A 57,135-nucleotide genomic window follows, 5' to 3' on the forward strand; every position below is an offset into this window, starting at 1 on the left:
CGCGGGGTGGAGCAGCCCGGTAGCTCGTCAGGCTCATAACCTGAAGGTCACAGGTTCAAATCCTGTCCCCGCACCCATACTTTCCGCAGGCGCATGCAAGGTCGATACGGTCCGTATCGGCCTTTTTTCACGCCCGCATTTACCACTCATAGTGGTATTTTGGCGACAGGCGGGCCTTCGCGCGCGAATTTTTATGGCCAGCAGCCGCTTCCCGTCGATATTCTCCGTGCAAAGGCCATAGCGCGTGCCGCAGTTTTGCGTCATGAGTTGCTGTGGAAGGACGCGGGCCGGCAATTGGCCCGTCGATTGAGGTTTTGAGGATAAGATGGCGAACGGTGTCGTTAAGTGGTTCAACCCGGCCAAGGGCTTTGGCTTCATTCAGCCCGAGGACGGCGGCCAGGACGTGTTCGTCCACATCGCCGCGGTTGAACGTTCGGGCCTGTCGGGTCTGAACGAAGGCGATCAAGTGGCTTATGAGCTGGAAGAGGACCGCCGCTCGGGCAAGACCTCGGCCGGCAACCTGCGTGTGACCGGTCACGGCGCCGCTCCGGCCGGCGGCGCTCCGCGTCGTCCGCAACGCAGCTTCGACGCCCCGCGCGGCGGCGGCTACGGTGGTGGCGGCGGCGGTGGCGGCACCGGCGAAGCCGGCACGGGCGTCGTGAAGTGGTTCAACAGCACCAAGGGCTTCGGCTTCATCCAGCCGGACAACGGCGGCGGCGACATCTTCGTGCACATCTCGGCCGTCGAGCGCGCCGGCCTGCGCGGCCTGAACGAAGGCCAGCAAGTCGGCTACGAACTCGAGCAGGACCGCCGCTCGGGCAAGACCTCGGCCGGCAACCTGCGCATCCTCTAAGCTTCGATCGGCGTCGATCCACGCGGTCGACGCTTGAAGCCTGAATGCAAGAAGGCCCCGCTGGGGCCTCCGTCATCTCGCGATGGCTGGAGGCTCCGGCGGGGCCTTTTCGCGTTCATTACGGTCCGGTCGGGTCAACAGGCGCCGCAGCACTTCTTGTACTTGCGCCCCGAACCGCAGGGGCAGGCCTCGTTTCGCCCGGTCTTGGCCCCAGGGCGTCCAGACCCGGCGCGCCGCCAGAAGGCGTGGATTTCCAGGACGGTCTGCGGCAGGAATTCGCCGGCGTTGGCGACGAGTTCTTCCTGAAGGTCGGCGGGCAGGTCCGCGAGCGGTTGACCGTCCTCGTCGGCCGACAGGGCCAGGAGCGGCGTCAGCAGATGCCCGTCGGTCTCGGAGCTCGTGAGCTTATCCCAGGCCGCGTAGCGCAGGCTGACGGCCAGGAGGAAACCGTCGGCCCAATCCGAGGCCAGCACCTCCCCCGCCTCGGTTTCGAGCAGGATCGGTTCAAGCGCGCGGCTCTCCAGCCGCCGCTCGATGTCGTTGTAACGATGCATGATGGCCCCGAGTACCTTCTGGGCCTCAAGCTCGTCGCGAAAGTTCGGCTCGCGGCCTCCCCAGACATGCGGCAGCCACTCAGCCGGCATGACCAGCTCAGGCCCCGCCGCGAGGCCCGTCAGGAAGCCGTCGAGCTCGCTTAGCAACAGGGCCTGTTCCGGGACCTCCTCCGACGACAGGAAGGCATCCAGGATTTCCAGTTCGGGGGTGAGGTCGGCGGCTTCGGGCGGCACGGCGGGGCTCGTTCTGGAAAAGCGACGCCGGCGAAGGGGCGCTCGCAGCCCGCCGCCGGAAATGTCTTCGAGCTTACATGTTCAGCTCGGAGCGTCGAACGCCGGCTGTGACCTGTTCATCCATCCCGCGGGAAGGGCTGACCAGGTCACAGCCTGTGCTGGTCGATCAGAGGCCTTGCGCCGCGGCGCGCTCGGCGGCGGCCTGGTTCACGGCGAGAGCCGTCATGTTGACGATGCCGCGGGCGGTGACGCTGGGCGTGAGCACGTGCACCGGCCGGCTCATGCCCAGCAGGATCGGACCGACCAGCAGGGCCTCGGTGGCGGCCGTCAGCAGGGTCAGGCTGATATTGGCCGCGTCCAGGGTCGGCATGACCAGGAGGTTGGCCGAGCCTTTCAGGGTGCTGTCGCCGACCAGGCGATCGCGCAGGGCCTGGGAGAGGGCGGCGTCGGCGTGCATCTCGCCGTCGACCTCGAGCTCCGGCGCGGCGGCCCGCACCATCGACAGGGCCTCGCGCATCTTGCGGGCGGTCGGCGAGTTGCTGGCCCCGAACGAGGAGTGCGAGAGCAGCGCGGCTTTCGGCGTCAGGCCGAAGCGACGCACCGACTCGGCCGCCAGCAGGGTCATCTCGGCGATCTGCTCGGCGGTCGGCTCGACATTGACGTGGGTGTCGCAGAAGAACAGCGTGCCGTTGTCGAGGATCAGCGACGACATGGCGTAGACCCGGCCGACGTTCTCGCGCTTGGGGATGATCGGCAGCACGTAGGTCATGTGCTGCCACCAGTCGCCGCTGCCGCCCACCAGGGCCGCGTCGACCTGGCCGGTCTGCAGCAGCATCGAGGCGGCGACGGTGCGGCGGCCCTCGACGCGGCGCTTGGCGGCCAGGGGCGGCACGCCGCGGCGGCCGACGAGGTTCTGGTACTGGCCGACGATCGGCTCGAACACCGCGTGGTCGGCCAGCGGGTCGAGGATCTCGACCGAGCCGCCCAGATCCAGCCGCAGGCCCATCTCGGCGACCTTGGCCTTGATGACGTCGCGGCGGCCGATCAGCACCGGCGCGGCCAGGCCGTCGTCGACCACGGTCTGCACGGCGCGCAGGACGCGTTCATCCTCGGCCTCGGCGTAGGCGACGCGGACCTTGGCGGCCTTGGTGGCCTTGCGAGCGCGCTCGAACACCGGGCGCATCAGCTGGCCCGAGCGGTAGACGAACAGCTCGAGCTCGGCGCGGTAGGCGTCGAAGTCGGCGATCGGGCGCGTGGCCACGCCCGTGTCCATGGCCGCACGGGCCACGGCCGGGGCGATCTGCAGGATCAGGCGCGGATCGAACGGCTTGGGGATGATGTACTGGGCGCCGAACATCGGCGCGGCGCCGCCGTAGGCCGACGCGACGACTTCGCTGGCCTCGGCGCGGGCGAGCTCGGCGATGGCCTCGACGGCCGCCACCTTCATCGCTTCGTTGATCTCCGAGGCGCCGACGTCGAGCGCGCCGCGGAAGATGAACGGGAAGCAGAGGACGTTGTTGACCTGGTTGGGATAGTCGCTGCGGCCGGTGGCCATGATGGCGTCGGGCCGCGCGGCCTGCACCAGTTCGGGCAGGATTTCCGGATCCGGGTTGGCCATGGCCAGGATCAGCGGCTTTTCAGCCAGCAGCGGCAGCCATTCGGGCTTGAAGACGCGCGGGGCCGACAGGCCCAGGAAGATGTCGGCGCCGGGCAGCACGTCGGGCAGGGTGCGCGCGTCGGTCGGACGGGCGTAGCGGGCCATGTTCTCGGGCATGTCCGGATCACGGCCGGCGTGGACCACGCCCTTGATGTCGGTGAGGGTGACGTTCTCGACCGGCAGGCCCATCGAGACCAGCAGGTCGACGCAGGCGAGCGCGGCGGCGCCGGCGCCCGAGGTCACCAGCTTGACGTCCTTCAGCTGCTTGCCCTGGACGAGCAGGGCGTTGCGGACGGCGGCGGCGCAGACGATGGCGGTGCCGTGCTGGTCGTCGTGGAAGACCGGGATGTTCATCCGCTCGCGCAGGGCGCGCTCGATGACGAAGCACTCAGGGGCCTTGATGTCTTCCAGGTTGATGCCGCCGAAGGTGGGTTCGAGCGCGGCCACCACCTCGATGAAGCGGTCGGGATCCTTGGCGTCGACCTCGATGTCGAAGACGTCGATGCCGGCGAACTTCTTGAAGAGGACGGCCTTGCCTTCCATCACCGGCTTGGAGGCCAGCGGACCGATGTCGCCCAGGCCCAGCACGGCGGTGCCGTTGGAGATCACGGCCACCAGGTTGCCGCGGGCGGTGTAGTCGCGGGCCAGGTCCGGATCCTCGGCGATGGCCACGCAGGGGGCGGCGACGCCGGGGGAGTAGGCCAGGGCGAGGTCGCGCTGGGTGGCCATCCGCTTGGTGGCCTCGATCTGCAGTTTTCCGGGCCGCGGCAGCCGGTGGTAGTCCAGGGCGGCTTTACGGAAATCCTCGTCCATCGTCGATCCTTCGCGGGTGTTCTGCGCAGCGCTGTGAAAGCGGGCCGTCTTTTCGCGCTCGTCTCGGGGGAGGGAACGCTCGCGGTCCGTCTGGGCGTGTAGCTACCGGGGTTGGCCGCGCTTTTCCAACCTTACGCAGCGTCCGGGGCCCATTTTTTGCGATTCTGCGGCCTTGGCGCTGCGGTCGGGGGCGCGTGGACGACCTGGGGTCGAGCGCTGGTAAGTAATAAAAGACTTATATACGCTCAATCGGCGGGCGCGGGGCGCCGCGTGGCTGGGCGAACCGGCCGTGCGAAGGCGTCGCGAGGCCGGTGCGGCGTGGCGACGCTGGACAGCCCGCGCGGGCGGTTCCAGCCTTCGGGGGAAGGCGAAAGAGCGTATGATGATCACCACACCGCAGGGCGCGAGGAAGCAAGAGCGATGAGCGGCCTGACGACCCATATCCTCGACACCGCCGCCGGCCGCCCGGCCGCGGGCGTGGCGGTGCGCATCTTCCGCCGGATCGAAGGTCCGCCGGTGCTGCTGAAGGCGACCGCCACCGACGCCGACGGCCGCGCGCGGCTGGTCGAGGGCGAGGCCCTGGAGGTCGGCGGCTATCGCCTGGAATTCGAGGTCGCCGCCTATTTCGCCGCCAGCGGGGCCAAGGTCTCGGACCCGCCGTTCCTCGACGTGGTGACCATCGATTTTTCCGTGGCCGACGCGGGCCAGCACCACCACGTGCCGCTGCTGGTGTCGCCGTTCGGCTATTCCACCTATCGAGGCAGCTGAGATGGGCGGGACCATCCGTTTCCTGCTGGACGGCGAGGTGCGGGAGGCGGCGGGCGTCGATCCGACGACCACGCTGCTGGAGCACCTGCGCGGGCCGCTGCGGCGGACCGGGACCAAGGAAGGCTGCGCCGAGGGCGACTGCGGCTCGTGCACCGTGCTGGTGGGCGAGCTGACCACGGGCGACGACCTGGATCCGGTGAACTGGCGAGCGGTCAACGCCTGCATCCAGCTGCTGCCGATGCTGGACGGCAAGGCGGTGATGACCGTCGAGAGCCTGGCGACCCAGACCGTGGCGGGATGCGGGGGCAAGCCGCATCCGGTGCAGCAAGCGATGATCGACAGGCACGGCTCGCAGTGCGGCTTCTGCACGCCGGGCATCGTCATGTCGCTGTACGGCCGGGCGGTCGGGGCCTGCGGGGCGGGTGCGCCGGTCGAGGACGTGCTGGCGGGCAACCTCTGCCGCTGCACCGGCTATGGCCCGATCCTGGACGCCGCCCGCGAGGTGGTGCGCGAGCCCGCGCCCGACGTGGCCGCGCCGCTGAAGGCGATCCAGCGCCAGGCCATGCTGACCCTGGCCCACGAGGATCCGGTGCGCGGCGTCACCCGCCGCTGGCTGGCCCCGCGCAGCCTGGCCGAGCTGGCCGCCGCCGCCGAGGCCAATCCCGACGCGGCCTTCGTGGCCGGGGCCACGGACGTCGGCCTGTGGGTGACCAAGCTGAGGAAGCCGCCGCAGACCCTGATCGACATCGGCCGCGTGCCGGAACTCAAGACCATCGGCCGGGTGGGCGACGCCCTGCGGATCGGCGCGGGCGTGCGCTATGTCGAGGCCATCGAGACCCTGAGCGCCCGCTATCCGGGCCTTTCCGACATGATGCGCCGCCTCGGCTCGACCCAGGTGCGCAACAGCGGCACGATCGGCGGCAACATCGCCAACGGCTCGCCGATCGGCGACATGCCGCCGGCCCTGATCGCGCTGGGCGCGCGGCTGGTGCTGCGCCGGGGCGAGCAGGTCCGCGAGATCCCGCTGGAGGACTTCTTCATCGCCTACGGCAAGCAGGACCGCCAGCCGGGCGAGTTCGTCGAGGCGGTGATCGTGCCGCGCGGACCGGCGGGCCAGATCTTCAAGGTCTACAAGCTGTCCAAGCGCTTCGACCAGGACATCTCGGCCGTCTGCGCCGCCTTCGCCGTCACCGTGGTCGACGGGGTGGTGATCGAGGCGCGCGTGGCCTTCGGCGGCATGGCCGGCACGCCCAGGCGCGCCGACGCCTGCGAGGCGGCGCTGCTCGGCTCGCCCTGGACGCGCGAGGCGGTCGAGGAGGCTGCCGCGAAGCTGGACGAGGACTACACGCCGCTGTCGGACATGCGGGCCTCGGCCGGCTATCGCGCCACGACAGCGCGCAACCTGCTGATCCGGGCCTTCATCGAGAGCGCCGAGCCGGGCGTGGCGACCAGCGTGCTGGCGGAGGCGGCCCATGGCTGACTCCGGCGCTTCCCCCAAGGTCGAAAAGAAGGTGACGCCGTTCCAGGGCGTGCACGCCTCGGTCGCGCACGACAGCGCCCTGCGCCACGTGACCGGGACGGCGATCTATGTCGACGACCTGCCGGAGCCGGCGGGGATGCTGCACGTGCACCTGGGCATGAGCACGCGGGCCCATGCGCGGATCGTGTCGATGGACCTTTCCGCCGTGCGCGCCTCGCCCGGGGTGGTGCGAGTGCTGACCGCCGAGGACATTCCCGGCGAGAACGACGTCAGTCCGGTGATCCACGACGACAGGCTGTTCGCGCAAGGCGAGGTCTATTGCGTGGGCCAGAGCCTGTTCGCGGTGGCCGCTGCCTCGATCGCCGCCGCCCGCGCCGCCGCCGCCAAGGCCGTGGTCGAGTACGAGGACCTGCCGGCGGCGATCACCATCGAACAGGCCCAGGCGCTGGACCTGAAGATCGAGGCCAGCCAGCGCATGGCGCGCGGCGACGCGGCCGCCGCGCTGGAGGCCGCGCCCCACCGCATCCAGGGCAAGTTCTCGATCGGCGGCCAGGACCACTTCTATCTCGAGGGCCAGGCCTCGCTGGCCACGCCGCGCGAGGAGGGCGACGTCCACGTCTGGTGCTCGACCCAGCACCCGACCGAGGTGCAGCACCTGATCGCCCGGGTGCTGGGCCGGCCCGACCACGCGGTGACCGTGGAGGTGCGCCGCATGGGCGGCGGCTTCGGCGGCAAGGAGACGCAGGCCTCGCTGTTCGCGGCGGCCGCCGCCCTGGTGGCGGTCAAGACCGGCCGCCCGGCCAAGTGCCGGCCTGACCGCGACGAGGACATGGTCATGACCGGCAAGCGGCATGACTTCGAGGTCGGTTACGACGTCGGCTTCGACGCCGAGGGACGGCTGGAAGGGATCCGGCTGGAACTGGCCTCGCGCTGCGGGGCGACGACGGACCTGTCGCCGGCCATCAACGACCGGGCGATGTTCCACGCCGACAACGCCTACTACCTGCCGGCGGTCGAGATCGTCTCGCACCGCTGGCGCACCCACACCGTCTCCAACACCGCCTTCCGGGGCTTCGGCGGCCCGCAGGGCATGGCGGCGATCGAGCGGGTGATGGACGCGGTGGCGCAGGCGGCCGGGCTCGACCCGCTGGAGGTGCGCCGCCGCAACCTCTATGGCGGCAGCCATAACCTGACCCCCTACTACCAGGTGGTGGAAGACAACGTCGCGCCGCAGCTGATCGAGGAACTGGCCAGGTCCTGCGACTACGAGGCCCGGCAGAAGGCGGTGGACGCCTTCAACGCGGCCAATCCCATTCTCAAGAAGGGCCTGGCCCTGACGCCGGTGAAGTTCGGGGTGTCGTTCACGACCACGCACCTGAACCAGGCGGGCGCGCTGATCCACATCTATGCCGACGGTTCGATCATGCTGAACCATGGCGGCGCCGAGATGGGGCAGGGGCTCTACATCAAGGTCGCCCAGGTGGCCGCCGAGGCCTTCCAGGTTCCGCTCGACCGCGTGAAGATCACCTCGACCACGACCGACAAGGTGCCCAACACCTCGGCCACGGCCGCCTCGTCGGGAGCGGACCTCAACGGCATGGCGGTGCTGGACGCGGCGGGCAAGCTGAAGGGGCGCCTGACGGCCTTCGCCGCCGAGAAGTGGGGCGTGGATCCTTCGCAGGTGACCTTCACGCCCGATGGCGTGAGGATCTGCGGCGAGACGGTGAGCTTCCCCGACCTTTGCCGGCAGGCGTATCTCGCGCGGATCTCGCTGTCGGCGACCGGTTTCTATGCCACGCCCAAGATCGCCTACGACCGCAAGACCCATCGCGGGCGGCCGTTCTACTACTTCGCCTATGGCGCGGCCTGCAGCGAGGTGGTGGTCGACACCCTGACCGGCGAGACCAAGGTGCTGCGCGCCGACATCCTTCACGACGTGGGCCGCTCGCTGAACCCGGCCATCGACCTTGGCCAGGTGGAGGGCGGCTTCATCCAGGGCATGGGCTGGCTGACGACTGAAGAGCTGGTCTACGACGCCAAGGGCGTGCTGAAGACCCATGCCCCCTCGACCTACAAGATCCCGACGGCGGGCGACCGGCCGCGCGTGCTGAACGTCAAGCTCTGGGAGCCCGGCCGCAACGCCGAGCCGACCGTCCACCGCTCCAAGGCCGTGGGCGAGCCGCCGCTGATGCTGGCGATCTCGGTGTTCAGCGCCATCACCCGGGCGGTGGCGTCGGTGGGGGATCATCGGGTGATGCCGAACCTCGACGCGCCGGCGACGCCGGAGGCGGTGCTGATGGCGGTCGAGGACGTGCGGAGGCGGGCGGGTGATGCGTGAGGGGGCGATAATCTTCAACCTCTCCCTATGGGAGAGGTTAGATTGTTGGCGTCCCACAAGAACTGGGCCCGCGCGGCCCTGTCGCGGCTCGACGCCGACGACCATGCCGCCCTGGTCACCGTGCTCGCCACCGAGGGCTCGGCCCCGCGCGAGGCCGGGACCAAGATGGTGGTCTGGGAGGGCGGCCAGTCTGGCACGATCGGCGGCGGCAACCTGGAGCACCAGGCGACCAGCCAGGCGCGGCGGATGCTGACCGGCTCGCAGGCGGCCTTCGCCATCCAGGACTATCCGCTGGGGCCGCTTCTGGCCCAGTGCTGCGGCGGCCGGGTGCGGCTGATGATCGAGCGGGTCGAGGCCGCCAGCCGCGACTGGCTGACCGAGGCCGCGCGGCGCATGGACGCCGACCAGCCGTTCGAGCTGCGCACCCGCTTCGATCCGGGCCTGCTGACCAAGACCATCGCCCCGATCGCGGCGCTGGACGCCGATCCCCCGGCCGTCCGCCTGGGCGGGGCGCCGGCCGCCGCGCGCGGCGCGCGCCCGGACCTCGGCGACGAGCTGGTCGAGCGCAGCGAGGCGCCCCGCCGGCCGCTGCTGCTGTTCGGCGCCGGCCATGTGGGCCAGGCGATCGCCCGGGCCTTCGCGCCGCTGCCGTTCAAGCTGTTCTGGTACGACAGCCGGCCCGAGGCGGCCGAAATCCCCGGCGTCACTGTGCGCGAGCCGGCCGAACTGGCGGCCCTGGCCATGGGCGCGACGCCGCAGGCCTATGGCCTGGTCCTGACCCATGACCACGCCCTGGACTACGCCCTGGCCTCGGCCGGGCTGGCGGGCGGCGGCTTTTCCTATCTCGGCCTGATCGGGTCGAAGACCAAGCGGGCGCGGTTCATGCACCGGCTGCGCGACGACGGCTTTTCCGAGCTGGCGCTGAACCGCCTGACCTGCCCGATCGGTCTTACGGGGCTGAAGAGCAAGGCGCCCGAGGTGATCGCCGTTTCGGTGGCGGCCGACCTCTTGATGCGGCAGGAGGCCGCCCAGGCCAGCAACGACGAGGGGCTTCGTGCAAGCGTATAGGGCGTCGATCCTCCACCTGACCGGGGATCCGACGGAGAGCGGGGAGGCCGTGGCCTTCCACGAGGACGGCCTGCTGGTCGTCGACGACGGACGGGTGGTCGCGTGCGGCGACTACGCGGCGCTGGCGGCCGACCATGCCGAGGTTCCGGTCGAGGACCTCACCGGCCATTGGATCACGCCGGGCTTCGTCGACACCCACATCCATTTCCCGCAGGTCGACATCATCGCCGCCCATGGCGCGCAGCTGCTCGACTGGCTGGAGCAGCACACCTTCCCGGCCGAGGCGGCCTTCGCCGACCCCCAGCACGCCCGCGAGACGGCGAGCTTCTTCGTCGACGAACTGCTGCGCAACGGCACCACCACGGCCCTGGTGTTCGGCTCGGTGCACAAGGGCTCGGTGGACGCCCTGTTCGCCGAGGCGCTCTCGCGCGACATGCGGCTGATCGCCGGCAAGGCGCTGATGGACCGCAACGCCCCACCTGGCCTGACCGACACGGTCGAGGGCGCGCGGGCCGACATGCGGGCGCTGATCGCCGACTGGCACGGCAAGGGACGGCTGGGCTACGCGGTCACGCCGCGCTTCGCCATCAGCTGCACCGACGAGGAGCTGGAGATGGCCGGCCAGGTGCTGGCGGAAAATCCCGGCGTCTGGATGCAGACCCACCTGTCGGAGAACCCGCGCGAGATCGTCGAGACCGCCGAGCTGTTCCCCGGCGCGAGCGATTACCTCGACGTCTACGAACGGTTCGGCCTGGTGCAGAAGCGCTCGGTGTTCGCCCACTGCGTCCACCTGCAGGGCGAGGCGTTCCAGCGGCTGGCGGCCAAGGACGCGGCGGTGTCGTTCTGCCCGACCTCGAACCTGTTCCTGGGGTCTGGCCTCTTTCCGCTGCCGACCGCCTGCCAGCACGGGGTGAAGGTGGGAATCGGCACCGACGTCGGGGCTGGCACGACCTTCTCGATCCTCCACACCCTGGGCGAGGCTTACAAGGTGGGCCAGCTGCGGGGCCAGGCGCTGGATCCGTTCCACGCGCTGTACCTGGCCACCCTGGGCGGGGCGCGGGCGCTGGACCTGGACGACCGGATCGGCAACCTGGCTCCCGGCAAGGAGGCCGACTTCCTGGTGCTGGATCTCGCCGCGACGCCGCTGCTGGCGCGGCGGTTGGCGGCGGCCAAGGGGCTGGAGGACCGGCTGTTCGCGCTGACCGTGCTGGGCGACGACCGGGTGGTGGCCCGGACGTACCTGGCGGGCGTGGAGCGTTACAGGAAGTAATCTCCTCCCCCGTGCAACGGGGGAGGGGGACCGCCCCCCCGGGTCGCGCGAAGCGCGCGCCCGAGGACAGGCTCCGCGGTGGAGGGGGCGGCGGTGCGCACAGCGCTTTGTCGCTCGCCCCCTCCGTCACGCTGCGTATCCGCAGCGCGCCACCTCCCCCGCTAAAGCGAGGGAGGAGTCGGGAGCTGTCGGCGAAGCCGACTGAGGGGGTCAGCCCCCCACCACCCCGTTCATCGTGCGTGCGTACAGCGCCAGCAGGCGGTCCGCGTCGACGGCGATCGCGGCGCTGTGGATCGGCTGGTCGTCCCAGGCCGAGGGGCCGAAGAGTTCGCCTTCGACCTTCTGCAGGGTCTGGCCGAGCGCGATGCCCTCGGTGACCACGCGCACGGAGCCGCGGCGGACCTCGAACAGGGTCTCGTCGATGACGTAGGCCACGGCGGCGGCGTCGTGGACGCAGCAGCCGACGATGCCGTCGCGACCGCCGTAGAAGGCCGCGTAGGGCTTGGAGATGGCGTTGAGGAACGCGCCGGCCGGACCGGCCGAGGCTTCCAGCGCCTCCATGAAGTCGGGCGTCATGATCACCTGGGTGGTGACGTCCAGGCCGATGACGGCCACATGCCAGGGAGCGGTGAAGACGCGGTCGGCGGCCTCGGGGTCGTTCCAGATGTTGGCCTCGGCCACCGGCGTGACGTTGCCCGGCTTGCCGGCGACGGCGAAGGCGCCGCCCATGATCACCACGCCCTTGAGCAGGGTAGCCACTTCCGGATCGGCCTCGAGGGCGAGGGCCAGGTTGGTCAGCGGACCGACGGCCACCAGGGTGATCTCGCCGGGATTGGCGCGGGCCAGGTCGATGATCGCCTGGTGGGCCGGCTTGGCCTCGGGCTCGGCGGCGACCAGGCCGGTCAGCTCGACGTCGCCCAGGCCGTTCTCGCCGTGCACGAAGGTGGGCGAGGGATTGCGCGGACGCACCAGCGGCTTGTCCGTGCCCTTGTAGATCGGGGCGGTCAGGCCGAAGCGCTGCTTCAGATAGAGGGCGTTGCGGGTGGTGGTGTCGATGTCGGCGTTGCCGAACACGGTCGTCACGGCCACCAGGTCGAGCGCCGGGCTGGCCTCGATGAACAGCAGGGCCATGGCGTCGTCGATGCCGGGATCGGTGTCGAAGATGATCTTGGTCGTCATCGGTCTTCTTGTCTGCGAGCCCGGCGGGAGGCCGGGAAAGCCGACGACCTTAGCCGCCCGACGCGGCGCGGGCATGTCAAAACGACAACGGCCCGGGCGTTTTTCAACGCCCGGGCCGCCGTTTGCTTCAAGCTTTCGTTCGCTTAGCGGCGGGCGCTCAGCGAGATGCCGACCACGCGCGGCTCGTTGACGAAGCCGGTCAGGTTGTTGAAGTCGATGCCGCCGCGCAGGTTCACCTCGTTGGTGATGTTGCGGGCGAACACGGCCACTTCGTACGCGCCGTCGGTGCGGGCGTAGCCCAGCTTCAGGCCGCCTTCGAAGGTGTCCTTGCTGTTGAACTCCTTGCTCTCGTAGAGGAAGAGGTTCGTGTAGCCCTGACGGAACCAGTCGGTTTCGGCGAAGAGTTCGCCATTGGCGCTGACCGGCACGTTGTAGCGGGCGCCGAAGTTCAGGATGTATTCCGGCGCGTTCGGGAACGGGTTGCCGTTGACCAGGGCCTGACCGGCGGTGTTCAGCGGATCGGTCACGGTGCACTGGGCGCAGACGGCCACGGCCAGGCCCGAGTCCTTGATCTTGGTGTGGCTGTAGCTGTAGCCGGCGGTGACCAGCAGGTTCGAGGTGACCTTCCACTCGCCGTCCAGCTCGACGCCGTAGGCCTCGCCCTTCTTGGCGTTGATCAGGCGGTTGGAGTTGCTGCCGCCGCCGACCGCGCTGAACTGCGGGTCGTCGATGGTGTAGGTGAACACCGCGCCGTTCAGGCGGACGCGACGCTCGAACAGCTCGCTCTTAACGCCGGCTTCCCACGACAGGATGGTTTCCGACTGCGCGACCGAGGCCGGGCTGCCGAAGGCGATGTCGCGACCCTGGATCGACGGGCCGCGGAAGCCGCGGGCCACCTTGCCGTAGACGCTGACGTCGTCGTTGACGGCGTAGAAGGCCGACAGGTCCCAGCTGGCCTGGCTGTCGGAGACCGACACCGGGGCCGAGGCGCCGAACGGCGAGGACAGGACTTCCATGTCCTTGTCGTCGTCGGTCCAGCGGACGCCGGCGGTCACCTTCAGGGCGTCGGTGACCTGGTAGGTGCCCTGGCCGAACACGGCCCACGAGGTGTTCTTGTGCTCCAGAGTGCTGGGGGCGACGAAGAACGGGTTGGTCGAGACGGTGAAGGCCGACTTGAAGTAGTAGGCGCCGACCTGCCAGGCCAGCTTGCCGTCGGTGTCGCTGGCCAGGCGGATTTCCTGGGTGACCTGGTCGAGGTCGCCGATGGAGTCCTGGGTGTCGGAGTCGAACGGGATGAAGCCCGGGCCGACGCCGGCCACGCCGCCGTCGATGTCGCCGCGACTGCGGCCCTTGGCGGTCTCGTAGGCGCTGATCGAGGTCAGCTTCACGCCGCCGAAGTCGTGGTCGATCTTCAGCGAGACGCCGGTCGAGTCATACTCCTGCGGGTTGTTGGCGCCGCCGTTGTAGCTGACCTTGTCGCGGTCGAAGTTCGAATTGATCTTGTTGCTGCCGGCCGTGAGGATGTTGGCGCGGAAGACCGCCGCGGTGCCGTCCAGCGAACGGGTGTGGGCGATGGCCAGGATCGAGGTGTCCTCGGTCGGGGTGGCCAGGATCTGGAGGCGGGCGGCCTTTTCGTCGTAGCCGCCGAGCGCGTCCTTCACGCCGGTGAAGGCGTTGTCGATGTAGTCGTCGCGGTGCTGGTAAAGGGCCGAGGCGCGGACGGCCAGCTTGCCCGGGACGATGGCGCCGCCGACGCCGCCTTCGAAGGTGGCCGAGCCGTACGAGCCGTAGGTGGCCGCGCCATTGGCGCGGAAGTCTTCGCTGGGCTTCACCGTGTCGAACTTGACGATGCCGGCGGTGGTGTTGCGGCCGAACAGCGTGCCTTGCGGGCCGCGCAGGACTTCGACCTGCTCGACGTCATAGACGGGCGAGCTCTTGAGCACGACGTTCTCGAGGACGACGTCGTCCATGATCACCGACACCGGCTGCGAGGCGGCCAGGTCGAAGTCGGCGTTGCCCAGGCCCCGGATGTAAAAGCGCGGGGCGGCGCGGCCGTTGGAGCTTTCGATGTAGAGGCCGGGGACGCGGCTCGACAGGGCCAGCACGTCCTCGCCGGCGGCGAAGATCGAGGCCAGCTTCTCGCCCGAGACGGCGGCGACGGAGACCGGCACGTCCTGGATGTTTTCCGAGCGCTTCTGGGCGGTGACGATCACGTCGTCGAGGGTGACGGCGTCCTGGGCGAAGGCCGGCGCGGCGACGGCCGCCGCCAGCATCAGGGCGCCGAACGCGGCGCCCGAGCGCAGCTTGGCTTGGTTGGTCATGTCGAAATCCCCTTCGAACACCGGTGGAGGAGCCGGTTGCGGGGTGCAATGCACAATGGCGTCGCCGAAATCAAAAGGCTTGATGACGACTCGGTATCGACTCCGTGAAGTTTGTTCTGGGGCTGTCACTATTTGACCACGCTACGACAACGGCGCCCAAAACTAGGTCATAAGTCAGGACATACTTACTTATTGTCCTTGATCGGAACGTCTGGCGCTTACTGTGCAAGGCGTTGGTCGGCGCCGCCCTGAAGCAGAGAAACGTGCGCGGACACGATTTTCCAGCCGTTTTCGGTGCGCAGCCAGGTCTGGCTCTGGCGGCCGGGCTGTTTTGCCCCGGTTCTGAGGAATTCGACGTTGGCGATCGCGAAATCACGCCCAAAAGTGGTGATTTCGGTCCGCAGGCGCGCGCGCAGCGGCGAGCCGCCGGCCCGTCCGATTCGAAAGGCGGCGATCTCTTCGAAGCCGTAGAGGTTCTCGGCGACGCCGTAGCGGACAGTTTCGGGGGCGTCACGAAAGAAGCCGTCCAGCGCCTCGACGTCGTTGGTCATCAGGGCGGTCTCGTAGGCGTCGACGGCGGCGGTCACCTGCGCCAGCACCTCGGGGTCGTTGATGATCATGACTTGAACTCCGGTGGGCGATGGGCGGCGATCACGCCGGCGCGCTCCAGGCGCAGGGCGGCGGCGAAGGCCAGGTCCTCGCGCCAGGCCGGCGCGATCAGCTGTACGCCGACGGGCGGCTTGCCGGGGCGGTTCACCGGGGCGGCGATCACCGGCAGGCCGATATAGCTGATCGGCTGGGTGTAGGCGCCCAGCGTCTTGCGCACCGAGACCTGCGCGCCGGCCAGCTCCATGGTCGCCTGGCCGATCGGCGGGGCGGGGCAGGGGGCGACGGGGGCGAGCAGCAGGTCGAAATCGTCGAACAGCTTGCGGGCGGCGTCGCGGAAGACGGGGCGATAGCGGCGGGCGGCCTGAGCCACCTCGCCCGGCAGCAGTGCGCCCGCCAGCAGGCGGTCGCGCACGGCCGGATCGTAGTCGAGGGCGCGGGCGGCGAGATCCCCGAAGTGCAGGCGGCCGCCCTCCGAGGCGCTCATGGCGAAGGCGGCGGCGCGGGCCGCCTGGGCGCCGGGCAGCTCGACGTCGCGGCGGGCCTGCAGGGCGTCGGCGACGATCTCCAGCGCCTCGACCACCTCGGGGAAGGCGCCTTGCTGGAACCAACCGCCCAGCACGCCGACGCGCAAGGGGCGATCGGCCAGGGCGTCGAGGCGCCCCGACAGCGGATCGGCTGCCGGCGGCGACAGCTCGTCGCGCGGGTCGGGCCCTTGCAGGGCGTCATAGGCGACGGCCAGGTCGGCGGCCGTGCGCGTGAACGGGCCGATGTGGTCCAGGCTATGGACGAAGGGAAAGGTCCCCGCCCGCGACAGGCGGCCCAGGGTCGGCTTCATGCCGAACACCCCGCACAGGCCGGCGGGGATGCGGATGGAGCCGTTGGTGTCCGAACCCAGGGTGAGCGGAACGACGCCGCCTGAGACGGCGGCGGCCGAGCCTCCCGACGAGCCGCCGGCGATGCGGGCCAGGTCGTGCGGGTTGCGGGTCGGGCCGTCGTGGGCGTTCTCGGTGACGAAGCCGTAGGCGAACTCGTCCATGTTCAGCGCCCCGACCAGCACCGCCCCAGCCGCCTTCAGTTTGGCGACGGCGGTGGCGTCGGTGGCAGGGGGGGCCGCGCCTCGGCGGATCTTGGAGCCGGCCAGGGTGACGTGGCCGGCCACGTCGAACAGGTTCTTGACCGCGAACGGGACGCCGGCCAGCGGACCCAGGTCGACGCCGGCGGCGAAGGCGGCGTCCACGGCGTCGGCCTGGGCCAGGGCCTCGGCCTCGAAGACGGCGGTGAAGGCGTTGAACGGCTCGGCCCTGGCGGCGGCCAGCGCGCGCTCGGCGATCTCGCGGGCGGTGGCGCGACCCTCGCGCTGGGCCTTGCCCAGGGCCTGGATGGTGTCGAAGCTCATGGCTCGAACGCCTCCACCGGAGAGGCCGGATCGGTCAGGCCCACGAACAGCGCGGTCTGGTCGCGCAGCAGGGCGAGGTTCTCGGCGACGCTGGCGCGGCAGCTTTCAGGAACGGGCAGGCCAAGCTCGGCGCTGCGGCGATCCAGATAGGCGGCGACCTTGGCGTCGGTGAGGTTTTGGAAGGCCGACAGATCGCCGCCCGACATGGGAAGTCACTCACGCTAGGAAGTAATTGAATACTTCATAGCCAGCTGACGATAACGCCGCCAGCACGGGTTTTTCAAGCGCTTAAGCTGGGCCGATCGCCCGCCGAATGCGCGGCCTCGGTGCAGTCGGCGCCCAGCGCGGAGGCAGGTTTGGCAAAGCATCGCCGCGAGGGGCGGCGCGGGCTTCGCGCCGGCGGCGGCGCGGCCGGAGACTGGAGGTCGTTTCAAGCTTCGGTCCGTTTCGCGCCATGCACCACCACCTCGCCTCCACCCCGGAAACCGTCCGCTTCGGCATCTTCGACGCGGCCTTCGATCCGGTCCTGACGATCCAGCCGGGCGACAGCGTCACCTTCGACTGCGTGTCCGGCGGACCCGAGGTGATGCCCAGCGCGGAGTCGTGGCTGACCATCCCGCCGGCCTTGCAGGCCATCCACGACGCCAGGCTCGACCGGATCGGGCCGCACATTCTCACCGGGCCCGTGGCCATAGCCGGGGCCGAGCCGGGCGACACGCTGGAAGTGCGCATCGAGGCGGTGGAGCCCAACAACGACTGGGGCTACTGCGCGGTGCGGCCGCTGGCCGGCACGATCCCTGAGGACTTTCCCGACCGCTATGTCAGCCACATCGCCGTCGACAGGGCGCGCGGGGTCTGCAAGCCGGAGTGGGGGCCGCAGCTGCCCTTGAAGCCGTTCTTCGGCACCATGGGCGTGGCCCCGCCTGCCAGATACGGGCGCCTGTCCAGCCGCGAGCCGCGCGAGCACGGCGGCAACATGGACAACAAGGAACTGGGCGCCGGCGCGACCCTGTTCCTGCCGGTCTGGGTTCCTGGCGCCAACTTCTCGGCCGGCGACGGCCATGGCCGCCAGGGCGACGGCGAGGTCTGCGTCAACGCCCTGGAGATGGGGCTGACCGGGACCTTCAGCTTCATCCTGCACAAGGCGTCCGATGTTGGGACGGCGACCTGGCCGCGGGCCGAGACGCCGACCCACTACATCGTCATGGGGTTCAACGAGGACCTGGACCTGGCCATGAAGCAGGCCCTGCGCGGCATGATCGACTTCATCTGCGCCCGCTCGGCCCTGACCCGCGTGCAGGCCTATCAGTTCTGCTCGCTGGCCGTGGACTTCCGGGTGACCCAGACGGTGAACGGCGAGAAGGGCGTGCACGGCATGCTGGAAAAGGGCGTGCTGTTCTGAGGGGGATCGACCTTCTCCCAGAGGGAGAAGGAGGGGCCCGCGCCGCAGGCGTGGGAGGATGAGGGGTTACGCCGCTGGCCGGTGTTCCGGCGCGCCGTCCTCGGTTCCTAACCCCTCACCCTCCCAGGCTGGCGCCTGGGCCCCTCCCTCTCCCTCTGGGAGAGGGGCGGATCGCGCCATCTCGTCCGGGTCGGTCGCCAGCAGCGCCCAGTGGGTGCGGAAGAAGCCCATCCTCAAGCCTCCCGGGTCATGGCGATCAGCCGGGCCTGGAGGCTCTCGGGAGACACGGTCCCCGGATCGCCGTCGTGCAGCACGCGGGCGAACCAGTAGCCGTCGGCGGCCAGGCGCACGACGTGCAGGCGCGGGTCGGAGTCGGTATCGGCGTGGCGCACGAGGCGCGCGTCGATCCAGGTCCGCCAGCGGCGGCGCAGGGCCGGGTCGGTGACCATCGAGATGGTCAGGGCCTGGCCGCTCAGCGCCTGGTCGCAGCACTCGAAGGTCGAGACCACATAGGCGCGGGTGAACGATCCGTGGCCGCCCTCGTCCTGCGCCATCAGGCGGTCCAGGGCCTCTTCCATCTGCTCGAGCATGAAGTCGAAGACGGCGTCGATCAGGGCCTGCTTGCTTCCGAAGTGATGGAACAGCCCGCCCTTGGTGACGCCGGCGCGGTCGGCGACCGCCTGGACGGTGATGCCGCCCAGGCCCTGTTCCTCGGCCAGGGCGACGGCGGCGTCCAGCAGGGCGCGGCGCACCTGCTCGGGCTGCTTGGGGCGGTTGTAGGCGGTGGTGTTCATCCGTGCCCCAGGGTGCGCGAGAAGAGCTGGGCGACGACCACGCCGCTGACGATCAGGCCGATGCCGATCATCGCCGGCAGGTCGAGCATCTGGCGGAAGAGCACCGCGCCGATGATCGCGGTCAGCACGATCCCGACCCCGCTCCAGATGGCGTAGGCGACGGCCAGCGGCATGTGCTTGAGCGCGATCGACAGCAGGAAGAAGGCCAGGGCGTAGAGGCCGGCGGTGGCCAGGCTGGGCAGCAGTTTCGTGAACTGCTCGGACTTCTGCAGGAAGGTGGTGCCGGCCACCTCGGCGGCGATGGCGCCGGCGAGCATGGCGTAGGCGGAAGCGGGGACGGACACGCGGGGACCTCGGGCTGGGAGGTCTATAAGATACCGTCTGGTTGGTTTGTTTTCAAGCGTGCAAGTGATCCTTCTCCCGCAAGGGGAGAGGGATCATAGGGAGAGCAACCGCCGCACCACGAACTCCAGCATCTGCGGCGTCAGCGGGCGGCGGGTGGCCTGGTTGTTGAGGGCCAGGCCGCTGAGGGTGTCGATCACCAGGTCGGCGTCGGTGTCGGCGGGGATCTCGCCGCGGGCGATGGCGCGTTCGACGACCTGGCGGTTGTAGGCCCGGCGGCGCTGGAAGTCCTCCTGGCCGTTCTGGAACAGCTCGGGCCGCACGCGGCTCTCGGCGATCAGGAAGCTCATGCACGGCCCGACGACGGGGTCGTTGTAGAGGTCGAGCATCGCCTGGCCCAGCGCCACGAGATCGGCGACGACGTCGCCGGTGTCGGGCAGGGTCTCGAACAGGAAGGCCTCGTTGAAGGCCTCGCCCACGGCCTGCATCGGCGTGGCCCAGCGGCGATAGAAGGTGGCGCGGGGGGCGCCGGCCTTGTCGCAGATCTTCTCCAGGGTCAGGCCCGACATGCCGTGCTGGGCCAGCACCTCCAGCGCCGCGCGCTTGAGGCGCTTTTCCACCTCGGGGTCGCGCGGGCGGCCGGGGCCCCGGCGCTTGGCGGGCGGTTCGGTGGGTGTTGCCGAGGGCGGGCCGGGCTCGAAGTCCATGGCCGCAACCTAGAGCGTATTTGCGAACGATGGTCAAAAAAAGCGGCGCATCCGGGGAGGATGCGCCGCCAAAACCGCATGGCGCTGGGAAGGTCGGCCACGCGAAGGAAGGATTGGGATCAGAACTTGCCGCGGATCCCGAGCATGATCTGGCGGCCGGGCTGGTAGTAGGTGTAGGCGGCGCTGTCCCACTGGAACGGGCTGCGCTGGGCCTCCTCGGTGATGTTGATGACGTCGAGGCTGACGCGCGGCTGGGTCGGCAGCTTGTCGAACTGGTAGCTGGCCGACAGGTCCCACTGGCCGCGGGCGTCGGTGTTGATGGTGGCGACCGGAATGCCGTTCTGGCCCGGGCCCGACGAGATCTGGGCGTCGTTCCAGACGTAGGACAGGCGCACCGTGGCCCCGTGCTTCTCGTAGTAGCCGGTGACGTTGTAGGTCCACGGCGAGATGCCGACGGCCTGGGCGGGGGCGCCGTTGCCGCGCGCGTTCTGCTCCACGTGGGTGGCGTTGGCGGTGAAGCCCGCGCCGTCGAGCAGGAAGTCCAGCGGCTGCACCCAGGTGACTTCCTGGCCCAGGATGGTCAGTACGCCGTCGGCGTTGATCTGCTGCTGCACGGTGACCGTCGCCGCGGCCGGGCCGCCGCGGTTGTTGATCGCCTGCTGTTGCAGGTTGGTCAGCTGGTCGAAGGGCACGCCCAGCTGGCTGAACGGGATGGTGTTGGTCCCGTTGACCGTGAAGCCGGTCAGCTCCTTGCGGAACAGGGCCACGCCGATATAGCCGGCGCCGCCGGTGTACCACTCGCCGCCGATGTCGAAGTTGTTGGACGTGTAGGGTTGCAGGTTCGGATTGCCCTGGTTGGCCTGCTGGGCCGAGGGATCCGAGAAGGTGGTGCCCGGCAGCATGGCGCTGGGGTTGGGACGGGTGACGGTGCGCGAGGCCGAGGCGCGCAGGATCAGGTCCTCGCGCAGGTTCCAGGCGACGTTGAACGACGGCAGCAGGCCGTCGTAGTTGCTGGTGCGCGACAGGAACGACAGCACGCCGTTGACAGTCTGCGGACCCTCGATCGTCTGGTCGGTGGAGTAGTAGCGAGCGCCCAGGTTGAAGCGCAGGTCGCGGTCCAGAACCTGGGTCGCGCCGTTGACCTCGACATAGGCGCCGGTGGTCTTCTCGCGGATCAGCCCCGAGGCCGCGCCGGTGGCGGCGGCGGCCGAGAACGGGGCGCTGTCGAGGAAGGCCTGGTAGTTGCTGTCGGCGAAGAACCTGTCCTTGTCCAAGGTGATGAAGCCCAGCGGACCCTGCTTGATGTAGCTGGCGAGGTTGGCCTGCGGGATGGCTGAGCCGGCGCGGCCGTCGCAGGCCGGTACCGGGGCGGGAGCTGGGCTTTGCGGCGTCACTCCGCCGCCGCCGCAGGTGAAGGCCTGCCAGCGGGCGGAGTTGTCGAGCGCGGTGATCGTGCGGCCGACGTCGTCATAGGCGACGCCGAACTTGAAGTTGGTCCCCTTGTCGTCGCCCAGGGTCAGGTCGAAGTGGGCGCCCTTGGTCTGGGTGACGCGCTTTTCGGCCTGGACGTTGACGCGGCCGCCGGCCCACACCCAGCCCAGCGCCGGGTCGTTGAGGTCCTTGTTGGCCTTGATCGACGGATAGTCGCCGCCGCCGTTGGCGTAGGTGACGTTCAGGCCCGAGTTCAGCGGGGTGTTGAACAGCACGGTCGGCGCCTCGCGGAAGAAGACGCTGCGGCTCCAGTTCACCTGGCCGTCCAGCTTGATCCAGTCGTTGGGGCGCCAGGTGAAGCCGGGGTTGAGGTTCAGGACCTCGACGTCCTCCTCGTAGGGCCGGTACTCGAGGAAGAACTGCGAGTTCAGGAACGTGCCCTCGGTGACCACGCCGTCGCCGTTCACCTTCACGCCCACCGGGACCATGAAGTTGGAGTTGCGTACGACCCAGTTCATGTCGATGCGCTCGAACGAGCGGCTGCCCTTGGAATAGAGGGTGTCGAAATAGACGTTCAGCTGGTCGTTCGGACGCCACTCGGCCGACAGCACGTAGGAGTCGCGATCGCGCTCGCCCGAGCTCCAGCTGTCACGGCCCAGGCGCGGCAGCTGCGCGTCCGACAGCTGTTGCAGGGTCGTGCCGGGGTTCAGCGCGGCCAGCAGGGCGTTGTCGATGGTCTGGCCGGGCGTCAGGCCGTTGGACGCAACCCCGGCCGGCACGGTGGAGGCCCAGTTGAAGTTGTTGCCGCCGGTGACGTTGCAGCCGGTGCAGGTCATGTTGGCGTTCGACCAGCCGACGCTCTCGAAGCCGGTGGTGGTGCTCTTGGTGCGGGCGATGGCGACGCCGCCCAGGAGGCCGAACTCGCCGATCGGGGTTTCCCAGGTCTTCGAGGCGATCAGCGAGCCGCGCGGGCTGATGTCGTCGGCCTGGTTGTTCTTGCCGGCCTGCAGCGAATAGATCAGCTGGCCGCTACCCCCATTGGCGCCCTTGTAGTCGAAGGGGCGGGCGCTGCGCATGTTGACCACGCCGGCGACGCCGCCCTCGACCATGCCGGCCGTCGGGGTCTTGTGCACGTCGAGCCGGGTGAAGAGTTCGGTGGGGAACAGGTCGAGGTCGACCTCGCGGTTCTGGTTCTGGCTGTCGGTGCGGCCCGACGAGGCCACCGCGATCTGCGAGCCGTTCAGCAGGATCTTGGTGAAGTTGGTGCCCAGGCCCCGGATGGTGACGTTCAGGCCCTCGCCGTTGATCTCGCGGGTCAGCTGGACGCCCGGGATGCGGTTGAGGGACTCGGCGATGTTGAGGTCGGGGAACTTGCCGATGTCCTCGGCGAAGACCGAGTCGGTGAAGGCGACGCTTTCGCGTTTGGCGTTGGTCGCGTCGGCCAGGCTCTTGCGATAGCCGGTGACGACGATCTCCTCGACGGAGTCGGCCTCGGCGGCCCGCGGCGCGGGCGCCGTCTGGGCCAGGGCCGGCAGGGCGGCGAGGGCGGTGGTCAGGCAAGTGGCCCCGATCAGGACCTGGCGGATTCCGCGCGTGCGGTGGCTGGACGACATCGATTCACTCCCCTGGCGCTTCTGGCTTTCGCGCTTTTCGTCTCGACCGCCGCCGTCCGCCGTTGCGCGGCGATACGACTGGTAGCGGTCACAGAAGTGAACGGCTACGAGGTAAGGCCTATCGTGTCAAGGTGGTCATACCTTTGCGATCGTGTAGGTCGGACAAGGTCAAGCTTGTCTCCACGGGCCTGGCCATCACCACGTAGCGCATCGGTCCGCGGGCCTTGGCGGCCAGCGGCCAACAGGTGGCCAGGACCAGGCCGCGTCCCGGCGCGCGGGGATCCAAGCCCGAGGCGTCCCAGCGCACGACCCGGGCGCCGACCACCTCGAAGCGGGCGACCTTGCCGTCGGCGCGCTCGACCAGGATTGGGTCGCCGGGGCGGACCTTGGCCAACACGGCGAAGTGGGTGTCGCGGTGGGCGGCGTAGACGGCGGTTCCCCGATCGCCGGCCTGGGGCGTGCCCGCCACGTGGCCGGGACCGAAGGCCAGGGCCTGGCTGCTGGCGCCGTCGAGCGCGATGACCCGCTCGCCCTGGCGGGGGAAGGCGATGCGGGCCGTCGGCCAGGTGTCGGCCCAGCGCCAGGGGCGGACCGGCGCGCCGCCCTGACGGACGCTCTGGTCGAAGGCCCGCTCCAGAAGCACCTGGGCCAGGGCCGCCTTGGCGTGGATCCACAGGCCCTGGCCGCACAGGACCAGGCCGAGGCTCCCGGCCGCCAGGGCCGGGAGCAGGAAGGGGAGTCGCCGGCGGGCGGCTCCCAGGATGGTCGCCAGCCGGCTCACGCCGCGACCTTTCGCCGGCCCAGCACCCAGCCGCCGGCGCCGAGCACGAGCGCCAGGCTCATCAGGCCAAGGCCCATCAGGATCAGCATCGGCGCGTCGGTGGCTGTCTGCGGCAGGTCCAGCTGCGCGATCTGTTGCTCGGGATCGGCCGGGGCGTCGCCGTTCCCGGTCGCGGCCTTGCGGTTGAACAGGGCGTCGAAGTCCCAGCCGGCCGGCAGGTTCAGCGGCAGGTCGCTGCGCAGCAGCGGGGCGTCTGCGGGGCGGGACGGGGTCTTGTCGACCGCCACCAGGCTGGTCTGGCTGGTCACCAGGCCGTGGTCGAGGCCCAGCTTCAGCACTCGCGTGTCGGCCTCGTCCTCGGTGATCTGGGCCAGGCTGCGGGCGACCTCGGCGTCGGTGATCTTGCGGCGCGCCCAGAGCTTGGAGATGCCTTTGCCGGCCTCGGCGTCGCGCAGGCGGATCCTGGTCTGCCAAGGGCGGCCGTCGATGACGCCGCTGATCGTCAGCACGCCGTCCAGGTCTTCGACGTGCGCGGCCAGGGTGACCGGCTCGCCGCGATAGAGGTCGGGCAGCACGGCGGGGGCGGCGTCTGACGTCGTGCCCTCGAAGCGGGCGACCAGGTTGGTGGCCACGGGGCTTTCCAGCTTGTCGAACAGGGCGCGCATGGCCTCCTCGACCCCGTCGGTGGAGCCGATGTGGGTGAAGGTCCCGCGGCCCAGTTCGGCGGCGCGGCTCATCAGGTGGCTGTTGGGAGCCGAGCCGATGCCGACCATGAACACCCGCGAGCGGCCGTGGCCGGCGCCGATGGTGTCGAACAGGCCCTGCTCGTCGCCGATCGCGCCGTCGGTCATGAACACCACCTGGCGCACGCGGCCATTCTCATCGCGCCCATTCTCATCGCGCAGGGCGGCGGCCATGGCCGGGACCATCTCGGTGCCGCCGGTGGCCTCCAGGCCCGAGACGAACTTGCGGGCGCGGGTGAGGTTGGCGGCGTCGGCGGCGACCGCGCCCTCGAACAGCACCGTCAGGGTGTCGTCGAAGCGCACGACGTTGAAGCGGTCGCCGGGTTTCAAGTTCGAAAGGCCGTACAGCAGGCCGGCCTTGGCCTGGCGCATCGACTCCCCGCCCATCGAGCCGGAATTGTCGATGACGAAGATGATGTCGCGGGCCGGCGGCGGACCGGCGCGGGCGGCGATCGGCGGAGTGACCTGGGCCAGCACGTAGTGGGCGCCGGCGGTCTTCTCGCGGAACAGGGCGACGCTGGGCGCGGCCAGCGGAACCGGCTTCCAGGTCAGCACGAAGTCGCGGTCGGCCGGAACCTGGCCCTTGGACAGGGTGATGACCTTGCCGCTCTTCTCGTCGCGGACGTCGACGCCGTGGGTGGCGCTGGCCACCGCGCCCAGCGGGAAGCCGGCGCGCAGGTGGACGGTCAGGGTGACCGGGTTGATCGCGCCGGCGACCTTGGGATCGACGATCGCGGCGCGGCTCTCGGGCGTGGCCGCCGTGCCGGGCGAGGCGTAGCGCGGGGCCACGACCAGCGGCATGCGCAGAGAATACTCGCCGGCCGAGACGGCGATGGGGGCCTGGTACTCGATCTGCACCAGCACCGTCTCGCCGGGCGCGACGTTGGCGACGGCGTTGGTGAACATGTTGGGGCGGTTCTGTTCGACCAGGGCCGCCTTCTTGCCCTGGGCCTTGGCCGCTTCGTAGATTTCCTGGGCCTCGGCGCGCTTCTTGATCTCGCCGACGATCACCTTCCTGCCGACCACCATCTTCAGGGTGTCGACCGCGCCGTCCTGGGGCAGGGGATAGACATAGACGGCCTCGACCCAGCGGCCCGTGTCGTTGCGGAAGGCCTGGGTGACGCGGCCGCGCACGGTCAGGCCGCTGACGGTCATGTCGATGTCGGTTCCCAGGCGCACGGCCTCGACCACCTGGTCGCCGCCCTTGGCGCGCATGATCAGGCCGCCAGAAGCAGGCTCGGAGACCTCGGCGCGGCCGGTCCCGGCCAGGGCCAGCAGGAGCAGCACCCCCAGGGCGAAGGCCTCGCAGAGGATGGGCAACCACCGGGCGGGACGGGCGCCGGAGGCGACGCGGGGCTTGGGCGCGCCGACGTCTTGAGCGGACATGGGAGGATCTCCTTGGGGCTCGAAAGCAGGTGATCTCCCTTGTCGTCACAGGCGGGCGCCGCCGCGAGCGGCGGGATTTGCAATCTTCGTGAGGTATCCGTGCAGCTTGTCCGGAGGCGGGCTTGCCGCGACCGGAGCGGCGCCGCATTGTGCGGAAATGTGCGGATTCGTGAGGCCTTGCCGATGACCCTGGCGCCGGAAGCCGAGCTGCCGGACGAGCAGAGCCTGGCCATCGCCGCGCGCGTGCGCGAGGCGCTGGCGCGTCGCCGGATGTCGCGCCAGCAGCTGGCCGACCGGGCCCGGATCAGCATCTCGACCCTGGAGAAGGCCCTCAGCGGCCGTCGGCCCTTCACCCTGGCCACGACCATCCGGCTGGAAGAGGCCCTGGAGCAGCCGCTGCGCGCGGCCGCGCCTGCCGCGCTCGCCGCCGTGACGGGCCTGGCCCCCGAGGCCCTGGGGGCCTATTCGCGGCCGGCCGTGACCTGGCTGGAGGGCGAGTACCTGACCCTGCGGCCCTCGTTCGAGGACCCGGCCGCCGTCTACGCCTATCGCACCGAGATCGTGTGGGACGACGAGGCCTCGAGCCTGGTGTTCCGCGAGGCCGCGCGGCAGGACGCCGAGTTCACCCAGCGGGGCGCGGTGTCGCTGTCGAACCAGTCGGGCCACACCTACCTGATCACCAACGAGCTGGGCCAGTTCCGGCTGATCATCCTGGGCCGGCCGGCGATCGGCGGCGAGATGTACGGCATGCTGACCACCTTGCAGGTGGGCCAGGGCAGCCACCTGACGCCGGCAGCCGCCCCCATCGCCTTCGTGCCGTTGCGCCGCGTGGCGCAGCCGGCCTTCGGCCGCGTCGGGCCGGACGCGGCCGCCTACGGCGACTACCGCGCCGCCCTGGCCCGGGTCACCAACAAGGGCTTCGCGCGCTTCTTCGCGGGTTAGGGGGAAGCGAAACCGCGCCCTTCGACAAGCTCAGGGTGAGGTTTTCGACTGAGCCGCCGAGCCTGAAATGGTCCTCATCCTGAGCTTGTCGAAGGACGAGGACCATGACGGGAACTAGGTCTGATCGACATTCATCGACGGCCGCGCCCTCAATCCGTTCTTCCCCGCGAAGGCGGGGACCCAAGCGGAGGTTGCGGGTTGCTCGCGGCCGCGCCGTATCCTGAAATGCAGCTTGGATCCCCGCCTTCGCGGGGAAGCTCGGTGAGATAGCGACCTGATTGTCGATCCAACCTAGGCCGCCCGCGCCCCCGCCACCCGCTCGGCCACGAAGCTCATGTGGTCGGGCATGCCCTCGGCCGAGCGGGCGATGACGGCGCGGATCTCGTTCATGCGGGCGCGCAGCAGATCGTCGCTCATGATGTCGGCCATCGGGTCCCAGCCCTTGGGCTTGAGGCCCTGGCCGACCATGACGGCGAACCAGGAGGTGTCGTTGAACAGCTCCTCGTTCTCGCGGAAGATCCGGCCGTGGCTTTCGAAGACGGCGATCTTGTCGGCCAGGTACTCCGGGATTTCCATCTCGCGCAGATAGTCCCAGTAGGGCGTGTCCGAGCGCTGCGTGGCCTTGTAGTGCAGGATGAGGAAGTCGCGGATCTTCTCGTACTCGAAGGTCATCACCCGGTTGTAGCGGTCGATGTCGGGCTGCTGGAAGCGGCGGTCGGGGAACATGGCCAGCAGGCGCGAGATCCCCACCTGGATCAGGTGGATGCTCTGGCTTTCCAGCGGCTCCATGAAGCCGGCCGACAGGCCGATGGCCACGACGTTCTTGTTCCAGCTCTTCTTGCGGCGACCGGCCTTGAACCGCAGCGTCCAGGGATCGGCCAGGGCCTCGCCGTCGAGATTGGCCAGCAGGTAGGCCGTGGCCTCGTCCTCGCTGATGTGCTGGCTGGAGAAGGCGTAGCCGTTGCCGATGCGGTGCTGCAGCGGGATGCGCCATTGCCAGCCGGCGGGGCGGGCGGTGGCGCGGGTGACCGGATCGGTCGAGCCGCCCGAGGCGCAAGGGACCGCCACGGCGCGGTCGTTGAGCAGCCAGTGCGACCAGTCCTCGAAGCCGCTTTTCATCGCGCCCTCGATCAGGAGGCCCCGGAAGCCCGAGCAGTCGATGAAGAGGTCGCCCTCGACGACGGTTCCGTTCTCCAGCGTCACCGACTGGACGAAGCCGTCGGTCCCGCGCAGGGCGACGTCGACGATCCGGCCCTCGATGCGGCGCACGCTGCGGGCCTCGGCGTAGTCGCGCAGGAAGCGGGCGTAGAGGCCGGCGTCGAAGTGGAAGGCGTAGGCGATGTCGCCCAGCGGCGAGTTCTTCTGGCCGGTCGGGCGCTGGAACCTGGCCTTCGCGGCGGCCAGCGACTGCAGGGAGTATTCGGACAGGTCGGCCGCCTCGCCCATGGCCTGGTAGCGCAGCCAGTAGGCGTGGAACGACACCCCTTCCATGTCGACGCCGTAGGGGCCGAAGGGGTGATGGTAGGTGTGGCCGATCTCTTTCCAGTCGCGGAACTCGATGGCCAGCTTGTAGGTGGCCTTGGTGCGACGCAGGAAGTCGTCCTCGTCCAGGCCCAGCATGCGGTTGAACATGTTGATCTGGGGGATGGTCGACTCGCCGACCCCGACGGTGCCAATGGCCTCGCTTTCGATGACCGTGACCTTGGTGACGCCGTCCTTGAGGAAGCGTCCCAGGGCGGCGGCGGTCATCCAGCCGGCGGTGCCACCGCCGACGATGACGACGTGGCGGATGCGGTCGTTGGTCATGCGGCGACTCCTTGCGGCGCGCCGCAGTAGCGGGCGACGAACTCGGCGTGGTCCGGCATCGCCTCGGCGGTGCGGGCGATCAGGGCGGACAGGTGGGAGAGGCGCTGGCGCACCTGATCCTCGGGCAGGCTGTCGACCAATGGATCCCATTCCTCGGGCACGATCCCCTGGCCCAGCAGCACGGCCAGCCAGTTGGGCTCGTGGAACAGGTCGTATTCCGACGGGAACCAGCGGCCGCGGTGGGCGAACAGCTCCATGCGCCGGGCCAGGCTGTCGGGCACGGTCATCGACGACAGGTAGCGCCAGTAGTCGGTGTCGTCGCGGCGGGTGGCGTGGAAGTGCAGGATGACGAAGTCGCGGATGCGGTCGACCTGCTCGGCGGTCAGGCGGTTGTATTCGTCGATTTCCAGCGGATCGACGCCGTTGCGCGGGAACAGGGCCAGGAGCTTGGTGACGCCGGCCTGGATCATGTGGATGCTGGTGCTTTCCAGCGGCTCGATGAAGCCGGCCGACAGGCCGATCGAGCAGACGTTCTTTTCCCAGGCGCGCTCGCGGCGGCCCGGCGTGAAGCGCAGGAAGTTGGGCTCGTCGGTCGGGGCGCCGTCGAGGTTGGCCAGCAGGGTGTCGAGCGCCCGCTGGTCGTCGACGTGATGGCTGGAATAGACGTAGCCGTTGCCGATGCGGTGCTGCAGCGGGATGCGCCACTGCCAGCCGCCCTCGCGGGCGGTGGCGCGGGTGAACGGGGTGAGGCCGTCGCCGCCGAGCTGGCAGCCGATGGCCACGGCGCGGTTGTTGGGCAGCCAGCGGCCCCAGTCCTGGTAGGGGACCTTCAGGGCCTGGCCGATGACGAGGCCGCGGAAGCCGGTGCAGTCGACGAAGAAGTCGCCCTCGACGCGGCGGCCGTCCTCAAGCACCACGGCCTCGACGAAGCCGGTCCCGGCGTTCTGGTCCACCCGGCCGATGCGGCCCTCGATGCGGACGACGCCGCGCTGTTCGGAAAAGCCGCGCAGGAAGCGGGCATAGAGGCCGGCGTCGAAGTGGTAGGCGTATCTCAGGCTCGACATCACCTTGGACGGGTCGGGGTCGGGCAGGGCGAAACGCCAGCGGCGGGCGGCGGCCTCGGTGAGGTTGTAGTCGCCGATCGGACCGGCGAGGTCCGCGAACTTGCGCCAGACCTGGTGGAACTTGATGCCCTCCAGGTCGAGGCCGAAGGTTCCGAACGGGTGATGGTAGGTCTCGCCGACCGCGCCCCAGTCGACGAACTCGATGCCCAGCTTGAAGCTGGCCTTGGTGGCCCGCATGAACGTCGGCTCGTCGATGCCGAGCATGGCGTTGAAGGTCAGGATCGGCGGGATGGTGGCTTCGCCGACGCCGACCGTGCCGATGGCTTCGGATTCGACGAGGGTGATCTTCAGCCCCTGGGCGCTGAGCGTCTTGGCCAGCGCCGCGGCCGTCATCCACCCGGCCGTGCCGCCGCCCACGACGACGACGGACCTCACGCGTTGGTCTGACATGATACGCTTTCCCGCCCCAGAAGATCTTATGTCCGCACGGCTTTGAACGCCGTTTCAAGCAGGTCGTAAATTGACTGCGCTGTCCGCATTTGTCACGTTTCCCGCAGGCGAAAAATCGCCGAAGCACCTCTTTTGTCGGAAAAGTCGTTTCAAAACAAAAAGATGGACGGCGCTTCGAGTGACGTTACAGGGTTATGTCAACGCCCTTGACGTGGTCGACCTTTGCCATATCATCAGACCAATAATGGTCTCGACATATGACCAATGGTAGCGCTACCGCGTTGCCGATCCTGGGGAGGAATACAAGAATGAGCTCCGTCAACGGAGCGTCCGCGACGCGTGGGCGCCAGACTCTCGGCGACAACCTGAAATTCGGCCTGAAGTGCGGGGCGTCGGCCCTGGCGCTGAGCCTGGTGTTCGGGGCGTCGGCCCTGGCCCAGACGACCGCTCCGGCCAGCGGCAAGACCACCGAGGACACGGTCGACGAGGTGGTCGTCACCAGCATCCGCCAGAGCCTCAAGAGCAGCCAGCAGCTGAAGCAGTCGTCCGAGATCATCGGCGACTCGATCACCGCCGAGGACATCGGGGCCCTGCCGGACCGCTCGGTGACCGAAGCCCTGCAGCGCGTGCCCGGCGTGTCGATCAACCGCTTCGCCGCCGGCGTCGACCCCGACCACTTCTCGGTCGAAGGCTCGGGCGTCGTGGTCCGCGGCCTGAACTTCGTGCGCTCGGAACTGAACGGCCGCGACACCTTCACCGCCAACAACGGCCGCATCCTCAGCTTCGCCGACGTGCCGTCGGAACTGATGGGCGGCGTCGACGTGTTCAAGAGCCCCTCGGCCGACCTGATCGAGGGCGGCATCTCGGGCACGGTGAACCTGCGCACGCGCCTGCCGTTCGACAGCAACAAGCGCATCCTGTCGATGTCGGCCGAGGCCAGCTACGGCGACATGGTCAAGGAATGGAAGCCGACCTACTCGTTCCTCTACAGCGATCGCTTCGACACCAGCTTCGGCGAGGTCGGCGTCCTGGCCAGCTTCGTCAACTCGCAGCTGGCCAGCCGCAGCGACGCCATCCAGGTGTCGAACTTCGGCTGCCGCACCAACCTGGGCGTCTCCAGCGCCGACTGCGGCAATGGCACGAAGGGCGTGTGGTTCCCGCGCGGGGCCGCGTTCCGCTCGACCACCAACGACCGTGAACGCCAGGGCCAGGCCGGCGCGATCCAGTGGAAGAGCAACGACGGCACGATGCAGGCCTCGCTGCAGTACCTGCGCTCGAAGTCGACCGTGAAATGGACCGAGCACGCGGTCGAGATCGCCACCGACAACGTGGCCGGCAACGGCGACTCGCGCCCCGCCGACGGCACCACCTTCTCGTTCGACGAGGACGGCGTCTTCACCAACGGGATCATCACCGGCGTCACCGGCTGGCGCGCCGACCAGAATGGTTCGGATCCGCGCACCCCGATCAACGGCCTGCAGTCGAACAACGTCCGCCGCGACGAGAACACGACCAACATCACCACCGACTACGGCTTCAACTTCAAGTGGACGCCGAACGAGCACTGGGGCGTGCTGTTCGACGCCCAGCACGTGGACTCGACGGTCGACGCGATCAGCATGGGCATATGGGGCTCGACGTTCCAGAACGCCTCGATCAAGCTCAACGGCAGCGACCTGCCGGACGTGAAGTTCACGGCCCCGTCCAGCGGCACGGCGGTGTCGAACTGCGCGCCGTTCAACAACAACTGCCCGTCCTACACCCGCGGGACCCACGCCAGCCTCAGCGACCCGTACAACAACTTCTGGCGCTCGGCGATGGACCACATCGAGCAGTCGGAAGGCACCGAGGACGCGGTCAAGATCGACGTCGAGTACAAGCTCAACAACGACAGCTGGCTGGACTCGATCAAGGGCGGCGCCCGCTGGTCGGAACGCGACCAGACCACTCGCTTCTCGGCCTACAACTGGGGCGTGGTCAGCGAGATCTGGGGCAGCGGCGGCCCGGTGTGGATGGACGATCCCATCAACGGCAATCCCAACACCGCCGGCGGCGCAAACAGCACCCAGTTCGTCGAGGCCTATGCCTTCAACAACTTCCTGCGGGGCAAGACCGGCGTGCCGACGGGCTCGGATCCGCGCCTGTTCTTCTCGCAGAACGTGGTCGACAACTACGGCTCGGTCTCGCAGTTCCTGCTGTCGGTCGGCGACGAGTGGCGTGACCGCACGGTGCTCGACGCGCAGACCGGCCAGAGGTGCCCGCAGAACTGGGTGCCGCTGGCGCAGCGTTGCGGCGTCACCGCCGGCACGCCGTTCCGTCCGCAGGAGATCAACCCGGTCAACGAGGTGACCAAGGCCGCCTACCTGATGGCCCGCTTCAAGGGCGATGTCGGCGACTACAAGATCAGCGGCAACATCGGCCTGCGCTACACCAAGACCGATCGCGAGGCGACCGGCTACCTGGCGTTCCCGATCTCGACCAGCCTGGCCACCGACGCCGACTGCACCCTGGCGTTCAACAACTGGCTGGCGCTGCCCGAGCCCAAGCCGCCGTTCGTCGCCTCGTCGTTCTGCTCGCTGACGCCGCAGGTGCGGGCCGCGGCCCGGGCCTGGTCGAACGGCGCCCTGACGCCGAGCATCGCCAAGGCCTCGTTCGACTACTGGCTGCCCAGCCTGAACGTGAAGATCATGGCCCCGCACGGCCTTCAGTACCGTCTGGGCGTCTCCAAGACGATGACGCCGCCCGACATCGGCCTGACCCGCAACTATTACAACCTGGCCCTCAACACGAACAACGACGGCATCACCAACGGCCAGCCGTCGGGCAACGTGACGGTCGGCAACCCCTTCCTGAAGCCCACCCAGTCGACCAATGTCGACGCCTCGGTGGAGTGGTACTTCGCGCCGGTCGGCTCGCTGACCTTCGCGGCCTTCTGGAAGGAGCTGAGCGACGTCGCCACCAACACCACCGCGCGCGTGCCGTTCACCAACAACGGGGCGACGTTCGACGTGCTGGTGACCACGCCCGGCAACTCCGACAAGAAGGCGACGGTCAAGGGCTTCGAGATCGGCTACCAGCAGTTCTACGACTTCCTGCCCAAGCCGCTGGACGGGTTCGGCATCAACGCCAACTACAGCTACATCGAGAGCAGCGGCGTCCCGCAGAGCACCCTGTCGGCGACCGACCCCGACGTGGCCGCCGGCCGCGTCACCACGGTCGACACCAGCAAGCTGCCGCTGCAGGGCCTGTCCAAGCACAACGTCAACTTCGCGGCGATCTACGAGAAGGGGCCGGTGTCGGCGCGCCTGGCCTACAACTGGCGCTCGGACTTCCTGCTCACCGTCCGCGACGTGATCGTGCCCTACGCCCCGATCATGAACGAGGCCACCGGCCAGCTGGACGGCTCGTTCTTCTACACCGTCAATCCGAAGGTGAAGGTCGGGGTGCAGGCGGTGAACCTGCTGAACGAGACCACCCGCACGACCCAGGTGCTCAACAGCAACCTGCTGAAGACGGGTCGCTCCTGGTTCATGAACGATCGGCGCTACACCTTCGTGCTGCGCGCCAGCTTCTAGTACCGCGTACCCGGGCGCGCGGCCCTCGCTCTTCGCCGCGCGCCTGTTTCTCCTGCCGACTTCATCCGCGCATCGTTGCCTCCGACGGAGGATCTGGGCGCGCCTCGGGCGCATCCAGGGCGGTGCGTGGTTTCTTTGAGTGGGGTTCCGTATGATTACCCGTCGCGATGCCTTGATGGGCGCCGCCGCCGTCGCCCTCGCTTCGCCGGCCCTGGCCGAGAGCAAGGTCCAGCCGCTCAAGTCCCTCGCCGCCCAGAAGGGCCTCGTCTTCGGCAGCGCCGTGGGCGCGGGTCCGCCGGGATCGCTGACCGGCTCGTTCGAGGACGCCCGCTATCGCGCCATCCTGGCCGACGAGTGCGGGGTGCTGGTCCCCGAGAACGAGCTGAAGTGGTACGTGTTGCGCCCGGCGGAGAAGACCTTCGCCTTCGAACGCGCCGACCGCATCGCCGCCTTCGCCGCCGAGCACGGCGCGGGCCTGCGCGGCCACACCCTGCTGTGGCATCACCCGCAGTGGTTTCCGGCCTGGCTGAAGGACTACGACTTTGGGGCCAAGCCCGCCGCCAGGGTCGAGGCCATGCTGGCCGAGCACATCGACCGGGTGTGCGCCCACTATCCGCAGATCTATTCCTGGGACGTGGTCAACGAGACCGTCGATCCCGCCGACGGCGCCCTGCGTCGCACGGTCTTTTCCGACGCCATGGGCGGGGTCGAGCCGGTGCTGGACGCCTCGTTCCACCTGGCCCGCAAGGCAGCCCCCAAGGCCCGGCTCGTCTACAACGACTATATGAGCTGGGAGGTCGGCAACGAGAAGCACCGCCATGGCGTGCTCAAGCTGCTGGAGGGCTTTCGCAAGCGCAACGTTCCGGTCGACGCCCTGGGGATCCAGAGCCACATCGGGGCCGAGAACGCCGACAGCTTCACGGGCTTTGGCCGGCCGCAGGAAAAGGAATGGCGGGCCTTCGTCGATGAGGCGGTGGGTATGGGCTATGACCTGGCGCTCACCGAGTTCGACGTCCACGACAAGGGCCTGCCGGTCGACTTCGCCGCTCGCGACGCGGCCGTGGCGGCCTATGGCAAGGCCTATCTCGACCTGATGCTGAGCTATCGCCAGACCAGGGAGCTGCTCGCCTGGGGCATGGTCGACAAGTACTCGTGGCTTCAGAACCAGTGGCTGCGCCAGGACAAGGCCCCCAAGCGGCCGACGCTCTACGACGACGCCTACGCGCCGAAGCCTTTGCGTCAGGCGGTGGCCCAGGCCCTGCGCGACGCGCCAGCGCGCTAGGGGAGGGCGGTGGTGATGCTGCGTCTCGCCCTGGCTCCCGCCCTGACTTTGTCGCTGCTGGCCGGCGCCGCCCAGGCCGCGCCCCTGGCGCCCGGCGCGGCCGCCTTCGACGAGTTCGTCTACAGCGGCAAGGACCCGACCGACGCGCCGCTGGCGGCCGGCCAGTACGCCAACCCGATCCTCAAGGGTTTCTATCCCGATCCCAGCGTCACGCGGGCAGGGCAGGACTACTACCTGGTCAACTCGACCTTCGCCTGGTTCCCCGGCATTCCGGTGTTCCACAGCAGGGACCTGGTGAACTGGACCCAGATCGGCAACGCCATCGACCGACCCGGCCAGCTGGACTTCAAGCGGCTGGCGATGTCGCGGGCGGTGTTCGCGCCGGCCATCACCGAGCACGCGGGGGTGTTCTACATCCTCAACACCTGCGTCGACTGCGGCGGCAATTTCCTGGTCACGGCCAGGGACCCGAAGGGGCCGTGGTCGGATCCGGTGTGGCTGCCGGAGATCGACGGCATCGACACCTCGCTGTTCTTCGACGGTGACGGGCGGGCATGGATCGTCAACAACGGCCCGCCGCAGGGACCCTCGCGCTATGACGGCCACCGGGCGATCTGGATCCAGGAGTACGATCCCAGGGCCGGCAAGATGGTCGGGCCGCGCTCGGTGCTGGTCGACGGGGGCGTGGATCCCTCGACCAAGCCGATCTGGATCGAGGGGCCGCACATCCAGAAGGTCGACGGCCGCTACTACCTGACCGCCGCCGAGGGCGGCACGGCCGAGGGCCACTCGCAAGTGGTGCTGAGGTCCGACACGGTGACCGGACCCTACGCGCCCCATGCCGGCAACCCGATCCTGACCCAGCGCGACCTGCCCAGGGACCGCGCCCATCCGATCACCTCGGCCGGCCATGCCGACCTCGTCCAGACTGGGGACGGCCAGTGGTGGGCGACTTTCCTGGCCGTGCGGCCCTATGGCGACGATGCGTACAACACCGGCCGCGAGACCTTTCTGATGCCGGTGGAGTGGAAGGACGGCTGGCCGGTGATCCTGCCAGGCAAGACGGCCATCCCCTACGCGGCCAAGCGGCCGAAACTGCCGCCGGGGCCTGCGCCGAAGATTCCGACCACCGGGGCCTTCACCGTGCGCGAAACCTTCGACGGCAAGGCCCTGGGCCTGGACTGGATGACCATGCGCATCCCGGCCGGGCGGTGGTGGGATCTGAAGGACGGGGCGCTGGTGCTGACGGCGCGTCCCGACCGGCTGGGCGGGTTCGAGCAGCCGTCGATCTGGGCGCGCCGCCAGCAGCACATCAACGCCAGCGCCGAGACGACGGTGCGCTTTTCGCCGAAGGGCGACGGCGACCGGGCCGGGATCGTGGCGCTGCAGAACGACGAGTTCTTCTACGCCCTGACCGTGGCCGGCGGCGCGGATGGTCGGCCCGAGGTGCGGCTGGAAAAGCGGGCGGGGCGGAAGGATCCGGTCGACGGCGTCGTCGTGGCCCGCGCGCCGCTGGGCGTGGCGGCCGGCGCTCCGGTGCGGCTGCGGATCGAGGCGCGCGGCGGGCTCTACGACTTTTCCTACGCGCCCGGCGACGGCGCCTGGAATAGCCTGGCGCGGGACCAGGACGGGACCATCCTGTCGACCAAGGTCGCCGGCGGCTTCGTCGGGACGATGCTGGGCCTCTACGCCCGAGCCGACGCGCGGTGAGACGCCGAGACCTGCTGGCGGGCGCTGTCCTGACCGGTGAGCAGGCACACGCCCGGGCCCAACTGGCTGTATTTCCTGGAGTTCGCCGAGCGCGCCTTCAGGCGAGCGGCGTGAAGCGTGCGAGGATCGGCCACACCTGAACGGCGGCGGCGAGACCCAGCGAGCCGATCACCACCCAGCCGACGAAGAGCGCGAACATCGGGTGGCGCTGCCACCAATGCGCTCCGCTCAATGAGCCGCCAGTAGCCCTGGCCATGACGTTTCCTTCCCGACGAGCGAAGAACGATCCAAGTAGAAAATGGCCGTTCTTCTTCTGGCTGAACACGAGCCCTCGGTTTTTAGTGTGCTCTCGTACAGCCGAATGTCTATTCTGACATTTCGTCGCATAGATAACACGAGTCGCCCAAACATGCGCACCGCTCTCATCGCCCTGGGGTTGTCCCTCGTCCTGGCCGCTCCGGCCCTGGCCCAGACCGCGCCGACCCCGGCGCCGGCCCCGAACGTCACGGCCGATCCGGCCGCCGACAACCTGGCCAAGTCGACCGCCTGGCTGGCCGCCAACGCCAAGCAGCCGGGCGTGATCACCCTGCCGTCGGGCCTGCAATACAAGGTCACGACCGCTGGCGCGAAGGACGCGCCCTCGCCGAAGGAAGGCGAGATCATCAAGGTCCATTACGAGGGCAAGCTGGTCGACGGCACGGTGTTCGACAGCTCGTTCGCGCGCGGCAAGCCGCTGATCGCGCCGCTGGGCGGCCTGGTGCCGGCCTGGATGGAGGCCCTGCCGAAGATGAAGGTCGGCGACGAATGGACGCTGTTCGTCCCGCCGTCGCTCGGCTACGGCGACCGCGCCGCCGGCGAGATCCCGCCCAACAGCGTGATGATCTTCCGGGTCAAGCTGATCGACATGATGACGCTGGACTAGAAAGACCCGCCTTGCGGCGGGCCCCCTTCGGCCCTCTGGGCCATCTCCCCCTTTGGGGGAGCTGTCGCGGAGCGACCGAGGGGGCCTTCCAGCGCTTACTTCCGGCTCTTCATCAGCGGCTGGATCCTGGTCCCGAAGTCGTCGATGCCCTGGACGAAGTCGTCGAAGGTCAGCAGCACGCCGCCGGTGCCGGGAACCTGCGCGATCTCGTCGAGCATGCGGGCGATGCTTTCGTAGCTGCCCACCAGGGTGCCCATGTTGAGGTTCACCGCCGATTCCGGCGCGGCCAGCTGGGCGGTGTTGGTGGTGGCGCCGGCCGCGGCGTTGGGCGCGGCCTGGTTGGTCAGCCAGGCCAGGGCCTGCTGGTCGGCCCCGTCACGGTACTTCTGCCACTTGGCCAGGGCCTTCTCGTCGGTCTCGTCGGCGATGACCATGAACAGGATGAACGAGGCGACGTCGCGGCCGGTCTTGGCGGCGGCCGCTTCCAGGCGCTTGTTGACCGAGGCGAAGGCCGTCGGGGTGTTGGTTCCCTTGCCCAGGGCGAAGCTGTAGTCGGCATATTGCGCGGTGAAGGCCAGGCCCTCGTCCGACGAGCCGGCGCAGATCAGCTTGGTCTCCTGCGGGTGCGGGCTGACCCGGCAGTCGTCCATGGTGAAGTACTTGCCCTTGAAGTCCGAGACGCCGGTCTCCAGCAGGTCCTTCAGCACGGTCGCGTACTCGGCCAGGTAGTTGTAGCGGTCGGTGTAGTGCTGCTCGCCGGGCCACAGGCCCATCTGGCTGTACTCGGCCTTCTGCCAGCCGGTGACCAGGTTGATGCCGAAGCGGCCCGGGGCGATGGAATCGATGGTCGAGGCCATGCGCGCGACGATCGCCGGCGGGATGGTCAGGGTGGCGACGGTGGCGAAGACCTTGATCTTCTGCGTCACGGCCGCCAGGCCGGCCATCAGGGTGAAACTCTCGAGATTGTGCTCCCAGAACTCGGTCTTGCCGCCGAAGCCGCGCAGCTTGATCATCGAGAGCGCGAAGTCGAGGCCGTAGCTCTCGGCTTTCTGGACGATGGTCTTGTTGAGCTCGAAGCTCGGCATGTACTGCGGCGCGGTCTCGGAGATGAGCCAGCCGTTGTTGCCGATGGGGATGAAGACGCCGACCTGCATGGTGTTAGTGCCCCCTTATGAGCGGTGGTGGGTGCGACGGAAAAGATGCTCCCCCTGTGGGGGAGCTGTCGCGAAGCGACTGAGGGGGGAGGGGCAGGATCGGCCGCATCTCAGGCAGCTGAAAGCGCCCCCCTCCGGCCCTCTGGGCCACCTCCCCCAGAGGGGGAGGATCTGATTGGCGATGTCCGTCACGCCCCCTCCAGGAACCTGACCAGCGAGGCGTTGAAGCCCTCCGGATCGGTCACGGTCGAGGCGTGACCGCCCCAGGGCAGGACGTCGAGCACGGCGTTGGGCAGGCGCTGCGCCAGGCGATGGGCGCAGGTGACGGGCACCAGCATGTCGTCGGCGGTGGCGCTGACCAGCACCGGGTGGGTGATCTCAGGCAGGCGCTCGTCGACGTCGAAGGCGAGCAGGGCGCCGATGCGGGCCAGCATCACGGCCTTGGGCGGGAAGCCGGCCACGTGGTGCGGCTCCTCGGCGGTCAGGCGCTCGCTGTTCTCCGAGATCCAGGTCGCCGGATAGAGGAACAGGGCCTGGGCGTGGACGTAAGCCGCGGGACCCGTGTCGTTGAGCAGGTGCAGGCGCGTGTCGAAGCAGCGCCTGATGTGCGGATCGGGCCGCGACCAGCCGTTGACGACGACAAGCTTGCCCAGCCGGTCGGGGTGGGAGAGGGCCAGCGCCAGGCCGGCGTTGCCGCCGGCCGCGTGGCCGACCACGTGGGCCTTGGCGATCCCCAGCGCGTCCATGACCCTGACCATGTCGCCGGCCATGTCGGCGACGGCGTAGGGCCTGTCGGCCGGCAGTTCGCGCACGCTGCGGCCCGTGCCGCGGTGGTCGTACAGCACCACCGGCCAGCGCGCGGTCAGGGCCGCCATCTGCGGCCCCCAGAAGCTGCCGGAACCGCCCAGGCCGGACGACAGCAGCACCACCTCGCGGCCCGCCACGGGGCCTCCGTGCAGTTCGTAGTGCAGGCCGTCGACGGTTCCGGTGACGACCATCGTCACTTCTTGCCGATGTGGGCGACGGTGGCGATCTCGACCAGGAAATCGGGCCTCACCAGGCCGCACTGGATGCAGTAACGGGCCGGCTTGTCGCCCGGAAAATACTCGGCATAGACCTTGTTGATGGTCTGGTAGTTGGCCCAGTCGGTCAGGAAGATGTGGTTCATGGTCACGTCGTCCATCGTGCCGCCGGCGGTCTCGATCACCGACTTGATGGTCTCCAGCACCTGCCGCGTCTGGCCCTCGGCGTCGCCGACGTGGGCGACGTTGTTGTCCTTGTCGAAGGCCAGGGTGCCCGAGACGTAGACTACGCCGTCGGCCAGCGTGCCCGGCGAGAACGGCGCGATCGGCGTGCCCGTGCCGGACGGGGTGATGACGGTCTTGGGCATCGTGTTCCTCTCTTGTCGTTGATCGGTGGGATGACCCCCTCAGTGGCTCCGCGACAGCTCCCGCAGGGGGGAGCATTGGCGCGGCGCTCCTGGATCCTCCCCCTCTGGGTGAGGTGGCCCAGAGGGCCGGAGGGGGTCAGCGCGGCGCCAGCTGTCCGAACGCGCCCTTGAAGTCGGCCACGGTCGAGACCCAGCCGAAGAAGGTCTCGATGTTGTAGAGGGCGGCCTTCTGGACGAAGTCGGGTCCGGCCTGGTGGGTGGCGTCCTCCAGCACCGTGCCGAAATATTCGAGGAAGAAGCCGTCGCGCAGGGTCGATTCCACGCAGACATTGGTGGCGATGCCGACGAAGACGAGGTTCTTGATGTTCCGCGACCGCAGCACGCTGTCGAGCTGGCTGTTGAAGAAGCCGGAATAGCGGGTCTTGTGCAGCTGGATGTCGCCGGGCTTGGGCTTCAGCGCATCGACCAGTTCATAGTCCCACTGGCCGCGCGCCAGGAGCTTGCCCTGAAGTTCGGGCCGGGCGCGCATGGTCTTCAGCGCGTTGGACTTCCACCAGTTGGGCGAGCCCTCGCCGCCGGCCTCGACGTACTGGTCGTCCCAGCCGTTCTGGAAGTAGATCACGGTCATGCCGGCGTCGCGGGCGACGTCCAGCACGTCGCTGATCTTGTCGATCACCCCGGCGGCGCCGCCGATGTCGAAGCCGGCCAGATCCAGATAGCCGCCCTTGGAGGCGTAGGCGTTCTGCATGTCGATGACGATCACCGCCGTGCGGGCCGGATCCAGCGGGATCGGCTCGGGTCGGGCCGGCAGGATGACGGAGTCGTCGGTTACGATCATGAACGCGCTCTTCCCTAAGGGGCGGCTCTGGCGGCCGCATCCTTGGGCGTCATGGAAGACCAATCTACGCGGTGAAGCAACGAGATCGATCCGACGGCGCCCCAGGATGGGTGCTGAGCGGATCGACCATCACGATGAGGCGGAGAACATCGGTCAAGCGCCCGGCCGGCGCCTGGCGCGGGCGCGCGCGGCTGCCCGTTCAGGCGTCGGCGGTGGGGGCGTCTTCGCCCAAAGCTTGGGCGCCGGCGGTGCGGACCGTCAGGGAGCAGACCAGGCCGGTGGCGAGGTAGTCGAACTGCGCCTCGCCCCTCAGTTCGTTGCGCAGGCTGGCGGCGATCAGGCGCGAGCCGAAGCCTTTGCGGCTGGGCGGGCCCGTGAGCTTGGGGCCGCCGCTCTCGACCCAGCGCAGGGCCAGGCGGTGTGGGTCCAGCGGGTCGCGCCGCCAGGTGACCTCGACCCGGCCGGCGGGCGTGGACAGGCCGCCGTACTTGGAAGCGTTGGTGGCCAGCTCGTGGAACACCATCGACAGGGCCAGCGCGGCGCTGGGCGGCAGGGCCGCCGGCGGGCCCTCGATATGGGCGCGGTCGCCGTAGGGCTCCAGGGTCTGGCGCAGCAGGTCGGTCAGGTCGGCGCTTTCCCACACGGTGCGGGTCAAGAGGTCGTGGGCGCGGGCCAGGGCGTAGAGGCGCTCGTTGAAGGCGTCGAAGCCGGGCACGGCCTCGCCCTTGCCCAGGCTCTGCAGGGCCAGGGACTGGACCGTGGCCAGGGTGTTCTTCACCCGGTGGTTCAGCTCGTTGATCATCAGTTGCTGGCGGGCCTGGGCCCGCTTTTCCTCGGCCTCGCGGGCGCGCAGCTGGCGGGAGGTGGCGTGCAGGGCCTCGCGCACCTCGCCGATCTCGCGCAGGCCGCCGGTGGTCTGGGCCGGCATCTCGCCGCCCGAGGCCATGATCCGGGCGTCGGCCACCAGGGCGCGGACCTCGCCGGAGATGCCGCGCGAGAACAGCATGGCCGCCCCGGCGCCGATGGCCAGCAGGGCCAGGCCCGCCACCACCAGCAGGGCCAGGGACGACAGGTTGGCGCGCTCGAGCTCGGTGCGCGGCACGCCGACGATGAAGCTCCAGCCGTAGGTCGGCGAGCGGCTGAAGGCCGACAGGGTGGGGGTGCCGTCGAGGGTGTAGGTCTCGAGCACGCCGTCGTTGTCCTTGGCCATGGCCTCGAGCATCGGCTTGCTGGCCGAGCGGCCAAGCATCTTTTCCTGGTCGCGCGAGCGGGCCACGAGGCGGGCGTTGCGGTCGACGATGCTGGCCGTCCAGCTGCGCGGCACGCCCTGGGCGGCGAACAGCGGGGCGAAGGCGGCGGGCGTCTGGATGTAGGCCAGGTCGTAGAGCTCGCCGTCGACGATCACCGGCATGTCGATGGCCACGATCGGCTGGCCCGCCACCTTGCCCTGGGTGAGGTTCGACACAGTGGTGCGCCCGGAACGGACGGCGGCCCAGCGCTCGGGCGGCAGGCCGGCGGTCCGCGGCGGGACCTGGCCGGGCGGCAGGCGGGTGTTGATCACCTGGCCGCGCGGCGAGATCAGCACGATCCAGGCGTCCTTGCTGCGCACGGCGGCGCGGGCCTGGCGCTCGAAGCTTGGAAGATCGCCCGCGGCCAGGGCGGGCGAGACGGCCAGAGCCTGCAATGTGCTCTGGCCCAGGGCCAGCTGGCGGTCGACGGCCAGGCCAAGGGCGCGGGTGGTGGCGATCAGCTGCTGCTCGTAGCGGCCCTGGCTCTGGCCGTACTCGGCGCGGGCCAGGAGGGCCATGAAGACGATGGCCGGCGCGACCAGGCACAGCGCCATGATCAGCAGTCGCCTTCGGACGGTGGGCGGTCCGGCGGCGGCTGAGGCGGCGTCGACCTGGGTCATGTCTCTGGCCAAACGCTGCCGGCTCCAAATTCGAAGTCGCAAGAGGAAAGGGCGCGCCGGCAGGCTGGTCAAGCTCCCCGCGACATCCCGTCGCGGGTGGGCAAGGCTTCTTTATGGCGGCGGCGCGGTCGAGGCGCGCAGGGCCAGTTCGAAAGGCAGCAGGTGGTCGGCGCGCGACAGCTTGCCGTCCTTGGCCGCCGCCGCGACCAGCAGGTCGACGGCCTGGGCGGCCATCTCGGCCACCGGTTGGCGCACGGTGGTCAGCGGCGGCAGCGACAGGCGCACGCTGGGCGTGTCGTCGAAGGTGGCCAGCGACAGGTCGCCGGGAATGGCGATGTCCAGCCGGCGGGCGACGTGCATGACGGCCAGGGCGGTCTCGTCGTTGCCGGCCAGGATGGCGGTGGGGCGGTCGGGTCGCGACAGCAGGGCCTCGGCGGCCGCGACGCCGCCCTCGAAGGTGAAGTCGCCGGGGACCAGCAGGCTCTCGTCGACGGGCAGGCCGGCGGCGGCCAGGGCCTGGCGATAGCCATCCTCGCGGGCGTGGCTGGCCAGGAAGCGCGCGCTGCCGGTGACGAAGCCGATGCGGCGGTGACCCTGTTCGACCAGGTGCTCGGCCAGGCGCAGGGCGGCCGCCTGGTCGTCCATCCGCACCCGGGCGCCGGGACCCGCCGCCGCCGAGCCCATGCGCACGAACGGCACCTGGGCGCGCTTCAGCGCGTCGAGCACCGTGGGGTCCTCGCAGTTGGGCGGGGTCAGGATCACCCCGTCGGGGCGAAGGGACGACAGCACGTGCTGGACCCGCCGGGCCAGCTGGTCGCTCTCCAGGTCGATCAGCTCGCACAGGAGGTGATAGCCGTGGACGTCGCAGCGGAGCATGGCCCCGTACTGCATGCGGTCGATCCAGTTGTTGCCCCGGTCGCTGCGCCAGTTCTCCAGGGTCAGCTTGCGATCGTTGAAGGCCACGATCAGGAACGAGCGCGACCCGCCGAGCCTACGGGCGGCGATGTTGGGGGCGTAGCCCAGCTGGTCGATGGCCGCCTGCACGCGCTCGCGCAGGTCCGGCGTGACCGTCGGCTCGTTGTTGACCACGCGCGAGACGGTCTTGACCGAGACCCGGGCCTTTTCGGCCACATGGACGATGGTGACGTTGCGCATCGGGCTCCCGCCGCCGGCTTTCGGCGCGGTGTTAGCGATAGCGCGGCGATGGCGGCCGAGTCGAGCCGGTTCCTGCTGGTAGGGCGCCAGTAGATGTCTCTGGACTATCAAGTAAGACATCGTTGTCAGAAATTTGCGATGCTCCATGTGTCGCGAAAATCGCTTATCTTGGAAAGGGTTGTGGACGATTTGTCCTCAAGTGGACAAATATAAGCGTGTTGACAGTAAGTAAGACAACGTTGTCTCGTGTCGTCGTGAGGCGGTCGCGAGCAGACGACCCCGCGAGCGGGAGGCCAGATCCATGCGCGTGCGCATGGCCCGGGCGCCGCCGCGCGCCCGTCGGCCAGCCGCCGCCTCGAAACCCTACGCTGCTCCCGTGGCGTGTTCGGGCGCGGCGGCCTCTTTCCCCTTGGCCGTCGCGCTCCTTTTTCGATCGAGGCCGCCCGTGACGCCGTTCCGCCTTTCTGCCCTGGCCCTTCTGGCCGCCACCAGCCTGACGAGCGTCGCGAGCGCGCAGGTGTTGACCCCCGCCGGCAAGGCGACGGCCAACGTCGCCGCCTGGCCCGTGGTCAAGAGCCCCGCGGCCCTCACCGACGCGGCGACCGAGGCTAGGATCACGCAGCTGATGGCGAAGATGTCGGTGCGCGAGAAGGTCGGCCAGACGATCCAGGCCGACATCGGCTCGATCCGTCCCGAGCAGCTGCGCGAATATCCGCTGGGTTCGATCCTGGCCGGCGGCAGCTCGGGCCCCAACGGCGACGACAAGGCCGGTCCCAAGGCGTGGGCGCAGTTTGTCGACCTGTTCCGCGCGGTGTCGCTGGAGACCCGCGACGGCCACGTGCCGATCCCGCTGATGTTCGGCATCGACGCCGTGCACGGCCATAACAACGTGGTTGGCGCCACGCTGTTTCCGCACAATGTCGGCCTGGGCGCGACGCGCGATCCGGACCTGATCGAGCGCATCGGCAAGGCGACGGCCGAAGAGGTGGCCGTGGCCGGCGGCGACTGGACCTTCGGCCCGACGGTGGCCGTGCCGCGCGACGACCGCTGGGGCCGCGCCTACGAGGGCTATGGCGAGGATCCGGAGATCGTCAAAAGCTATGCCGGCCGCATGACGCTGGGCCTGCAAGGCAAGCTCGTCGCCGGCAAGACGCTGGAGGCCGGCCGCATCGCCGGCAGCGCCAAGCACTTTCTCGCGGATGGCGGCACGCTGAACGGCAAGGACCAGGGCGACGCGCCGGTGTCGGAGGCCGACCTCGTGCGCCTGCACGCCCAGGGCTACCCGCCCAGCATCGAGGCCGGCATCCTGACGGTGATGGCCTCGTTCTCCAGCTGGAACGGCGTCAAGCACACCGGCAACAAGACCCTGCTGACCGACGTGCTGAAGGACCGCATGGGCTTTTCCGGTTTCGTGGTCGGCGACTGGAACGCCCACGGCCAGGTCGACGGGTGCTCGAACGTCTCGTGCCCGCAGGCCCTGAACGCGGGCCTGGACATGTACATGGCCCCCGACAGCTGGCAGGGCCTGTTCGACAATACCCTGAAGCAGGTCGAGAGCGGCGAGATCAGCATGGCGCGCCTGGACGACGCCGTGCGCCGGATCCTGCGGGTCAAGGTCAAGTCGGGCCTGTTCGACCGCGTCGCCCCGCCGGTGCAGGGCCGCTACGAGCGGGTCGGCGCGCCCGATCACCGCGCGCTGGCGCGCGAGGCGGTGGCGAAATCCCTGGTGTTGCTGAAGAACGACGGCGTGCTGCCGATCAAGGCGGGCGCGAGGGTGCTGGTGGCCGGCGACGCCGACGACATCGGCAAGGCGGCCGGCGGCTGGACCCTGTCGTGGCAGGGCACGGGCAACACCAACGCCGACTTCCCCGGCGCCCAGTCGATCTGGAGCGGCCTGAAGGCGGCGGTCGAGGCCTCGGGCGGAAAGGCGGCCCTGTCCAAAGACGGCGCTTTCACCGACAAGCCGGACGTGGCCGTGGTGGTGTTCGGCGAGACGCCCTATGCCGAGTTCCAGGGCGACTTGCAGCACCTGGAATACCAGCCGGGCGACAAGACCGATCTTGCCCTGCTCAAGAAGCTGAAGGCCGCCGGCGTTCCGGTGGTGGCGGTGTTCCTGTCGGGCCGGCCGCTGTGGGTGAACCCCGAGATCAACGCCTCGGACGCCTTCGTCGCCGCCTGGCTGCCGGGCTCGGAAGGCGGCGGCGTCGCCGACGTGCTGGTCGCCGGCAAGGACGGCAAGTCCAGGCGCGACTTCACCGGCAAGCTGTCGTTCAGCTGGCCCAAGACCGCCGACCAGGGGCCGCTGAACAAGGGCGACGCCGGCTACGATCCGCAGTTCGCCTATGGCTACGGCCTCAGCTACGTCAAGCCCGGCAAGGTGGCGAAGTTGGGCGAGGTGTCGGGCGTGTCCGGCGCCAGCGTCAATGTCGACAAGTATTTCGTCTCGGGCCGCACGCCGGCGCCGTGGCTGCTGTCGACCGCCGGCGGGGTGAAGCTGACGGCCATCGACGCCGCCGCCCAGGAAGACGCGCGCCTGGCCACCTGGACGGGTCCCGGCGCCCTGCTGGTCAACGGCCCGCCCGCCGACCTGACCCGCCAGACCACCGGCGACCTGTCGATCGCCTTCACCTACCGCGTCGACGAGCGTGCGCCGGGGCCGGTGGGCTTCTCGATCTCGTGCGGCGAGGGCTGCGCCGGCGGCGTGGACGTCACCAGGATCTTCGCCGAGGCCCCGGTGGGCGAGTGGCGCAAGACCCAGATCAAGCTGTCGTGCCTGAAGGCCGCCGGCGCCGACATGAGCCGGATCTCCTCGCCGGTGGTGCTGTCGGCGCAGGCCGGCTTCAAGCTGGCCTTCCGCGAGATCCGCCTGGAGCCGACGGACGCGCATGTGGGGTGCCCGGGGCAGTAGCTCAGGGTTCCCCCCATCCTCCCGTCATTCTCGCCCTTGTGGCGAGAACCCCTGTTTCCGTTCGCAGGTGAGACGCTGGCGGCGCGCCGAGCGCGCCGCCTCATCCGCCCTTGCGGCTGAAAGAGAGGTTCCCGCCACAAGGGCGGGAATGACGGGAGCAAAGGGGGAGACGGCGTCAGCCCGCGCGTCCCCCCAGCCGTTCCAGCAGCGCATCCCGATACGTGCGGCTGGTGACCACCTCGTCGCCGCTGGCCAGGGTCAGCCGCCAGGAGCCGTCCGACAGCGGCCGGGCCTCGTGCACGTGGGCGAGGTTGACCAGGGACGAGCGATGGGCGCGGGCGAAGAGGCGCTGGTCCAGCCGCGTCTCGAGGCTCTGCAGCGTGGCGCGCAGCAGGCCCTCGCGGCCGGCCCAGTGGACGACGACGTAGTTGTCGGCCGCGCCGAACCATTCGACGGCCGAAATCTCGACCGGGATGCGGCGCGCGCCCGACATCACCATCAGCCGCTCGTCGCCCTTTGGCGGCGCGGCGACGGCGCGGGCCTGCGCCAGGGCGGTCTCCAGCAGGGCGTTGCGGGCCCGGGCCTCGCGGGCGCGGCGGTGGTGGACGGCGGCCAGGCCGACGGCGACGATGGCCGAATAGAGCAGCAGGCAGACCGGCGTCCGCTCCAGCATGCGGGCACCGAGGGCGGTCTCGCCGCCGACGAAGGCGCGGTCGATCAGGCTGGCGGCCAGGGCCTCCAGCGGCACGACGGCGAGGCCGGCGGCGAAGCTCGCGGCGATCCCGCGCGCCCCGGCTCCGAACCGTCGCAGCACCAGCCAGACGATCCCCGCCGCCGGCAGCCAGGCGGCGTAGACCGCGCCCTGCCAGGCGAGCGAGGCCGCGACCGACAGCGACTGGCCGCGTCCCGCCGCCAGCCTGCGGGCGAACCAGGCGGCGCTGATGCTGGTCACCGTCCAGCTGTAGGCGGTGAAGGCCCAGACCCAGGCGGCGGTCGGCGCGGCTCTCAGGCGGGCGACCATGCGCGCCGCCGCCGGATGGCCAGGGCCGCGATCCAGATCACGGCCATCGGTTGGAACAGCAAGGTCGGCCAGAGCTGGCTCCACGGCGTCGGCAGGAAGGTCAGGAAGTTGCCCGAGAAGGCGCTGAGCACGGCGCCGTACGCGCCCAGCATCTTCATAAGATGCTCGTAGGTCCAGAGGTCGGGCGAGAACGGCCAGTCCGTTGGCCGCGCGAACCGCCAGAGATCCCAGCCGCCCATCAGGAAGGCGCCCCAGACCAGGGCGATGGCCGGCGCGCGCGGGGCGTCGCTGTCGCCGCCCAGCAGCAGCGCCAGCACCCAGGCGCCGATCGCCGCCACGGCCAGGGTGGCTGCCCAGTCGAGGGCCGTCGCCCGCTGGGCGCGGTCGCGGTCGGGCCGCTTGCGGCGCAGCACCCGATAGCCCGAGAACAGGCCAAGGCTGGCCGTCGCCGAAAGGGCGGTGAAATAGGCGTTGAAGTGCAGGGCCGTCATCACCCAGGCGGCCGCCAGCATCAACCCCATCAGGACGACGAACAATCGTCCCGACAGCCGGTGCAGGCGAGAGCCCTTGCGGGTCAGGATCGGCGCGAGCCCGACGATGGCGGCGGCCAGGCCGCAGGCGATGTGCAGGGCGAGGGTGGGGGCGAAGAGCTGGTCCATGACCGCCGTGGTGGCCGGCGCGCCGTGGGCATGGAAGCCGAGTGGGGTGGGGCGCGGCGGGCGGGGGCGGAAGCCCTGCCTCTAGCCCAGCCCCTCCAGGGCCGCGATCAGTTTGGCGAAGGCTTCGGGCGGGGCTTCGCCCTGGTCGATCAGCAGGTCGTCGAGGTCGCGGGCCAGGTCGGTGATCTGGGCGTAGCCGAAGACGCCGGCCGCGCCGGCCAGGCGGTGGACGATGTAGTGCCGGTCCTTCATCGAGGTCTCGACCGAGCGCAGGGCGGCCAGGTCGTCGGCGACGCGGACCAGGAACTTGGCCCGCAGCGGGGCGAGGGGATCGGCCATGGTCATCGGGCGAGGATCGCGCGCACGTCCTGGGCCAGGGTCATCGGGTCGAATGGCTTGGTGATGACGTCGGCGGCGCCGAAGCCCATCAGGCGGGCGCGCTCCTCGGCCTGGGCGCGGGCGGTGATGAAGATCACCGGCGTCCCGTCGATGTCGCCGCGCTCGCGCAGGCGCGCCAGCACGGCCGGGCCGTCCATGTCGGGCATCATCACGTCGAGCAGCACCACGTCGGGGCGCCAGCCGTCGCCGTCGAGCATGGCGAAAGCCTCGATCCCGCCCCCGGCCGAGCGCACTTCGATGCCGGGATCGAGCTCCAGCGAGAAGGTCGCCACCTCGCGGATGTCGGCCTCGTCGTCGACGTACAGGAGCTTCAGGTCGGTCATCGGCGTCTCTTGGAATCGGCGTCCGCGGCGAGCTTGCGCACAGTTCGGGCCAACTGGTCCAGCGTGGTCTTGGACTTGGTCAGCACCGCGTCGACCGAGGCCGCCAGCGCCTTGTCCTCCAGCGGCTGGGCCGAAAAGACGATCACCGGGACGGGCTCATCGCCGCCGTCGTGCAGGTCGCCCAGCAGCTCGACGCCGTTGCCGTCGCCAAGGCCCAGGTCGAGGATGACGACGTCGGGGCGAGCGGCCTGCAGGGCGGCGCGGCCGGACCGGACGCTGTCGGCGTGGCGGACGGCGCAGCGTTCCTGCAGGGCGTCGCGGACCACGGCGTGGACGTCGAGATCGTCCTCGACGTGCAGCACCTCGATGCGGCGGGTGTCGGCGTGGCCGTTGACGGCGCGGTGCACGGCGGTGCGCAAACGGTCCAGGTCGATGGGCTTCTGCAGCCAGTCGACGACGTCCAGGGCCTCGCCCCGGCCCTCGGCGGCCTCGGCCGAGATCACCAGGGCGGGGATGTCGCGGGTGGCGGCGTCGGCGCGCAGGCGGCGCAGCAGGTCCAGGCCGCTGCCGTCGGGCAGGCGCACGTCGGTGACGAAGGCGTCGAAGCCGCCGATCTCGATCACCGCGCTGGCCGAGGCGACGTCGCCGACCGTGTGCACCCGCACCCCGGCCTCGCGCAGGGCCTGCGACAGGATCTCTGCGATATCGGGATCGTCCTCGCACAGCAGCACGCGGGCCGCGCCGTCGGACGGTTCGGGCTGGCGGGCGCGGGTCTCGATCGTCGCCAGCTCGAACAGGAAGGTCGCGCCCTGGCCCGGCTCGGACTCGAACCACAGCCGCCCGCCGTGCCGCTGGACGATCTCGCGCGAGATCGCCAGGCCAAGCCCGGTGCCGCCCTTGGCCCGGGTGTCGGAGGCGTCGGCCTGGGCGAACTTGGAGAAGATGCGGTCGCGGAAGGCTTCAGGCACGCCGGGGCCGTGGTCGCGGACGCAGAAGCGCAGGACGTCGGGGCGCGGGGCGCTGACCCTGACCTCGACCGCGCCGCCGGGCGGCGAGAACTTGGCGGCGTTGGACAGCAGGTTGGCCGCCACCTGGGTCAGGCGGTCGGAGTCGCCGCGCACCAGGGGCAGGCCGGGGGCGACGTCGAGCTTGAAGGCGATGTTCATCTGGCCGCCGAGACCGCCCATGCCGTCGACCGCCCGCCGGGCCAGTTCGCCCAGGTCCAGCGGCCGGAGGTCGAACTCCATCTGGCCGGACTCGATCTTCTCGATGTCGAGGATGTCGTTGATCAGCCGCACCAGGCGCTGGCAGTTGGAATGGGCGATGCCCAGCAGGCGCGCGGCGCGCTCGGGCAGGGAGCCGGCGGCTCCGCCGACCAGCAGGCCCAGCGAGCCGGCGATCGAGGTCAGCGGCGTGCGCAGTTCGTGGCTGACGGTGGAGACGAACTCGGCCTTCAGCCTCTCGACCCGGCGGCGTTCTGAGATGTCGCGGATCGAGGCGGTGATGCGCTCGCCCTCGGGCAGGCGGACGAGGCCGATGGAGGCTTCGATCGGGAAGGTGGAGCCGTCGGCGCGATGGCCGGTCAGTTCGCGCAGCACGCCCTTGGACAGGTCGTCGGCGCCCGACAGCTGGCGGATGAACAGCTCGCCCCGGTCGGGCAGGTCGATGAACTGGGCCAGGGCCTTGCGCAGCAGACCCTCGCGCGACAGGCCGAACATCGCCTCGGCGGCCTTGTTGACCGTCTCGATCGTGCCGCTGGGATTGAGGGTGATGATGGCGTCCTGGGCGTTGTCGAGGATGGCGTCCAGGCGTCCGGCCGTGGCCTGGGCGACGGTGAACAGCTGCTGGCGGGCGCGGATCTGGCGCGACAGCAGCAGGAACGCGGCCAGCAGGAACACCACCAGCACCACGAATAGGGTCTGGGTCAGCCGCTCGGTGCGCAGGGTCATGGCGTCGTCGGCGGCGACGCGCCGGTCGAGGGCGGCCTTGTCGGCGGCCTGCAGCTCGCCGACCACGGCCCGGATCTCGTCCATGATCACCTTGCCCTGGCCGCTGGAGACCAGGGTGCGGGCGGCGTCCTCGCCGTTCTCGCGGCGCAGGCGGATGCCTTCGGCCATGGTCCCCTGCTTTTGAACGATCAGGGCCTCGAGCCGGTCGAAGGTCGGATCGTCGGTCTCGATCAGGTCGCCGGCGTCGCGTTCGCGGATCGCCCGCAGGGCCGCCAGCTGGCTGGGCAGGCGGCGCAGGGCCGCGTCGTAGGGCTCCAGGAACCGCTGCTGGCCGGTGATGACGAAGCCGCGCTGGCCGGTCTCGGCGTCCTGCATCAGCGAGAACACCGTCTGCAGCTGCATGCGCTGTTCGTAGGAGTGGTTGACGGCCTCGCGCAGCACGCGCCCGCGGGTGAACTCGCGCTGGATCTCCCAGGTGGTCAGCAGCAGCAGCAGCGGGGCGACCACCAGGCCGAGGATCACCGAGATCAGCAGGCCGCGTTGCTCGCGGCGCAGGAGGAAGCTGGTCATGGACTGGGGTTTCCTCGGGGGCGTTCGAGTCGACAGCTTAGGGCCGGTCGGCGGCGCGACCAAACACGGGTTTCCCGCTACCGTTGACTTACCCGGGGTCACGACGAAAACCATGTTATCCGAGCGGCCGCGGCAGACGGCGCGCAGGGAGGTTCGGATGACTGAGGCCGCCGCCGTCGACTTCGCCCGCATGCCCACGCTGGGAGACGTCGCCCGCTATCACGCGCAGGAGCGGCCGGACGCCGTGGCCTTCTCGTTCGAGGGACGCGACATCCGCTTCTCCGACCTCGACCGGCACACCAACCAGGTGGCCCGGGCCCTGGTCGCGCAGGGGCTGAAGCCGGGCGACCGCATCGCCTATGTGGGCAAGAACAGCGACCTCTATTTCGAGATGCTGCTGGGCGCGGCCAAGGCCGGGATCGTCACCGCCCCGATCGGCTGGCGCCTGGCCCCGGCCGAGATCGCCTACATCGTCGCCGACACCGAGGCCAAGATGGTGTTCGTCGGTCCCGAGCTGGTCGATCACGTGGGCGAGGTGGCCAGGCTGATGGACGGGCCGCCGCCGCCGGTGGTGGCCATGGAGCCGGGCGGCCCGGCCGAACTGCCGCTGTTCACCGCCTGGCGCGACGCGCAGAGCGACGCCGACCCAGCCACGCCGCTGAAGTCGTCGGACGTGGTGCTGCAACTCTATACCTCTGGCACGACCGGCAAGCCCAAGGGCGCGATGCTGACCCACGACAACCTGCTGGCCATGCGCAAGGCCGCCGCCGAGCGCGCGCCGATGGACTGGAACACCTGGGGTCCCGACGACGTCAGCCTGGTGGCCATGCCCGTGGCCCATATCGGCGGCACCGGCTGGGGGCTGGTAGGCCTGTTCAACGGCGCCAAGGGCGTGGTGGCGCGCGAGTTCGATCCGACCAAGGTGCTCGACTTCATCGAGCACGACCGGGTGTCGAAGATGTTCATGGTGCCTGCCGCCTTGCAGATCGTCGTGCGGCTGCCGAGGGCCCGCCAGATCGACTATTCGCGGCTGAGCCACATCCTCTATGGCGCGGCCCCCATTCCGCTGGACCTGCTGCGCGAGTGCATCGAGGTGTTCGGCTGCGGCTTTGTCCAGCAGTACGGCATGACCGAGACCACCGGCACGGTGGTCTACCTGCCGCCCGAGGATCACGACCCCGCCGGCAACAAGCGCATGCGCTCGGCCGGCCTGCCGATGCCGGGGGTGGAGCTTCGCATCCTCGACGAGGCCGGAGGCGTTCTACCCGCCGACACCGTCGGAGAGATCGCCGTGCGCTCGTCGTCCAACATGGCCGGCTACTGGAAGCTGGACGCGGCCACCGCCGCGACCATCGACGCCGACGGCTGGCTGCGCACCGGCGACGCCGGCTACCTGGACGAGGACGGCTATCTGTTCATCCACGACCGGGTGAAGGACATGATCGTCTCCGGCGGCGAGAACATCTATCCGGCCGAGGTGGAGAGCGCCGTCTACGGCCATCCGCACGTGGCCGAGGTGGCGGTGATCGGCGTACCCGACGACAAGTGGGGCGAGGCGGTCAAGGCGGTGGTGGCGCCCAAGCCCGGCGTCACGCCCGACCCCGACGACATCATCGCCTTCGCCCGCACGCGCATCGCGCACTTCAAGGCCCCCAAGAGCGTCGACTTCGTCGAGGCCTTGCCGCGCAACGCCTCGGGCAAGATCCTGCGTCGACAGCTGCGCGAACCGTACTGGGCGGGGCGGGAGCGACGGGTGAACTGATGGCCGATCCGCTGTCCCGCGCCGCGGCGCGACTGCTGACGCCCGACGAGGGACCAGCGATCGACTTTTCCAACCCGCCGGGGGCGCCGGCCCTGATCGGCCCGGACTCGGTGTCGTGGCGCGTGTTCAAGAACCCGGTGTCGCTGTTCGTCGGCGGCATCACGGCGGTGATCCTGGAGCTGGCCGAGCCGCGGGTGCGCTCGGGCGTCTGGGACCATTCCAGCTTCAAGGCCCAGCCGCTGAAACGCCTCAAGCGCACGGGCCTGGCGGCGATGGTCACGGTCTACGGCCCGCGCGAGACGGCCGAGAAGATGATCGCCGGCGTGGTGCGCATGCACGGCCATGTCACCGGCGAGACCCCGGCCGGCGTCGCCTACCAGGCCAACGACCCGGCGCTGCTGGACTGGGTGCAGGCCACCGCCAGCTTCGGCTTCATCGAGGCCTATCACGCCTATGCCCGGACGCTGAGCCAGGTCGAGCGGGACGCGGCCTTCGCCGAGGCCGCGCCCGGCGCGCGGCTCTACGGCGCGACCGGCGCGCCGACCTCCGAGGCCGCCTGGAAGCAGCAGCTGGCGCTGATGCTGCCCAACCTGGAGCCGTCGGAGATCGTCTTCGAATTCCTGGACATCATGACCAGCACGCCGCTGCTGCCGGGGCCGCTGCGGCTGATCCAGAAGCCGCTGGTGCGGGCCGCCGTGGCGATCACGCCGGTGGAGGTACGCGCGCGCCTGGGCCTGGGCGAGGCCTTCGACCTGAACGGCGTCGAGCGGCGGCTGGTGCGCCTGGCGGGCGCCGGCGCCGACAGGGCGCCGATCAAGGGTTCGCCCGCCGTGGAATCGTCGCGGCGCTTGGGGCTGCCGGACGACTACCTCTATCGGCGACGGGCTTGAGCGAACCCCTCCCCCATCGAGGGAGAGGGGAGATGTTCGCCGATGTAGGATCAGGCCTTCTCCAACCGTCCTTGCGGCGAACCACCAGGGAGCAGGGTCATGAGAAAGCTGATCGTCGCCGCCTTCGTCAGCCTGGACGGGGTGATGCAGGGGCCGGGCGGACCCGACGAGGACCGGCGCGGCGGCTTCGCCCATGGCGGCTGGGTCGCGCCGTATTCGGACCCGGTCACGGGCCAGGCGGTGATGTCGCTGTTCGAGGCGCCGTTCGAGCTGCTGCTGGGCCGCCGGACCTATGAGATCTTCGCCGCCCACTGGCCCTACCAGGATCCGAAGAACCCGATCGCCGAGCGCTTCAACGCCACGACCAAGCACGTGGCCTCCCACGATCCGGGCCTGGCCCTGCCGTGGGAGAACAGCCGCCGCGTCGGGCCGGACGCGGTGGAGGGCGTGCGGCGGCTGAAGGGAGAGACGGGCCCCGATCTCCTGACCCAGGGCTCGACGGCGCTGGTCCACGCCCTGCTGGCGGCCGATCTGGTCGACGAGATGCAGCTGATGATCTTCCCGCTGCTGCTCGGACCGGGCCGGCGGCTGTTCGACGAGGCGGCCGCGCCGGGCGCCTGGGTCCTGACCGGCTCGATCCTGGCCGACACCGGCGTCGTCGTGAACCGCTACCGCCGCGACGGGCCGGTGCGCACGGGTTCGTTCATGGTCCAGGACCCGAGCGAGGCGGAACTGAGACGGCGGGCCGACTGGGCGGGAGAGGGGTAGGGCTTAAACCACGCTCACCGGTGTGGCGATGGCGCTCGCCGGTTCGCGGGCCTTGCCGGGGGCGGCGATCGTGAAGGCGCCGCGCAGGCGGATGTCGGCCGAGGACGACCCGATCATGACCTCGACCTTGCCGGCCTCGATGCGCCAGCCCTCCGGGCTCCAGATCGCCAGCTGGGCGGCGGAGAGGGTGAAGGTCACGCGGCGGCGCTCGCCGGGCTTCAGGGTCGCGCGGACGAAGCCGCGCAGTTCCTTGACCGGGCGGGCGACGCTGGCGACCGGGTCGCGGACATAGAGCTGCACCACTTCGTCGGCGGCCGCGGATCCGGTGTTGGCCAAGGTCAGCGAGACCTTCACCGCGCCGGTCGGGGCGATGCTGTCGCGATCGAGGGCAAGGTCCGAATAGGCGAAAGCCGCGTAGCTCAGGCCATGGCCGAACGGGAACAGCGGGCCGATGTCGACGTCGTGGTAGCGGACGGTGTCCTTGGCCAGGTCCGGATCGGCCGGGCGGCCGGTGGGGACGTGCGCGTAGTAGGTCGGCGACTGGCCCGTGGCGCGCGGGAAGCCGACGGGCAGGCGGCCGCCGGGGGCTGACTTGCCGAACAGGATGTCGGCCAGGGCCGGCCCCGCCTCGACACCGAGGAACCAGGTGGCCAACACGGCCGGGGCCTTCTCCAGCACCTCGGGCGCGACGATGGGCCGGCCCGACGGCAGCAGCACGACCACCGGCTTGCCGGTCGCCAGCACGGCGCGGGCCAGGGCGCCCTGGGCGCCGGGCAGGGACAGGTCGGAGCGGCTGCGCGACTCGCCGCTGTGGTCGAAGTCCTCGCCGACCATCAGCAGCACGAGGTCGGCGACCTTGGCGGCCTCGACGGCGGCGGGGATGCCCGTCTGGTCGTCGCTGCGCGGGCCGGCGCCGGCGACGTGGAAGATTTCGGTTCCGGCCGGGGCGGCCGTCTTCAGGGCCGGCAGCAGCGGGGCGACGTCGGCGACCTGGCCGCGCGCCTTCCACGAGCCGAGCTGGGAGAGGTTGTCGGTCGCCAGTGCGCCGATGACGGCGATCTTCCTGGCGGAGGGCGCGATCGGCAGCAGGCCGCCGTCGTTCTTCAGCAGCACCACGGCCTTGCGCGCCGCCTCGCGGGCGATGGCGCGATGCTCGGGGCCGACGAAGATGGTTTTCTCCCGCTCGACGTCGCCGAAGCGATAGGGATCGTCGAAGAGGCCAAGCCGCATCTTGGCGGTCAGGATCCGGGTCACCGCCTGGTCGAGCAGCGGCAGCAGCGACGGATCGGCGGAGATCGCGGTCTTCAGGTGGGCGGCGTAGACGCCGCTGGCCATGTCCATGTCTACTCCGGCCCTCAGCGCCAGGGCGGCGGCCTGTAGGGGAGTTTCGGCGACGCCGTGATTGACCAGTTCGAGGATGGCGTTCCAGTCGCTGACCACCAGGCCGGGCCAGGCCCACTGGGTCTTGAGCACGCCGCGGACCAGGGCCGCGTTGGCGGTGGTGGGCTCGCCGTTCAGGTCGTTGAAGGCGGTCATCATCGTGCCCGCGCCGGCCTTGGCGGCCGCATGAAAAGGCGGCAGGTAGACTTCGTTCAGCGTGCGGTCCGAGAGCTCGGCGCTGTCGTAGTCGCGGCCGCCGGCCGCCGCGCCATAGGCCCCGAAGTGCTTGGCGCAAGCCAGGATGGAGTCCTTTCCAGCAAGCCCCTCGCCCTGGAAGCCGCGCACTTGGGCGGCGGCCATGATCGAGCCGAGATACGGATCCTCGCCGGCCCCCTCGACGATGCGGCCCCAGCGCGGGTCGCGGGCGATGTCGACCATCGGGGCGAAGGTCCAGTGCAGGCCGCTGACGGCGGTCTCGACGGCGGCCATGCGGGCGGTGGCGCGCACGATCTCGGGATCGAAGGTCGCGGCCATGGCCAGCGGCACGGGGTAGAGGGTGCGGAAGCCGTG

Annotated in this window: 44 protein-coding genes, 1 tRNA gene and 2 pseudogenes (1 of these 47 only partly in view); 19 read left to right on the forward strand and 28 right to left on the reverse strand. The window is 69.8% G+C overall.

The window, feature by feature from the left end; genetic code table 11:
* From V6S85_RS05680 to V6S85_RS05690, 3 genes and pseudogenes are all read left to right on the forward strand, one after another.
* A tRNA-Met gene (locus V6S85_RS05680) sits at positions 1 to 77 on the forward strand.
* Positions 78 to 325: 248 nt separating this feature from the next.
* A pseudogene (locus tag V6S85_RS05685) lies at positions 326 to 529 on the forward strand (cold-shock protein); the annotation flags it as partial.
* Positions 530 to 658: 129 nt separating this feature from the next.
* Positions 659 to 853, forward strand: a complete 195-nt coding sequence (locus tag V6S85_RS05690; RefSeq protein WP_233245359.1) for a cold-shock protein — start codon at positions 659 to 661, stop codon at positions 851 to 853.
* A gap of 134 nt (positions 854 to 987) precedes the next feature.
* On the opposite strand, the gene V6S85_RS05695 is transcribed toward V6S85_RS05690, so the two are convergent.
* Both V6S85_RS05695 and V6S85_RS05700 read right to left on the reverse strand, forming a co-directional pair.
* Positions 988 to 1,641: a YecA/YgfB family protein gene (locus V6S85_RS05695; RefSeq protein WP_334348324.1), complete on the reverse strand. Its 654-nt coding sequence runs from the start codon at positions 1,639 to 1,641 to the stop codon at positions 988 to 990.
* Positions 1,642 to 1,807: 166 nt separating this feature from the next.
* A complete protein-coding gene (locus V6S85_RS05700; protein WP_116563893.1) occupies positions 1,808 to 4,111 on the reverse strand; it encodes an NADP-dependent malic enzyme in 2,304 nt (767 codons plus the stop codon).
* Between the two features lie 420 nt (positions 4,112 to 4,531).
* Between V6S85_RS05700 and uraH the strand changes: the two genes are divergently transcribed.
* The 6 genes and pseudogenes from uraH to V6S85_RS05730 form a co-directional block, all read left to right on the forward strand.
* On the forward strand, positions 4,532 to 4,879 hold the full coding sequence (uraH, locus tag V6S85_RS05705) for a hydroxyisourate hydrolase (protein ID WP_116563891.1): 348 nt from the start codon (positions 4,532 to 4,534) through the stop codon (positions 4,877 to 4,879).
* 1 nt (position 4,880) lies between these two features.
* Positions 4,881 to 6,359 carry a xanthine dehydrogenase small subunit gene (xdhA, locus tag V6S85_RS05710; protein ID WP_334348325.1) on the forward strand — a complete coding sequence of 493 codons (1,479 nt, stop codon included), beginning with the start codon at positions 4,881 to 4,883 and terminating at the stop codon, positions 6,357 to 6,359.
* On the forward strand, positions 6,352 to 8,697 hold the full coding sequence (xdhB, locus tag V6S85_RS05715) for a xanthine dehydrogenase molybdopterin binding subunit (RefSeq protein WP_334348326.1): 2,346 nt from the start codon (positions 6,352 to 6,354) through the stop codon (positions 8,695 to 8,697). The genes xdhA and xdhB overlap by 8 nt, the downstream gene beginning before the upstream one ends.
* Before the next feature lie 45 nt (positions 8,698 to 8,742).
* Positions 8,743 to 9,765 (forward strand): xanthine dehydrogenase accessory protein XdhC, encoded by a 1,023-nt coding sequence (gene xdhC / locus V6S85_RS05720; RefSeq protein WP_334348327.1) that lies wholly within the window; start codon positions 8,743 to 8,745, stop codon positions 9,763 to 9,765.
* The gene (guaD, locus tag V6S85_RS05725; RefSeq protein ID WP_334348328.1) at positions 9,752 to 11,035 is read left to right on the forward strand and encodes a guanine deaminase; all 1,284 of its coding nucleotides are present in this window, start codon (positions 9,752 to 9,754) and stop codon (positions 11,033 to 11,035) included. The genes xdhC and guaD overlap by 14 nt, the downstream gene beginning before the upstream one ends.
* Before the next feature lies 1 nt (position 11,036).
* A pseudogene (locus V6S85_RS05730) lies at positions 11,037 to 11,195 on the forward strand (TPM domain-containing protein); the annotation flags it as partial.
* Between the two features lie 50 nt (positions 11,196 to 11,245).
* Here V6S85_RS05730 and V6S85_RS05735 read toward each other — a convergent pair.
* From V6S85_RS05735 to V6S85_RS05755, 5 genes are all read right to left on the reverse strand, one after another.
* Complete coding sequence (locus tag V6S85_RS05735) at positions 11,246 to 12,214, reverse strand: nucleoside hydrolase (protein WP_116563883.1); 969 nt, start codon at positions 12,212 to 12,214, stop codon at positions 11,246 to 11,248.
* 143 nt (positions 12,215 to 12,357) lie between these two features.
* On the reverse strand, positions 12,358 to 14,535 hold the full coding sequence (locus V6S85_RS05740; protein WP_334348329.1) for a TonB-dependent receptor: 2,178 nt from the start codon (positions 14,533 to 14,535) through the stop codon (positions 12,358 to 12,360).
* A 218-nt stretch (positions 14,536 to 14,753) separates the two neighbouring features.
* Complete coding sequence (gene hpxZ / locus V6S85_RS05745) at positions 14,754 to 15,155, reverse strand: oxalurate catabolism protein HpxZ (RefSeq protein WP_334348330.1); 402 nt, start codon at positions 15,153 to 15,155, stop codon at positions 14,754 to 14,756.
* Entirely contained in the window at positions 15,152 to 16,540 is a 1,389-nt protein-coding gene (locus V6S85_RS05750) for an AtzE family amidohydrolase (protein WP_334348331.1), read from the reverse strand. Before V6S85_RS05750 ends, hpxZ begins: the two co-directional genes overlap by 4 nt.
* Entirely contained in the window at positions 16,537 to 16,746 is a 210-nt protein-coding gene (locus V6S85_RS05755) for a DUF4089 domain-containing protein (RefSeq protein ID WP_334348332.1), read from the reverse strand. The genes V6S85_RS05750 and V6S85_RS05755 overlap by 4 nt, the downstream gene beginning before the upstream one ends.
* Before the next feature lie 248 nt (positions 16,747 to 16,994).
* On the opposite strand from V6S85_RS05755, the gene V6S85_RS05760 reads away from it, so the two are divergent.
* Positions 16,995 to 17,942, forward strand: coding sequence for an acetamidase/formamidase family protein (locus tag V6S85_RS05760; RefSeq protein WP_334348333.1), 948 nt, complete (start codon positions 16,995 to 16,997; stop codon positions 17,940 to 17,942).
* Positions 17,943 to 18,175: 233 nt separating this feature from the next.
* On the opposite strand, the gene V6S85_RS05765 is transcribed toward V6S85_RS05760, so the two are convergent.
* The 6 genes from V6S85_RS05765 to V6S85_RS05790 all read right to left on the reverse strand — a co-directional run bounded on the left by V6S85_RS05765 (position 18,176) and on the right by V6S85_RS05790 (position 25,739).
* Positions 18,176 to 18,736 (reverse strand): TetR/AcrR family transcriptional regulator, encoded by a 561-nt coding sequence (locus tag V6S85_RS05765; RefSeq protein WP_116563872.1) that lies wholly within the window; start codon positions 18,734 to 18,736, stop codon positions 18,176 to 18,178.
* Entirely contained in the window at positions 18,733 to 19,080 is a 348-nt protein-coding gene (locus tag V6S85_RS05770) for a DMT family transporter (protein WP_334348334.1), read from the reverse strand. The genes V6S85_RS05765 and V6S85_RS05770 overlap by 4 nt, the downstream gene beginning before the upstream one ends.
* 93 nt (positions 19,081 to 19,173) lie before the next feature.
* Entirely contained in the window at positions 19,174 to 19,785 is a 612-nt protein-coding gene (locus V6S85_RS05775; RefSeq protein ID WP_116563868.1) for a TetR/AcrR family transcriptional regulator, read from the reverse strand.
* A 119-nt stretch (positions 19,786 to 19,904) separates the two neighbouring features.
* Positions 19,905 to 22,829, reverse strand: coding sequence for a TonB-dependent receptor (locus V6S85_RS05780; RefSeq protein WP_334348335.1), 2,925 nt, complete (start codon positions 22,827 to 22,829; stop codon positions 19,905 to 19,907).
* Positions 22,830 to 22,947: 118 nt separating this feature from the next.
* Positions 22,948 to 23,610 (reverse strand): class GN sortase, encoded by a 663-nt coding sequence (locus V6S85_RS05785; protein WP_334348336.1) that lies wholly within the window; start codon positions 23,608 to 23,610, stop codon positions 22,948 to 22,950.
* Positions 23,607 to 25,739: a marine proteobacterial sortase target protein gene (locus tag V6S85_RS05790; RefSeq protein WP_334348337.1), complete on the reverse strand. Its 2,133-nt coding sequence runs from the start codon at positions 25,737 to 25,739 to the stop codon at positions 23,607 to 23,609. Before V6S85_RS05790 ends, V6S85_RS05785 begins: the two co-directional genes overlap by 4 nt.
* Positions 25,740 to 25,922: 183 nt before the next feature.
* Here V6S85_RS05790 and V6S85_RS05795 point away from each other — a divergent pair, with 183 nt between their 5' ends.
* Positions 25,923 to 26,681, forward strand: coding sequence for a helix-turn-helix domain-containing protein (locus V6S85_RS05795; RefSeq protein ID WP_334348338.1), 759 nt, complete (start codon positions 25,923 to 25,925; stop codon positions 26,679 to 26,681).
* Positions 26,682 to 26,972: 291 nt separating this feature from the next.
* On the opposite strand, the gene V6S85_RS05800 is transcribed toward V6S85_RS05795, so the two are convergent.
* Entirely contained in the window at positions 26,973 to 28,487 is a 1,515-nt protein-coding gene (locus V6S85_RS05800; protein WP_334348339.1) for a tryptophan halogenase family protein, read from the reverse strand.
* The gene (locus V6S85_RS05805; RefSeq protein WP_116563855.1) at positions 28,484 to 30,001 is read right to left on the reverse strand and encodes a tryptophan halogenase family protein; all 1,518 of its coding nucleotides are present in this window, start codon (positions 29,999 to 30,001) and stop codon (positions 28,484 to 28,486) included. Before V6S85_RS05805 ends, V6S85_RS05800 begins: the two co-directional genes overlap by 4 nt.
* Positions 30,002 to 30,309: 308 nt before the next feature.
* Between V6S85_RS05805 and V6S85_RS05810 the strand changes: the two genes are divergently transcribed.
* From V6S85_RS05810 to V6S85_RS05820, 3 genes are all read left to right on the forward strand, one after another.
* On the forward strand, positions 30,310 to 33,576 hold the full coding sequence (locus tag V6S85_RS05810) for a TonB-dependent receptor (protein ID WP_116563853.1): 3,267 nt from the start codon (positions 30,310 to 30,312) through the stop codon (positions 33,574 to 33,576).
* A gap of 175 nt (positions 33,577 to 33,751) precedes the next feature.
* Positions 33,752 to 34,858: an endo-1,4-beta-xylanase gene (locus tag V6S85_RS05815; protein WP_334348340.1), complete on the forward strand. Its 1,107-nt coding sequence runs from the start codon at positions 33,752 to 33,754 to the stop codon at positions 34,856 to 34,858.
* 15 nt (positions 34,859 to 34,873) lie between these two features.
* Positions 34,874 to 36,568, forward strand: a complete 1,695-nt coding sequence (locus V6S85_RS05820) for a glycoside hydrolase family 43 protein (RefSeq protein ID WP_334348555.1) — start codon at positions 34,874 to 34,876, stop codon at positions 36,566 to 36,568.
* 97 nt (positions 36,569 to 36,665) lie between these two features.
* Here V6S85_RS05820 and V6S85_RS05825 read toward each other — a convergent pair whose 3' ends face one another.
* On the reverse strand, positions 36,666 to 36,893 hold the full coding sequence (locus V6S85_RS05825; RefSeq protein ID WP_133244701.1) for a hypothetical protein: 228 nt from the start codon (positions 36,891 to 36,893) through the stop codon (positions 36,666 to 36,668).
* An 84-nt stretch (positions 36,894 to 36,977) separates the two neighbouring features.
* Here V6S85_RS05825 and V6S85_RS05830 point away from each other — a divergent pair, with 84 nt between their 5' ends.
* On the forward strand, positions 36,978 to 37,490 hold the full coding sequence (locus tag V6S85_RS05830; RefSeq protein ID WP_334348341.1) for an FKBP-type peptidyl-prolyl cis-trans isomerase: 513 nt from the start codon (positions 36,978 to 36,980) through the stop codon (positions 37,488 to 37,490).
* A gap of 95 nt (positions 37,491 to 37,585) precedes the next feature.
* Here V6S85_RS05830 and rutA read toward each other — a convergent pair whose 3' ends face one another.
* From rutA to V6S85_RS05860, 6 genes are all read right to left on the reverse strand, one after another.
* A complete protein-coding gene (gene rutA / locus V6S85_RS05835) occupies positions 37,586 to 38,644 on the reverse strand; it encodes a pyrimidine utilization protein A (protein WP_116490364.1) in 1,059 nt (352 codons plus the stop codon).
* 188 nt (positions 38,645 to 38,832) lie between these two features.
* Positions 38,833 to 39,642, reverse strand: coding sequence for a pyrimidine utilization protein D (rutD, locus tag V6S85_RS05840; protein WP_334348342.1), 810 nt, complete (start codon positions 39,640 to 39,642; stop codon positions 38,833 to 38,835).
* Positions 39,643 to 39,644: 2 nt separating this feature from the next.
* On the reverse strand, positions 39,645 to 40,034 hold the full coding sequence (rutC, locus tag V6S85_RS05845) for a pyrimidine utilization protein C (RefSeq protein ID WP_334348343.1): 390 nt from the start codon (positions 40,032 to 40,034) through the stop codon (positions 39,645 to 39,647).
* Between the two features lie 136 nt (positions 40,035 to 40,170).
* The gene (rutB, locus tag V6S85_RS05850) at positions 40,171 to 40,872 is read right to left on the reverse strand and encodes a pyrimidine utilization protein B (RefSeq protein WP_334348344.1); all 702 of its coding nucleotides are present in this window, start codon (positions 40,870 to 40,872) and stop codon (positions 40,171 to 40,173) included.
* A 199-nt stretch (positions 40,873 to 41,071) separates the two neighbouring features.
* Positions 41,072 to 42,781 carry a sensor histidine kinase gene (locus tag V6S85_RS05855; RefSeq protein WP_334348345.1) on the reverse strand — a complete coding sequence of 570 codons (1,710 nt, stop codon included), beginning with the start codon at positions 42,779 to 42,781 and terminating at the stop codon, positions 41,072 to 41,074.
* Between the two features lie 111 nt (positions 42,782 to 42,892).
* Positions 42,893 to 43,936 carry a LacI family DNA-binding transcriptional regulator gene (locus tag V6S85_RS05860; RefSeq protein ID WP_334348346.1) on the reverse strand — a complete coding sequence of 348 codons (1,044 nt, stop codon included), beginning with the start codon at positions 43,934 to 43,936 and terminating at the stop codon, positions 42,893 to 42,895.
* A 445-nt stretch (positions 43,937 to 44,381) separates the two neighbouring features.
* Here V6S85_RS05860 and V6S85_RS05865 point away from each other — a divergent pair, with 445 nt between their 5' ends.
* The gene (locus V6S85_RS05865) at positions 44,382 to 46,844 is read left to right on the forward strand and encodes a glycoside hydrolase family 3 protein (protein WP_442885644.1); all 2,463 of its coding nucleotides are present in this window, start codon (positions 44,382 to 44,384) and stop codon (positions 46,842 to 46,844) included.
* Positions 46,845 to 47,019: 175 nt separating this feature from the next.
* Here the strand turns inward: V6S85_RS05865 and V6S85_RS05870 are convergent, their stop codons facing one another.
* The 5 genes from V6S85_RS05870 to V6S85_RS05890 form a co-directional block, all read right to left on the reverse strand.
* Positions 47,020 to 47,865 (reverse strand): LytTR family DNA-binding domain-containing protein, encoded by an 846-nt coding sequence (locus tag V6S85_RS05870; RefSeq protein ID WP_334348347.1) that lies wholly within the window; start codon positions 47,863 to 47,865, stop codon positions 47,020 to 47,022.
* Positions 47,850 to 48,524 carry a DUF2306 domain-containing protein gene (locus V6S85_RS05875; protein WP_334348348.1) on the reverse strand — a complete coding sequence of 225 codons (675 nt, stop codon included), beginning with the start codon at positions 48,522 to 48,524 and terminating at the stop codon, positions 47,850 to 47,852. The genes V6S85_RS05870 and V6S85_RS05875 overlap by 16 nt, the downstream gene beginning before the upstream one ends.
* An 81-nt stretch (positions 48,525 to 48,605) precedes the next feature.
* Positions 48,606 to 48,863, reverse strand: a complete 258-nt coding sequence (locus V6S85_RS05880) for an Hpt domain-containing protein (protein ID WP_334348349.1) — start codon at positions 48,861 to 48,863, stop codon at positions 48,606 to 48,608.
* A gap of 2 nt (positions 48,864 to 48,865) precedes the next feature.
* Positions 48,866 to 49,246, reverse strand: coding sequence for a response regulator (locus V6S85_RS05885; protein ID WP_116490371.1), 381 nt, complete (start codon positions 49,244 to 49,246; stop codon positions 48,866 to 48,868).
* Entirely contained in the window at positions 49,243 to 51,765 is a 2,523-nt protein-coding gene (locus V6S85_RS05890) for an ATP-binding protein (protein ID WP_334348350.1), read from the reverse strand. Before V6S85_RS05890 ends, V6S85_RS05885 begins: the two co-directional genes overlap by 4 nt.
* Positions 51,766 to 51,922: 157 nt before the next feature.
* Between V6S85_RS05890 and V6S85_RS05895 the strand changes: the two genes are divergently transcribed.
* The 3 genes from V6S85_RS05895 to V6S85_RS05905 all read left to right on the forward strand — a co-directional run bounded on the left by V6S85_RS05895 (position 51,923) and on the right by V6S85_RS05905 (position 55,185).
* Positions 51,923 to 53,527 carry a fatty acid--CoA ligase gene (locus V6S85_RS05895; protein ID WP_334348351.1) on the forward strand — a complete coding sequence of 535 codons (1,605 nt, stop codon included), beginning with the start codon at positions 51,923 to 51,925 and terminating at the stop codon, positions 53,525 to 53,527.
* On the forward strand, positions 53,527 to 54,417 hold the full coding sequence (locus V6S85_RS05900; protein WP_334348352.1) for an oxygenase MpaB family protein: 891 nt from the start codon (positions 53,527 to 53,529) through the stop codon (positions 54,415 to 54,417). The genes V6S85_RS05895 and V6S85_RS05900 overlap by 1 nt, the downstream gene beginning before the upstream one ends.
* 99 nt (positions 54,418 to 54,516) lie before the next feature.
* A complete protein-coding gene (locus V6S85_RS05905) occupies positions 54,517 to 55,185 on the forward strand; it encodes a dihydrofolate reductase family protein (RefSeq protein ID WP_334348353.1) in 669 nt (222 codons plus the stop codon).
* Between the two features lie 3 nt (positions 55,186 to 55,188).
* Here V6S85_RS05905 and V6S85_RS05910 read toward each other — a convergent pair whose 3' ends face one another.
* Positions 55,189 to 57,135 carry the 3' portion of a glycoside hydrolase family 3 N-terminal domain-containing protein gene (locus V6S85_RS05910; RefSeq protein WP_334348354.1) on the reverse strand. 348 nt of this gene lie beyond the right edge of the window, so 1,947 of the gene's 2,295 nt are visible here — the last part of the coding sequence; the start codon falls outside the window, past its right edge — the gene reads right to left on this strand; the stop codon is at positions 55,189 to 55,191.

The organism is Caulobacter sp. CCNWLW153, assembly GCF_036889365.1.
Lineage (GTDB): Bacteria > Pseudomonadota > Alphaproteobacteria > Caulobacterales > Caulobacteraceae > Caulobacter > Caulobacter radicis.

What these genes read in the sequence shown, in the direction of transcription:
- V6S85_RS05700 (WP_116563893.1), bottom strand. Translation starts at nt 4,111, where the DNA reads ATGGACGAGGATTTCCGTAAAGCCGCCCTGGACTACCACCGGCTGCCG.
- uraH (WP_116563891.1), top strand. Translation starts at nt 4,532, where the DNA reads ATGAGCGGCCTGACGACCCATATCCTCGACACCGCCGCCGGCCGCCCG.
- xdhA (WP_334348325.1), top strand. Translation starts at nt 4,881, where the DNA reads ATGGGCGGGACCATCCGTTTCCTGCTGGACGGCGAGGTGCGGGAGGCG.
- xdhB (WP_334348326.1), top strand. Translation starts at nt 6,352, where the DNA reads ATGGCTGACTCCGGCGCTTCCCCCAAGGTCGAAAAGAAGGTGACGCCG.
- V6S85_RS05735 (WP_116563883.1), bottom strand. Translation starts at nt 12,214, where the DNA reads ATGACGACCAAGATCATCTTCGACACCGATCCCGGCATCGACGACGCC.
- V6S85_RS05740 (WP_334348329.1), bottom strand. Translation starts at nt 14,535, where the DNA reads ATGACCAACCAAGCCAAGCTGCGCTCGGGCGCCGCGTTCGGCGCCCTG.
- hpxZ (WP_334348330.1), bottom strand. Translation starts at nt 15,155, where the DNA reads ATGATCATCAACGACCCCGAGGTGCTGGCGCAGGTGACCGCCGCCGTC.
- V6S85_RS05750 (WP_334348331.1), bottom strand. Translation starts at nt 16,540, where the DNA reads ATGAGCTTCGACACCATCCAGGCCCTGGGCAAGGCCCAGCGCGAGGGT.
- V6S85_RS05755 (WP_334348332.1), bottom strand. Translation starts at nt 16,746, where the DNA reads ATGTCGGGCGGCGATCTGTCGGCCTTCCAAAACCTCACCGACGCCAAG.
- V6S85_RS05760 (WP_334348333.1), top strand. Translation starts at nt 16,995, where the DNA reads ATGCACCACCACCTCGCCTCCACCCCGGAAACCGTCCGCTTCGGCATC.
- V6S85_RS05765 (WP_116563872.1), bottom strand. Translation starts at nt 18,736, where the DNA reads ATGAACACCACCGCCTACAACCGCCCCAAGCAGCCCGAGCAGGTGCGC.
- V6S85_RS05775 (WP_116563868.1), bottom strand. Translation starts at nt 19,785, where the DNA reads ATGGACTTCGAGCCCGGCCCGCCCTCGGCAACACCCACCGAACCGCCC.
- V6S85_RS05780 (WP_334348335.1), bottom strand. Translation starts at nt 22,829, where the DNA reads ATGTCGTCCAGCCACCGCACGCGCGGAATCCGCCAGGTCCTGATCGGG.
- V6S85_RS05790 (WP_334348337.1), bottom strand. Translation starts at nt 25,739, where the DNA reads ATGTCCGCTCAAGACGTCGGCGCGCCCAAGCCCCGCGTCGCCTCCGGC.
- V6S85_RS05795 (WP_334348338.1), top strand. Translation starts at nt 25,923, where the DNA reads ATGACCCTGGCGCCGGAAGCCGAGCTGCCGGACGAGCAGAGCCTGGCC.
- V6S85_RS05800 (WP_334348339.1), bottom strand. Translation starts at nt 28,487, where the DNA reads ATGACCAACGACCGCATCCGCCACGTCGTCATCGTCGGCGGTGGCACC.
- V6S85_RS05805 (WP_116563855.1), bottom strand. Translation starts at nt 30,001, where the DNA reads ATGTCAGACCAACGCGTGAGGTCCGTCGTCGTCGTGGGCGGCGGCACG.
- V6S85_RS05810 (WP_116563853.1), top strand. Translation starts at nt 30,310, where the DNA reads ATGAGCTCCGTCAACGGAGCGTCCGCGACGCGTGGGCGCCAGACTCTC.
- V6S85_RS05815 (WP_334348340.1), top strand. Translation starts at nt 33,752, where the DNA reads ATGGGCGCCGCCGCCGTCGCCCTCGCTTCGCCGGCCCTGGCCGAGAGC.
- V6S85_RS05820 (WP_334348555.1), top strand. Translation starts at nt 34,874, where the DNA reads ATGCTGCGTCTCGCCCTGGCTCCCGCCCTGACTTTGTCGCTGCTGGCC.
- V6S85_RS05830 (WP_334348341.1), top strand. Translation starts at nt 36,978, where the DNA reads ATGCGCACCGCTCTCATCGCCCTGGGGTTGTCCCTCGTCCTGGCCGCT.
- rutA (WP_116490364.1), bottom strand. Translation starts at nt 38,644, where the DNA reads ATGCAGGTCGGCGTCTTCATCCCCATCGGCAACAACGGCTGGCTCATC.
- rutD (WP_334348342.1), bottom strand. Translation starts at nt 39,642, where the DNA reads ATGGTCGTCACCGGAACCGTCGACGGCCTGCACTACGAACTGCACGGA.
- rutC (WP_334348343.1), bottom strand. Translation starts at nt 40,034, where the DNA reads ATGCCCAAGACCGTCATCACCCCGTCCGGCACGGGCACGCCGATCGCG.
- rutB (WP_334348344.1), bottom strand. Translation starts at nt 40,872, where the DNA reads ATGATCGTAACCGACGACTCCGTCATCCTGCCGGCCCGACCCGAGCCG.
- V6S85_RS05855 (WP_334348345.1), bottom strand. Translation starts at nt 42,781, where the DNA reads ATGACCCAGGTCGACGCCGCCTCAGCCGCCGCCGGACCGCCCACCGTC.
- V6S85_RS05860 (WP_334348346.1), bottom strand. Translation starts at nt 43,936, where the DNA reads ATGCGCAACGTCACCATCGTCCATGTGGCCGAAAAGGCCCGGGTCTCG.
- V6S85_RS05870 (WP_334348347.1), bottom strand. Translation starts at nt 47,865, where the DNA reads ATGGTCGCCCGCCTGAGAGCCGCGCCGACCGCCGCCTGGGTCTGGGCC.
- V6S85_RS05875 (WP_334348348.1), bottom strand. Translation starts at nt 48,524, where the DNA reads ATGGACCAGCTCTTCGCCCCCACCCTCGCCCTGCACATCGCCTGCGGC.
- V6S85_RS05880 (WP_334348349.1), bottom strand. Translation starts at nt 48,863, where the DNA reads ATGGCCGATCCCCTCGCCCCGCTGCGGGCCAAGTTCCTGGTCCGCGTC.
- V6S85_RS05885 (WP_116490371.1), bottom strand. Translation starts at nt 49,246, where the DNA reads ATGACCGACCTGAAGCTCCTGTACGTCGACGACGAGGCCGACATCCGC.
- V6S85_RS05890 (WP_334348350.1), bottom strand. Translation starts at nt 51,765, where the DNA reads ATGACCAGCTTCCTCCTGCGCCGCGAGCAACGCGGCCTGCTGATCTCG.
- V6S85_RS05895 (WP_334348351.1), top strand. Translation starts at nt 51,923, where the DNA reads ATGACTGAGGCCGCCGCCGTCGACTTCGCCCGCATGCCCACGCTGGGA.
- V6S85_RS05900 (WP_334348352.1), top strand. Translation starts at nt 53,527, where the DNA reads ATGGCCGATCCGCTGTCCCGCGCCGCGGCGCGACTGCTGACGCCCGAC.
- V6S85_RS05905 (WP_334348353.1), top strand. Translation starts at nt 54,517, where the DNA reads ATGAGAAAGCTGATCGTCGCCGCCTTCGTCAGCCTGGACGGGGTGATG.